The organism is Leyella stercorea DSM 18206, assembly GCF_000235885.1.
GTDB lineage: Bacteria > Bacteroidota > Bacteroidia > Bacteroidales > Bacteroidaceae > Prevotella > Prevotella stercorea.
The window spans coordinates 1-50,543 of record NZ_JH379387.1; the positions used below are offsets into that span (position 1 = coordinate 1).

43 protein-coding genes and 5 tRNA genes are annotated in these 50,543 nt (G+C 52.0%); 31 read left to right on the forward strand and 17 right to left on the reverse strand.

Translation table 11 applies throughout. The features are described from left to right. Window positions 1-35: 35 nt before the first annotated feature. Entirely contained in the window at window positions 36-1,289 is a 1,254-nt protein-coding gene (locus HMPREF0673_RS03175; RefSeq protein WP_007897866.1) for a carbon starvation CstA family protein, read from the forward strand. Window positions 1,290-1,376: 87 nt separating this feature from the next. Here HMPREF0673_RS03175 and radC read toward each other — a convergent pair whose 3' ends face one another. The 3 genes from radC to efp form a co-directional block, all read right to left on the reverse strand. Beyond that, complete coding sequence (radC, locus tag HMPREF0673_RS03180) at window positions 1,377-2,132, reverse strand: RadC family protein (protein WP_157591616.1); 756 nt, start codon at window positions 2,130-2,132, stop codon at window positions 1,377-1,379. Window positions 2,133-2,551: 419 nt separating this feature from the next. Next, window positions 2,552-3,565, reverse strand: coding sequence for a glycosyltransferase family 2 protein (locus tag HMPREF0673_RS03185; protein WP_007897868.1), 1,014 nt, complete (start codon window positions 3,563-3,565; stop codon window positions 2,552-2,554). Window positions 3,566-3,728: 163 nt separating this feature from the next. Then, complete coding sequence (gene efp / locus HMPREF0673_RS03190; RefSeq protein WP_007897870.1) at window positions 3,729-4,295, reverse strand: elongation factor P; 567 nt, start codon at window positions 4,293-4,295, stop codon at window positions 3,729-3,731. A 314-nt stretch (window positions 4,296-4,609) separates the two neighbouring features. Here efp and rpmH point away from each other — a divergent pair, with 314 nt between their 5' ends. The 18 genes from rpmH (at window position 4,610) to rpoC (ending at window position 20,041) form a co-directional block, all read left to right on the forward strand. Next, window positions 4,610-4,765, forward strand: a complete 156-nt coding sequence (gene rpmH / locus HMPREF0673_RS03195; protein WP_004351099.1) for a 50S ribosomal protein L34 — start codon at window positions 4,610-4,612, stop codon at window positions 4,763-4,765. A 228-nt stretch (window positions 4,766-4,993) separates the two neighbouring features. Further along, window positions 4,994-5,185 carry a 30S ribosomal protein S21 gene (rpsU, locus tag HMPREF0673_RS03200; protein ID WP_007897876.1) on the forward strand — a complete coding sequence of 64 codons (192 nt, stop codon included), beginning with the start codon at window positions 4,994-4,996 and terminating at the stop codon, window positions 5,183-5,185. 394 nt (window positions 5,186-5,579) lie between these two features. Further along, window positions 5,580-6,485: a tyrosine-type recombinase/integrase gene (locus tag HMPREF0673_RS03205; protein WP_007897879.1), complete on the forward strand. Its 906-nt coding sequence runs from the start codon at window positions 5,580-5,582 to the stop codon at window positions 6,483-6,485. A 60-nt stretch (window positions 6,486-6,545) separates the two neighbouring features. Further along, window positions 6,546-6,845 carry a ribosome hibernation-promoting factor, HPF/YfiA family gene (gene hpf / locus HMPREF0673_RS03210; RefSeq protein ID WP_040596315.1) on the forward strand — a complete coding sequence of 100 codons (300 nt, stop codon included), beginning with the start codon at window positions 6,546-6,548 and terminating at the stop codon, window positions 6,843-6,845. A 101-nt stretch (window positions 6,846-6,946) separates the two neighbouring features. Further along, a tRNA-Thr gene (locus tag HMPREF0673_RS03215) sits at window positions 6,947-7,020 on the forward strand. Window positions 7,021-7,087: 67 nt separating this feature from the next. Beyond that, window positions 7,088-7,169, forward strand: a tRNA-Tyr gene (locus HMPREF0673_RS03220). A 15-nt stretch (window positions 7,170-7,184) separates the two neighbouring features. Continuing rightward, window positions 7,185-7,257: transfer RNA gene (locus tag HMPREF0673_RS03225), tRNA-Gly, on the forward strand. A gap of 7 nt (window positions 7,258-7,264) precedes the next feature. After that, window positions 7,265-7,336, forward strand: a tRNA-Thr gene (locus HMPREF0673_RS03230). 69 nt (window positions 7,337-7,405) lie between these two features. Further along, a complete protein-coding gene (gene tuf, locus HMPREF0673_RS03235) occupies window positions 7,406-8,596 on the forward strand; it encodes an elongation factor Tu (protein ID WP_007897882.1) in 1,191 nt (396 codons plus the stop codon). 79 nt (window positions 8,597-8,675) lie between these two features. After that, window positions 8,676-8,748, forward strand: a tRNA-Trp gene (locus HMPREF0673_RS03240). A gap of 16 nt (window positions 8,749-8,764) precedes the next feature. Then, a complete protein-coding gene (gene secE, locus HMPREF0673_RS03245) occupies window positions 8,765-8,956 on the forward strand; it encodes a preprotein translocase subunit SecE (protein WP_007897884.1) in 192 nt (63 codons plus the stop codon). Window positions 8,957-8,970: 14 nt separating this feature from the next. Then, window positions 8,971-9,516 (forward strand): transcription termination/antitermination protein NusG, encoded by a 546-nt coding sequence (gene nusG, locus HMPREF0673_RS03250; RefSeq protein ID WP_007897886.1) that lies wholly within the window; start codon window positions 8,971-8,973, stop codon window positions 9,514-9,516. A 64-nt stretch (window positions 9,517-9,580) separates the two neighbouring features. Then, window positions 9,581-10,024, forward strand: coding sequence for a 50S ribosomal protein L11 (rplK, locus tag HMPREF0673_RS03255; RefSeq protein ID WP_007897892.1), 444 nt, complete (start codon window positions 9,581-9,583; stop codon window positions 10,022-10,024). A gap of 19 nt (window positions 10,025-10,043) precedes the next feature. Beyond that, window positions 10,044-10,733, forward strand: coding sequence for a 50S ribosomal protein L1 (rplA, locus tag HMPREF0673_RS03260; protein ID WP_007897894.1), 690 nt, complete (start codon window positions 10,044-10,046; stop codon window positions 10,731-10,733). Window positions 10,734-10,751: 18 nt separating this feature from the next. Next, complete coding sequence (gene rplJ / locus HMPREF0673_RS03265; RefSeq protein WP_007897896.1) at window positions 10,752-11,267, forward strand: 50S ribosomal protein L10; 516 nt, start codon at window positions 10,752-10,754, stop codon at window positions 11,265-11,267. Window positions 11,268-11,321: 54 nt separating this feature from the next. Continuing rightward, window positions 11,322-11,699 (forward strand): 50S ribosomal protein L7/L12, encoded by a 378-nt coding sequence (rplL, locus tag HMPREF0673_RS03270; RefSeq protein ID WP_007897899.1) that lies wholly within the window; start codon window positions 11,322-11,324, stop codon window positions 11,697-11,699. A 172-nt stretch (window positions 11,700-11,871) separates the two neighbouring features. After that, a complete protein-coding gene (gene rpoB, locus HMPREF0673_RS03275) occupies window positions 11,872-15,684 on the forward strand; it encodes a DNA-directed RNA polymerase subunit beta (RefSeq protein ID WP_007897901.1) in 3,813 nt (1,270 codons plus the stop codon). Window positions 15,685-15,712: 28 nt separating this feature from the next. After that, window positions 15,713-20,041 (forward strand): DNA-directed RNA polymerase subunit beta', encoded by a 4,329-nt coding sequence (gene rpoC / locus HMPREF0673_RS03280; protein WP_007897904.1) that lies wholly within the window; start codon window positions 15,713-15,715, stop codon window positions 20,039-20,041. Window positions 20,042-20,249: 208 nt separating this feature from the next. Here rpoC and HMPREF0673_RS03285 read toward each other — a convergent pair whose 3' ends face one another. The 4 genes from HMPREF0673_RS03285 to HMPREF0673_RS03300 form a co-directional block, all read right to left on the reverse strand. Further along, window positions 20,250-21,188, reverse strand: a complete 939-nt coding sequence (locus tag HMPREF0673_RS03285) for a HipA domain-containing protein (protein ID WP_040596316.1) — start codon at window positions 21,186-21,188, stop codon at window positions 20,250-20,252. Window positions 21,189-21,219: 31 nt separating this feature from the next. Then, on the reverse strand, window positions 21,220-21,567 hold the full coding sequence (locus tag HMPREF0673_RS03290) for a HipA N-terminal domain-containing protein (protein ID WP_007897912.1): 348 nt from the start codon (window positions 21,565-21,567) through the stop codon (window positions 21,220-21,222). Window positions 21,568-21,578: 11 nt separating this feature from the next. Continuing rightward, entirely contained in the window at window positions 21,579-21,782 is a 204-nt protein-coding gene (locus HMPREF0673_RS03295) for a helix-turn-helix transcriptional regulator (RefSeq protein ID WP_007897914.1), read from the reverse strand. A gap of 98 nt (window positions 21,783-21,880) precedes the next feature. Beyond that, window positions 21,881-22,822 (reverse strand): ORF6N domain-containing protein, encoded by a 942-nt coding sequence (locus HMPREF0673_RS03300; protein ID WP_007897916.1) that lies wholly within the window; start codon window positions 22,820-22,822, stop codon window positions 21,881-21,883. Window positions 22,823-23,860: 1,038 nt separating this feature from the next. Between HMPREF0673_RS03300 and HMPREF0673_RS03305 the strand changes: the two genes are divergently transcribed. The 10 genes from HMPREF0673_RS03305 to HMPREF0673_RS14485 all read left to right on the forward strand — a co-directional run bounded on the left by HMPREF0673_RS03305 (window position 23,861) and on the right by HMPREF0673_RS14485 (window position 36,625). Further along, window positions 23,861-25,261: an ATP-binding protein gene (locus HMPREF0673_RS03305; RefSeq protein ID WP_007897926.1), complete on the forward strand. Its 1,401-nt coding sequence runs from the start codon at window positions 23,861-23,863 to the stop codon at window positions 25,259-25,261. A 269-nt stretch (window positions 25,262-25,530) separates the two neighbouring features. After that, entirely contained in the window at window positions 25,531-26,082 is a 552-nt protein-coding gene (locus HMPREF0673_RS03310) for a DJ-1 family glyoxalase III (protein ID WP_040596318.1), read from the forward strand. Next, window positions 26,079-28,175, forward strand: coding sequence for an ATP-dependent DNA helicase RecG (gene recG / locus HMPREF0673_RS03315; RefSeq protein ID WP_007897932.1), 2,097 nt, complete (start codon window positions 26,079-26,081; stop codon window positions 28,173-28,175). Before HMPREF0673_RS03310 ends, recG begins: the two co-directional genes overlap by 4 nt. 280 nt (window positions 28,176-28,455) lie before the next feature. Then, window positions 28,456-29,403 carry a peptidoglycan DD-metalloendopeptidase family protein gene (locus HMPREF0673_RS03320; protein ID WP_007897942.1) on the forward strand — a complete coding sequence of 316 codons (948 nt, stop codon included), beginning with the start codon at window positions 28,456-28,458 and terminating at the stop codon, window positions 29,401-29,403. A 132-nt stretch (window positions 29,404-29,535) separates the two neighbouring features. Continuing rightward, window positions 29,536-30,906 (forward strand): sodium-dependent transporter, encoded by a 1,371-nt coding sequence (locus HMPREF0673_RS03325; RefSeq protein ID WP_007897944.1) that lies wholly within the window; start codon window positions 29,536-29,538, stop codon window positions 30,904-30,906. Window positions 30,907-31,104: 198 nt separating this feature from the next. Beyond that, window positions 31,105-33,579: a TonB-dependent receptor gene (locus HMPREF0673_RS03330; RefSeq protein WP_007897946.1), complete on the forward strand. Its 2,475-nt coding sequence runs from the start codon at window positions 31,105-31,107 to the stop codon at window positions 33,577-33,579. 7 nt (window positions 33,580-33,586) lie between these two features. Beyond that, window positions 33,587-34,492: a hypothetical protein gene (locus HMPREF0673_RS03335; RefSeq protein ID WP_007897950.1), complete on the forward strand. Its 906-nt coding sequence runs from the start codon at window positions 33,587-33,589 to the stop codon at window positions 34,490-34,492. After that, window positions 34,493-34,768, forward strand: a complete 276-nt coding sequence (locus HMPREF0673_RS13730; RefSeq protein WP_007897952.1) for a hypothetical protein — start codon at window positions 34,493-34,495, stop codon at window positions 34,766-34,768. It abuts the gene before it with no gap. 5 nt (window positions 34,769-34,773) lie between these two features. Beyond that, window positions 34,774-36,426 carry a sensor histidine kinase gene (locus tag HMPREF0673_RS03340; protein WP_083825685.1) on the forward strand — a complete coding sequence of 551 codons (1,653 nt, stop codon included), beginning with the start codon at window positions 34,774-34,776 and terminating at the stop codon, window positions 36,424-36,426. A 7-nt stretch (window positions 36,427-36,433) separates the two neighbouring features. Continuing rightward, entirely contained in the window at window positions 36,434-36,625 is a 192-nt protein-coding gene (locus HMPREF0673_RS14485; protein ID WP_007897955.1) for a hypothetical protein, read from the forward strand. On the opposite strand, the gene HMPREF0673_RS03345 is transcribed toward HMPREF0673_RS14485, so the two are convergent. The 10 genes from HMPREF0673_RS03345 to HMPREF0673_RS03390 all read right to left on the reverse strand — a co-directional run bounded on the left by HMPREF0673_RS03345 (window position 36,596) and on the right by HMPREF0673_RS03390 (window position 48,971). Then, entirely contained in the window at window positions 36,596-37,558 is a 963-nt protein-coding gene (locus HMPREF0673_RS03345; protein ID WP_040596320.1) for a phosphatase PAP2 family protein, read from the reverse strand. The genes HMPREF0673_RS14485 and HMPREF0673_RS03345 overlap by 30 nt on opposite strands. Window positions 37,559-37,632: 74 nt before the next feature. Then, window positions 37,633-38,634: an NAD-dependent epimerase/dehydratase family protein gene (locus HMPREF0673_RS03350; protein WP_007897957.1), complete on the reverse strand. Its 1,002-nt coding sequence runs from the start codon at window positions 38,632-38,634 to the stop codon at window positions 37,633-37,635. A gap of 70 nt (window positions 38,635-38,704) precedes the next feature. After that, on the reverse strand, window positions 38,705-40,978 hold the full coding sequence (gene priA, locus HMPREF0673_RS03355; RefSeq protein WP_007897958.1) for a replication restart helicase PriA: 2,274 nt from the start codon (window positions 40,976-40,978) through the stop codon (window positions 38,705-38,707). After that, the gene (locus tag HMPREF0673_RS03360) at window positions 40,978-41,628 is read right to left on the reverse strand and encodes a porin family protein (RefSeq protein ID WP_007897959.1); all 651 of its coding nucleotides are present in this window, start codon (window positions 41,626-41,628) and stop codon (window positions 40,978-40,980) included. Before HMPREF0673_RS03360 ends, priA begins: the two co-directional genes overlap by 1 nt. A 55-nt stretch (window positions 41,629-41,683) precedes the next feature. Beyond that, on the reverse strand, window positions 41,684-42,745 hold the full coding sequence (gene porN / locus HMPREF0673_RS03365) for a type IX secretion system ring subunit PorN/GldN (RefSeq protein ID WP_007897960.1): 1,062 nt from the start codon (window positions 42,743-42,745) through the stop codon (window positions 41,684-41,686). Between the two features lie 85 nt (window positions 42,746-42,830). After that, entirely contained in the window at window positions 42,831-44,375 is a 1,545-nt protein-coding gene (gene porM, locus HMPREF0673_RS03370; RefSeq protein WP_007897962.1) for a type IX secretion system motor protein PorM/GldM, read from the reverse strand. Between the two features lie 19 nt (window positions 44,376-44,394). Continuing rightward, a complete protein-coding gene (porL, locus tag HMPREF0673_RS03375; protein ID WP_007897963.1) occupies window positions 44,395-45,276 on the reverse strand; it encodes a type IX secretion system motor protein PorL/GldL in 882 nt (293 codons plus the stop codon). An 85-nt stretch (window positions 45,277-45,361) separates the two neighbouring features. Continuing rightward, complete coding sequence (porK, locus tag HMPREF0673_RS03380) at window positions 45,362-46,816, reverse strand: T9SS ring complex lipoprotein PorK/GldK (protein WP_007897966.1); 1,455 nt, start codon at window positions 46,814-46,816, stop codon at window positions 45,362-45,364. A 133-nt stretch (window positions 46,817-46,949) separates the two neighbouring features. Then, entirely contained in the window at window positions 46,950-47,891 is a 942-nt protein-coding gene (locus HMPREF0673_RS03385) for a PorP/SprF family type IX secretion system membrane protein (protein WP_007897968.1), read from the reverse strand. Window positions 47,892-47,954: 63 nt separating this feature from the next. Beyond that, window positions 47,955-48,971 (reverse strand): glycosyltransferase family protein, encoded by a 1,017-nt coding sequence (locus tag HMPREF0673_RS03390; RefSeq protein ID WP_007897970.1) that lies wholly within the window; start codon window positions 48,969-48,971, stop codon window positions 47,955-47,957. Window positions 48,972-49,102: 131 nt separating this feature from the next. Here HMPREF0673_RS03390 and HMPREF0673_RS03395 point away from each other — a divergent pair, with 131 nt between their 5' ends. Next, entirely contained in the window at window positions 49,103-49,801 is a 699-nt protein-coding gene (locus tag HMPREF0673_RS03395) for a DUF3822 family protein (RefSeq protein WP_007897975.1), read from the forward strand. A gap of 178 nt (window positions 49,802-49,979) precedes the next feature. Then, the coding region (gene rsmD, locus HMPREF0673_RS03400; protein WP_007897976.1) for a 16S rRNA (guanine(966)-N(2))-methyltransferase RsmD at window positions 49,980-50,543 on the forward strand (564 nt) is incomplete at its 3' end.

Here is a 50,543-nt window from a genome sequence, read left to right on the forward strand (position 1 = left end):
ATGCTTAATCCCCCTGGTTTATCGGGTGAGCCATCATGGGCGCAAAGTTCGGACCCGCGGCATATCTCTGGATAATCTTCGGCTGCATCTTCGCCGGTGCCGTACACGACTACTTCGTGGGTATGCTCTCTATGCGCAACGGTGGTTGCGACCTGCCCGAACTCGTTCGGCGCTATCTCGGCGGAGCCGCATCTAAGGTGTTGTTGGTGTTCGCTGTCTTCCTGCTCATTATGCTCGGCACGGTGTTCGTGTATAGCCCAGCCGAGATATTGCATGGCATAAGCGGTTCGACAACCATGTGGATAACCATCATCTTCATCTATTACGTAGTGGCGACGATGCTACCTATCGACAAGATTATTGGTAAGATATACCCGCTCTTCTCATTCTCGCTGCTGTTCATGGCTGTGGCACTGATGGCTGTGCTGTTCGTGAAGTGGCCTGCACTGCCCGAACTGTGGGATGGCGTGGGCAATATGGGTAAGGCTGCCGACCCGGCTTCGTTCACCGATAATATTTTCCCGTGTCTGTTCATCACCATCGCCTGCGGTGCTATCAGTGGCTTCCACGCCACGCAGAGTCCGCTTATGGCTCGCTGTCTCACGTCGGAACGCAAGGGTAGACCAATCTTCTACGGCGCAATGATTACGGAAGGACTCGTGGCACTCGTGTGGGCTACGGTGTCGATGTGGTTCTTCTACGACGCTCCGCAGCCAGGATACGCTCAGATTGGTGGAACCATGGCTAACGGACTGCATACGTCGGCACCCGTCGTTGTGAACCTTGTCTGCAAAGACTGGCTCGGCATCGTGGGCGGCGTGCTCGCCATGCTCGGCGTGGTTGCTGCCCCGATAACAAGTGGCGACACTGCGTTCCGCTCAGCCCGTCTTATCATCGCTCAGGCGCTGAAACTCAGTCAGCGTGCAAAGAAGAACCGTCTGTATATCTGCGTGCCGCTCTTCGCTGCATCGTTCGCCATGCTCGTTTGGCAGATGGAGAACCCCGACGGCTTCAATACCATATGGCAGTACTTCGGATGGGCTAACCAGACGCTTTCTGTCTTCGCCCTCTGGACCATCACTGTTTATCTCGTTCGCGAGAGAAAGCCTTACGTCATAACGCTCGTGCCAGCCCTCTTTATGACTTGCGTCTGCACCACCTTCTTCATGGTGTCGAAGACTGCGCTCGGCTTGCCATACACCGTGGGCTACGGCGTCGGCGCAACCGCACTCGTCGTTGCCGCCGTGTGGTTTGTGGTGTGGATGAAGAAGTCGAACTGCAAAGGCTGATACTTTCTTTAGCTAAAAAAACAAATGCTTCTATGTAACGTGCGTTTAGTGCTGTTACATAGAGGCATTTGTTTTATACATGAGCTGTCAAATCTTTCCCTCTTCAGCGTAACTGTAGTAATTGCCGTCGGTGACGATGAGGTGGTCGATGAGGTAGAGGCGCATGGCATCGCACGCAGTCTTCAGTTTGTGCGTGATGCGGTCGTCGTCGCCAGAGGGGCGTGCGTTGCCGCTTGGGTGGTTGTGAATGAGCGTTAGCGTGGTGGCGTTGGCGAGCAGTGCTTCGCGCAGGATGACGCGCACGTCGACGGCAGTCTCGGTGAGTCCACCGTGCGAGAGCCGCACCGCCTTGATGAGTCGGAAACGCTGATTCATCAATAGTACCCATGCTTCCTCGGTGTCGAGGTCCTGCATCTTCGGGTGCATATACTCGTACACCGCCTGTGCCGACCCCATGTCAGGGCGTTCAGCAGCCTTCGTTGCCTGGCGTCGCTTGCCAAGTTCGCAGGCAGCAATGATGGTTATCGCCTTTGCTTCGCCGATACCCTTATACTGCATCAGTTCGTGCAGCGAGCGTTTGCCAAGCGTGTTGAGGTTGTTGTCGCAGGCACTCAGTATGCGTTGCATCAGTGCTACGGCACTCTCGCTCGTGCTGCCCGAACCGATGAGAATTGCTAATAGTTCGGCATCGGAAAGTGCTTCAGTTCCGCGGTCGCGCAGCTTCTCGCGAGGGCGGTCGGCTTCGGAAAGGTCGGATATCTTCAGTTGAGAATTGTTTTTTAGTTGAGAATTGAGAGTTGAGAGTTGAGAGTTATGATTACTCTTGTTGCTTATGTCGTTCATAGGTTGTTGTATTAATAGAAAGACGAAGGTTTGTTTTAGAATTTCCCACAGAACTCGCAGAACACACAGAATCTCTTGCTGAGATGTATTCCCACAGATTGCACGGATGTGCACAGATGTTGGAAATTTCTGTGAATTCTGTGTGTTCTGTGGGAACACGACGCAGCCTAACAATCTGTGTGCATCCGTACAATCAGTGGGAGACCCCCACAGAATTTCTTGCTGAGATGTATTCCCACAGAACGCGCAGAACACACAGAATTTTTTGCTGAGATGTTCTTCCACAGATTGCACAGATGTTGGAAAGTTCTGTGAATTCTGCGTGTTCTGTGGGAACACAACGCAGCCTAACAATCTGTGTGCATCTGTGCAATCTGTGGGAGACGCACCGCACCAAGACAATCTGTGGGAGGAAATTCTTATTTGTAAAAGTTTTTCTCGAACGCTGCGAATTCCGACTTACCTCGTACGCAGCGTTTCCACCATGCCTCGATGAAGCCGAAGCCGTAGCCCATGAGCTGCACGTAGGCAGCAGCGATGCTCTGCACACCAATCTTCAAGCTGCGGTTGAGGCGAGCCGAGTCGATGCAGATGAGGAGCGAGTAGAGCGCGAGCGGCACGAGTGGCAGCCACGCCAAGGTGGGGCAGAGTGCGAGCAGCACGATGCAGAGCGCGAGCATGGAGAGTACACCCACGGTGAACACCATAGGCAGCATGTGTACCAGTTTCAGCGACTCGGGATATTTCTTGTAAAGATTGATGCGTGCGATGCCCGAGTTGTACACCTGTCGGAAGAACTTGCGCAGGTCGGTGCGGCGCTTGTGCCACACCCATGCCTCGGGGAAGAGTCGGCAGCGCAGTCCGGCTTTGAAGATGCGTATGGAGAAGTCGATGTCCTCGCCGAAGCGCATCTTCGAGAATCCGCCCAGCTCCATGTATCGGTCGCGTCGCACGCCCATGTTGAACGAGCGTGGGTAGAACTTGTCGAGCTTCTTCTTTCCGCCGCGTATGCCACCGGTGGTGAAGAACGAGGTCATGGAGTAGGATATGGCTTTCTGAGTGTCGGTGAACGACGGGTGAGAGCTGTCCGGACCGCCAAAGGCATCGGCAGGCTCTCGCTGCAGCTCGGCTGACACGGCAGCCAGATAGCCCTCGGGCAGTACAACGTCGGAGTCGAGGATAAGCACGTAGTCGCCCTGCGCACGCTCCACACCGTAGTTGCGTGTCTGTCCAGGTCCGGAGTTGGGTTTAGTGAAATACTGGATGTTGAGTTGCTGCGCGTACTTCTCGCACACCTCCTGACAAGGCACGGCAGAGCCGTCCTCTACCACTACCACCTCAAAGTCGGTCTCCGACTGGTGTGTGAGGCTTTCGAGCAATTCGTCCACTTCGTCCGGACGATTGTAAACGGGAATAATTATGCTGTATTTCATTTCTTTATAGTTGACGAGTTGGCAAGTTGACGAGTTGACGAGTTGGCAAGAAACGAAAAAGAGTAAAAAAGTAAAGAGCACGATGAGGGCGCGTTAGCCGTTATCCCCAATGCTTTTTACTTTTTTACTCTTTACTATTTCTTATTCTGTTGCTCGATAAGGATTACTCCTTAACGCGCTGCAGGTAGCTACCGTCGCGTGTGTCAACCTGAACGAGGTCGCCTTCGTTAACGAAAAGAGGCACGCGAATCTCTACGCCAGTCTCGAGAGTTGCCGGCTTGAGAGTGTTTGTAGCAGTATCGCCCTTGATGCCCGGCTCAGAGTGAGTAACGCGGAGGTTAGTCTTAACCGGCATTTCGCCGAAGAGCACAGTCTCTGTAGAAGCGTCAGAAACGACCTCAACGATGTCGCTCTCCTTCATGAAGTCAACACCAGTGATGAGGTTGCCAGCGATAGGAATCTGGTCGTAAGTCTCCTGGTTCATGAAGATATAGTCGTCGCCCTCCTTGTAGAGGTACTGATACGGACGGCGCTCTACGCGTACGTCCTCAAGTTTCTCGCTGATGTCGAAGCGACGCTCCAACACGCGACCGTCAACAACGTTCTTCAACTTAACGCGCATGAAGGTGTTGCCCTTACCCGGCTTTACATGAAGGAAGTCGATTACGAAGAAGAGCTTGCCGTCCATACGGATGCAAGTTCCCATCTTGATGTCTTGTGAGTTAATCATTGCTATTTTTATTTATATTATTGTATTGTTTCCCAAAAATCGTTGCAAAGTTACTGAAAATCATGCACAAAAATGCAAGCTTATCTGTTTTTTTTACTCTAACACATCTTTATTTGCTAAATCGGGCATGAAAACGAAGAAAACATACGTGTGGTATGACTTTTATGAGACATAGACGAGCTAATAAGGTGGAAAAGTGTAGAAAAAACTAAAAAATGCAGCTAAAAAACGCTCAACTCTTTGTTGTTTAAAAAAATATGAGTAATTTTGCAACCCAAAAGTGTGAATAATAACAAATAAATAAAAATAAGACAATGAAAAGAACATTTCAGCCGCACAATCGTCGCCGCGTAAACAAGCATGGTTTCCGTGAGCGTATGGCTACAAAGAATGGTCGTCGCGTATTGGCTTCTCGCCGCGCACATGGCCGCAAGAAGTTGACTGTATCTGACGAGCACCACGGAAAGTAGTCGGCTGCGCCCGTTAGGGAATGGCAGACTGCGCGTGTCGCACGCAGACTTGTGACGACAAAAGGCAGCAAGAACTCCGAAAGGAATGCTTGCTGCCTTTTAACGTTTTAAACAAAAATATTGCGAAAAATTTGGCTAATCAGCAAATAATCAGTAACTTTGCACCCGCTTTAGTGGTATAGTGCCACAGGTAATAATGTATAACTATTTAAATTAAAAGAAACAAAAATGATTATTGTACAGGTAAAAGACGGTGAGAACATCGAAAGAGCACTCAAGAAGTTTAAGAGAAAGTTTGAGAAGACAGGCGTAGTGAAGGAACTCCGCGCTCGTCAGCAGTACAACAAGCCTTCTGTACTTAAGAGACTCAAGATGGAGCACGCTATCTACGTACAGCAGCTCCGTGCTAACGAGGAGTAATCTCCCCATTTCGACTAACATTTAATATGACGCGCACGCTTTGGGGTGAGCGCAGTCGGATGAACCAGGAGGTGTACACACTCAGACATATAATCATTCAAAAATACACATGCTAACTCACTTTTGTTAAAAGTAGGACAAGCAGATGACGGCAATAGCAGTTCGTTAATGAGCAGCTATTGCCGTTTTGTGTTTGTCGTGAGTCTCACAGTAAAATTCTTTCTCTATTCAATATGTGTGCACATCTGGTGAGGTAATATACACCCCGTGAGGTGCAAAGTGCGACGAATAGGTATCAAAACACCTCATAAAACGTGAAAAAACGAAAAAATACGAACGAAAACTTGCGAATAATAAAAATTCATCGTATATTCGTAGCGAAAAACAAAACGATATGCAAAAAGGTATTGACGGCTTTCTCGACTATCTGCGCTACGAGCGCAATCGCTCGGAGAATACAGTGGAGAGTTATCGTCGCGATCTTGAAGCATTCGAATGTTATTTCAGCACACTCGATAGCGAATTGACATTCGCAACGGTGGATACGGATATAGTGCGCGACTGGATGGAGTATATGCTCGAACAAGGCAATCGCGCCACATCAGTGGCACGCCGACTCAGTGCACTGAAGACCTACTACCGCTATCTCCTTGCAAGAGGATATGTAGAGCACGATCCGGCACACATAGTCTATCGCCCAAAGACCGACAGACCATTGCCACAGTTCGTCAGAGAAGAGCAGATGGATCAATTGCTCGACCATACGGAGTGGGGTGATACGTACGAAGCGCAACTCGAACGCACGATAGTGCTCATGTTTTACGAAACAGGTATGCGTCTTTCAGAACTCACCTCGCTCAACGATAGTTCGGTAGACTATGCACGTAGCGAGATACGCGTACATGGCAAGGGTAATAAGCAGCGAGCCATACCATTCGGCGGTGAGCTTGCCGAAGCACTCCGCTCATACACAGCATTGCGCGATGCGGAGGTGGCGCACAAAAACACCACAGCACTCTTTCGTACACAGCGAGGTGGACGCATGACTAACCCTCAGGTGCGCGAGATAGTGAGACGGCAACTCTCCACTGTGACCAATCTGAAGAAACGCTCGCCGCACGTGCTGCGTCATACCTTCGCTACCGCTATGCTCAATAATGGAGCTAATATCGAGAACGTGCAAAAGCTGCTCGGGCACGAACGTTTGTCAACCACCGAAATATACACCCACACCTCGTTCGAGCAACTAAAGCAAGCGTATAGTGAGGCGCATCCACGAAGCGGTACACCGCAAGAGTGATACACCTTAATTATATATATAGTAACACAAATGACCTTAAACAAAGAAAAGGAGGACACTATGAACGTAAAAATTCAGTCAATTCACTTTGACGCTACCGAAAAACTACAGGAATTCATCGAGAAGAAAGTTGCAAAGCTTGAGAAGACATTCGAGGATATTAGCAACGCAGAAGTGCAGCTTAAAGTAGTAAAGCCAGCCACTGCGCAGAACAAGGAGACAAGTCTTGAAGTAACCGTTCCAGGACAGAAACTCTTCGTTGAGAAAACATGCGACACCTTCGAAGAAGGCATCGATCTCTGTGTAGATGCAATGAAGGTACAACTTACTAAATTTAAGGAAAAAACACGCAAGATGTAAAAAAAAAAGCCGAAAAGTTTTGGCGAATAAAAAATAAGTCGTATCTTTGCAGCCGTTTTAGAACATGTCCTAAATGCAATCTTAAACGGCTGCAAGGATTTGCCTCTTTAGCTCAGTTGGCCAGAGCACGTGATTTGTAATCTCGGGGTCGTTGGTTCGAATCCGACAAGAGGCTCAAACAAACAGAAAACCTGAACGCAGTTTTTCTTCAGTATCTAAACGATACATTTACTAAAAGGATTGGGTGGTTACCAGAGTGGCCAAATGGGGCAGACTGTAAATCTGCTGGCGATGCCTTCGGTGGTTCGAATCCATCACCACCCACTTTCACTTCTTTTTGCGGAAATAGCTCAGTTGATAGAGCACTAGCCTTCCAAGCTGGGGGTCGCGGGTTTGAGCCCCGTTTTCCGCTCTAAGTTGCTGTAATAGCTCAGTGGTAGAGCACTTCCTTGGTAAGGAAGAGGTCCTGAGTTCAACTCTCAGTTACAGCTCTGCTTCTATTCTTAAATCAAGAATCGGGGAAAAACGAACATTCAATTTATATATAAAATAAGAAAGCTATGGCTAAAGAAACATTTGTGCGCACCAAACCGCACGTAAACATTGGTACAATTGGTCACGTTGACCATGGTAAGACTACTCTTACTGCTGCCATTTCTAAGACTCTTCACGATAGAGGCTTCGGTGGCGAGGATGTTAAGTCTTTCGACCAGATCGATAACGCTCCTGAGGAGAAAGAGCGTGGTATCACTATCAACTCAGCTCACATCGAGTACGAAACAGAAAAGCGTCACTATGCACACGTAGACTGTCCGGGTCACGCCGACTACGTTAAGAACATGGTAACTGGTGCTGCTCAGATGGACGGTGCTATCCTTGTAGTTGCTGCTACTGATGGTCCTATGCCTCAGACACGTGAGCACGTACTTCTCGCTCGTCAGGTAAACGTACCGCGTATGGTTGTTTTCTTGAACAAGTGCGATATGGTAGAGGATGAGGAGATGCTCGAGCTCGTAGAGATGGAGGTTCGCGAGATCCTCGACCAGTACGGCTATGAGGAGGAAACTCCTATCATCCGCGGTTCTGCTCTTGGTGCACTCAATGGTGTAGAGAAATGGGCTGACAAGGTAATGGAGCTTATGGACGCTGTTGATACATGGATTCAGGAGCCTCCACGTGACCTCGACAAACCATTCTTGATGCCTATCGAGGACGTATTCTCAATCACAGGTCGTGGTACTGTTGCTACTGGTCGTATCGAGACTGGTCGCGTTAAGGTAGGCGACGAGACAGAGCTCCTTGGCCTCGGTGAGGATAAGAAGTGTGTCGTTACTGGTGTTGAGATGTTCCGTAAGATCCTCGACGAGGGTGAAGCTGGCGATAACGTAGGTCTTCTCCTCCGTGGTATCGATAAGAACGAGATCAAGCGCGGTATGGTACTCTGCCACCCGGGTCAGATCAAGCCTCACAAGCACTTCAAGGCTTCTATCTACGTTTTGAAGAAGGAAGAGGGTGGTCGTCACACACCGTTCGGCAACAAGTATCGTCCTCAGTTCTACCTCCGTACTATGGACTGCACAGGCGAGATCAAGCTTCCTGAGGGAGTTGAGATGGTAATGCCTGGTGACAACGTAGAGATCGAGGTTGAGCTCATCTACGCAGTAGCTCTGAATGAGGGCCTTCGTTTCGCTATCCGCGAGGGTGGTCGTACAGTAGGTTCTGGTCAGATCACAAAGATCCTCGAAGACTAATTCGTCGATCCACAGTCTCCTAAGAGGCTGGATTAAATAAAAATAGTTCCCGTATCGCTTCGGCATCGGGAACTATCCTACGGGAATAGCTCAGTCGGTAGAGCACTGGTCTCCAAAACCAGGTGTCGGGAGTTCGAGCCTCTCTTCCCGTGCTAAAAAGAAGATAATATGTTTAAGAAGTTTGTAAATTATTGCAAGACTTGTTACGACGAACTTGCGCATAAAACAACTTGGCCAAGTTATGCCGAACTAAACCATAGTGCAGTGATTGTATTATCTGCTTCCCTTGTCGTTGCAGCTGTGGTGTTCGCTATGGACTCTCTGTTCAAGTGGGCTATGAGCATGGTTTACCCAGGTTAATCGTTTTCAAGAAAATGGCTAAGACAGAAAAAAAATGGTACGTGCTTCGTGCTGCCAGTGGTAAGGAATTCAAAGTGAAAGAGTACCTTGACGCTGAGATTAAGCACAATCCATTACTTCAGACGCATGTTTCGCAAGTGGTTCTGCCGCTCGAGAAACACGCATCTTTGCGTAATGGAAAAAGAGTAATCAAGGAGAAAATATCACTCCCTGGTTATGTGTTCGTAGAAGCTGCCCTCGTGGGCGATGTAGCTCACACGCTACGTTTCATGCCGAACGTTTTAGGCTTTCTTGGAGGCTTGGATAACCCCTCACCAGTTCCGCAGTCGGAAATCAATCGTATGCTCGGTTCATGCGAGGAAACGGAGATTGAAGACAACATTGACATCCCGTACGTAGTTGACGAGACTGTCAAGGTAACGGACGGACCGTTCTCAGGTTTCAGTGGCATCATCGAAGAGGTGAATGTCGAGAAGCGCAAACTAAAGGTGATGGTCAAGATCTTCGGACGCAAAACTCCGTTGGAATTAGGTTTTATGCAAGTCGAAAAAGAAGGCTAACGCAAGGTTACGAATGCGTTCAGAATTCTTTTATATTAAATCAATTTAAATATTAACAGACAAAATGGCTAAAGAAGTTGCTGGATTAATCAAATTACAGATTAAAGGTGGCGCTGCGAATCCTTCTCCTCCAGTAGGACCTGCACTTGGTTCTAAGGGTATTAACATCATGGGATTCTGCAAAGAGTTCAACGCCAGAACCCAGGATAAGGCAGGTAAGGTAATTCCTGTTGTTATCACTTACTACACCGATAAATCGTTCAGCTTCGAACTTAAGACTCCTCCTGCAGCTATACAGCTGAAAGAGGCTGCTAAAGTTAAGAGTGGCTCAGCTCAGCCTAACCGCCAGAAAGTTGGTAAAGTAACTTGGGAGCAGGTAAAAGCAATCGCTGAGGACAAACTGAAAGATTTGAACTGCTTTACAGTTGCATCGGCTATGAGACTCGTTGCTGGTACAGCAAGAAGTATGGGTATCACTGTAGAGGGAGACTTCCCTGAAAATGTTTAATAACTTCAATTTTTAAGAAATGAAACTGACAAAAAATCAAAAATCAGTAGCTGACAAGGTTGAAGCAGGGAAGATGTACACATTGAAAGAGGCTTCAGAGCTGGTAAAGGAAATTACCACTACCAAGTTCGATGCTTCTCTCGATATTGACGTACGCTTGGGCGTTGACCCACGTAAGGCTAACCAGATGGTTCGTGGCGTGGTTTCTCTTCCCAACGGTACCGGTAAGGTAACACGCGTACTCGCTCTCTGTACTCCTGACCAGGAGGCTGCTGCTAAGGAAGCAGGTGCTGACTACGTAGGTCTTGACGAGTATATCGAAAAGATCAAGGGTGGTTGGACAGACATCGACGTTATTATCACTATGCCGTCATGCATGGGTAAGATTGGTCCTATCGGCCGTATCCTCGGTCCGCGTGGATTGATGCCTAACCCTAAGAGCGGCACCGTAACAATGGACGTTGCCAAGGCAGTTAAGGAAGTAAAGCAGGGTAAGATTGATTTCAAGGTTGACAAGGCTGGTATTATCCACACTTCAATCGGTAAGGTAAGCTTCACTCCGGAGGCAATCTATCAGAATGCTAAGGAGTTCATCGCTACCATCATCAAGCTCAAGCCTGCTGCTGCTAAAGGTACATATATCAAGAGTATCTTTATTTCAAGCACTATGAGTAAGGGTATCAAGGTTGATCCTAAATCAGTTGAGTAACTCTAAAAGTTTTGTAAAATGAAGAAAGAAGTAAAAGATACTATTATTGCCGAGCTCGGTGCGAAGCTGAAGGAGTTCCCTCACTTCTACCTCGTTGACCTCGCAGGTCTCAACGCCGAGGCTACAAGCAACCTCCGTCGCAAGTGCTTCAAGAACGATATCAAGATGATTGTCGTTAAGAACACACTTCTCCGCGAGGCTTTCCAGGCAAGCGATATTGATTTCGAGCCTCTGTACGGCGCACTCAAGGGCACTACAGCAGTTATGTTCGCTCACACAGCTAACGTTCCTGCAAAGCTCCTTAAGGAATACGCTAAGGAAGGTGTACCTGCACTTAAGGGTGCATATGCTGAGGAGACAATCTTCGGCGCAGATCAGCTCGAGGCTCTCGTAGCTATCAAGAGCAAGAACGAGGTTATTGCAGAAATTGTTGCACTGCTCCAGTCACCTGCAAAGAACGTTATCTCTGCTCTTCAGTCAGGCGCAAACACTATTCATGGTGTGCTTAAGACTTTGGGCGAGCGTCCTGAGTAATATAACTACAAGTCAAAGAACATTAACATTAAAAACAATTAAAATTTAAATACAATGGCAGATATTAAAGCTCTTGCTGAAGAATTGGTAAATCTTACAGTAAAGGAAGTAAACGAGTTGGCAACAGTCCTCAAGGACGAGTATGGTATTGAGCCTGCTGCTGCAGCTGTAGCTGTAGCTGCTGGTCCTGCAGCAGGTGGTGCTGATGCAGCTGAGGAGAAGACATCTTTCGATGTTGTCCTCGCTGAGGTAGGTGCTGCAAAGCTCCAGGTTGTAAAGGCAGTTAAGGAAGCTTGCGGTCTTGGCTTGAAGGAAGCTAAGGACCTCGTAGACGCTGCTCCTACTAAGATCAAGGAAGGTCTCTCTAAGGAAGAGGCTGAGAACTTGAAGAAGGCTATCGAGGAGTCAGGTGCTAAGGTAGAGCTCAAGTAATAACAGCTTACAATTCAAATGTCGGGTTTAACGCTGCTAAGCAGTATTTAGGAAAGGTTAACCCGATATTTTAAAATTAGCAAATATGGTTAGGATCTTCCAAGTAGGTGGGTCCTAACCTTTTTGTGTCTTTCCGCTTATTTAGATTTTTTATCACCCATAATAACTTCTGATGGCTTCAAAAATTGTTGATAACAGAGTAAATTTTGCCAGCGTCCATAATCCGTTGCCATATCCGGATTTCCTCGATGTGCAGTTAAAGTCTTTCAAGGACTTCTTACAGTTAGACACTCCGCCTGAGGAACGCAAGAATGACGGTTTGTATAAGGTGTTCTCAGAGAACTTCCCTATCACCGACACACGTAACAATTTCGTTCTTGAGTTCTTGGATTACTATATCGACCCGCCACGCTACTCTATTGATGAGTGTCTTGAGCGCGGTCTTACATATAGCGTACCTTTAAAGGCTAAGATGAAACTCTACTGTACGGATCCCGATCACGAAGACTTCGGTACATTCATACAGGACGTATTCCTTGGCACTATCCCATACATGACCGATAACGGCACATTCGTTATCAACGGTGCAGAGCGCGTTGTTGTTTCGCAGTTGCATCGTTCGCCAGGTGTGTTCTTTGGTCAGGGTGTGCACGCCAATGCTACAGTGCTCTACTCGGCACGTATCATCCCATTCAAGGGCTCATGGATTGAGTTCGCTACCGACATCAACAACGTGATGTATGCTTACATCGACCGTAAGAAGAAGTTGCCCGTAACAACTCTTCTGCGTGCTATGGGCTTCGAGCAGGATAAGGATATCCTTCAGATATTCGACCTTGCTGAGGAAGTGAAGGTGAACAAGAAGAACATGAAGGCTGCCATCGGTCGCAAGCTCGCTGCACGTGTATTGAAGACCTGGAACGAGGACTTCGTAGACGAAGATACAGGCGAGGTTGTATCTATCGAGCGTAACGAGATGATTATGGAGCGCGAGACAGTGCTCACCGAGGAGAACATCGATGACATCCTCGAGTCGGGCAGTGCTTCTATCCTTCTCCACAAGGATGCAGAGGCAGCTACACGCTACTCAATCATCTTCAACACACTCGCTAAGGACCCGTCTAACTCTGAGAAGGAGGCTGTGCTCTACATCTATCGTCAGCTCCGCAATGCTGACCCTGCTGATGACGCATCAGCACGCGAGGTGTTCCAGAATATATTCTTCTCTGACAAGCGTTACGACCTCGGTGAGGTAGGACGCTACCGTATCAATAAGAAGCTTGGTCTCGACATCGACTCTGAGACACGTGTTCTTACAAAGGAGGATATCATTGCCATCATCCGCTATCTCATCCAGTTGGTTAACTCTAACGCAACTGTTGACGATATTGACCACCTCTCTAACCGTCGCGTACGCACCGTAGGCGAGCAGCTCAGCAACCAGTTCTCTATCGGTCTGGCACGTATGAGCCGCACTATCCGCGAGCGTATGAACGTGCGTGATAATGAGGTGTTCCAGCCGACCGACCTTATCAACGCCAAGACTATCTCAAGCGTTGTTAGCTCGTTCTTCGGAACCAACCCATTGTCGCAGTTCATGGACCAGACCAACCCGCTTGCCGAGGTTACTCACAAGCGTCGTCTCTCAGCTCTTGGTCCTGGCGGTCTTTCACGTGAGCGTGCAGGTTTCGAGGTGCGCGACGTTCACTACACACACTACGGACGTCTTTGCCCGATTGAGAGCCCTGAGGGTCCGAACATCGGTCTTATCTCGTCTCTCTGCGTTTATGCAACTATCAACGAGCTCGGCTTCATCGCCACTCCTTACCGCCGTGTAAAGGATTCGCTCGTCGACCTCAATAACGACCACGTTGTTTACCTCACCGCTGAGGAGGAGGAAGACCACGTAATCGGTCAGGGTAATGCCCCTCTGCGTGAGGACGGCTCGTTCATCCGCGACAACGTTAAGTGTCGTCAGAACGCCGAGTTCCCTGTAGTACCGCCATCAGACGTAGACCTCATGGACGTTGCTCCGCAGCAGATTGCATCTGTGTCAGCAGGTCTCATCCCGTTCTTGGAGCACGACGACGGTCACCGCGCACTCATGGGATGTAACATGATGCGCCAGGCAGTGCCATTGCTTCACAACGATGCACCTATCGTAGGTACGGGTCTTGAGAAGCAGGTGTGCGAGGACTCTCGTACAATGATTACTGCAGAGGGCGAAGGCGTTATCGAATACGTTGACGCTACAACAATCCGCATCCTCTATGACCGCACCGACGATGAAGAATTCGTAAGCTTCGAGCCGGCTCTCAAGGAGTACCGCATACCGAAGTTCCGCCGCACCAACCAGAACATGACCATCGACTTGCGTCCTATCTGCAACAAGGGTCAGCGCGTTAAGAAGGGCGACATCCTCACCGAGGGTTACGCTACAGAGAATGGCGAGCTCGCACTCGGTCGTAACCTCCTCGTGGCTTACATGCCGTGGAAGGGTTACAACTATGAGGACGCTATCGTGCTTTCAGAGCGCATGATTCGCGACGACGTGCTTACATCTGTACACGTTGACGAGTACTCACTCGACGTTCGCGAGACAAAGCGTGGCATGGAGGAATTCACAAGCGATATTCCTAACGTTTCAGAGGAAGCTACAAAGGACCTCGACGACAACGGTATCGTTCGCATCGGTGCACGTATCGAGCCGGGCGACATCCTTATCGGTAAGATTTCGCCGAAGGGCGAGAGCGATCCGTCGCCGGAGGAGAAACTGCTCCGCGCCATCTTCGGCGATAAGGCAGGCGACGTGAAGGACTCTTCACTCAAGGCAAACCCATCGCTCAGCGGTGTTGTTATCGACAAGAAACTCTTCTCTCGTGCCGTTAAGACACGCGAGTCGAAGAAGCAGGACAAGGTGATACTCGCTAAGATTGACGAGGAGTACGAGGCAAAGAACGACGACTTGAAGGACATCCTTGTTGACAAGCTCCTCACACTCACCGAGGACAAGGTTTCGCAGGGTGTTAAGGACTACTCAGGTGCTGAGATTATCACAAAGGGCACCAAGTTCACAGCTACAATGCTGAAGAACCTCGAGTACGACGGCATTCAGTCGAACGACTGGACCGGCGACGAGCACACCGATAAGCTCATTTCTAAGCTCATCATGAACTACATACGCAAGTACAAGCTGCTCGACGCAGAACTCAAGCGTAAGAAGTTCGCTATCACTATCGGCGACGAGCTGCCGTCAGGCATCCTCCAGATGGCTAAGGTGTACGTTGCCAAGAAGCGTAAGATCGGCGTAGGTGATAAGCTTGCAGGTCGTCACGGTAACAAGGGTATCGTATCTAAGATTACACGTATGGAGGATATGCCATTCCTCGAGGACGGTCGTCCAGTCGACTTGGTACTGAACCCGCTTGGTGTGCCTTCACGTATGAACCTCGGTCAGATCTTCGAGGCTATCCTCGGTGCTGCTGGTCGTAAGCTCGGTGTTAAGTTCGCTACACCTATCTTCGACGGCGCTCACCTTGAGGACCTCTCTGAATGGACTGACAAGGCAGGTCTGCCGCATCTCTGCTCTACCCACCTCTACGATGGTGAGACAGGCGAGCGCTTCGACCAGCCAGCTACAGTAGGTGTGACATACTTCTTGAAACTCGGTCACATGGTTGAGGACAAGATGCACGCCCGTTCTATCGGTCCGTACTCGCTCATCACACAGCAGCCACTCGGTGGTAAGGCACAGTTCGGTGGTCAGCGTTTCGGTGAGATGGAGGTTTGGGCTATCGAGGCATTCGGTGCCAGCCACGTGCTTCAGGAAATTCTGACAATCAAGTCCGACGATACAGTGGGCCGTTCTAAGGCTTACGAGGCTATCGTTAAGGGTGACCCAATGCCTACACCAGGCATCCCAGAGTCGCTCAACGTGCTCTTGCATGAGCTCCGCGGTCTTGGTCTGAGCATCAAACTTGATTAATCCGAACATCCCAAAACTATAGAAATATATGGCTTTCAAGAAAGATATAAAAGTTAAGAATAATTTCACGAAGATTACCATCGGACTCGCCTCTCCGGAGGAAATCCTGGAAAATTCGTATGGTGAGGTTACCAAGCCAGAGACCATCAACTATCGCACCTATAAGCCCGAGCGCGACGGCTTGTTCTGCGAGCGCATCTTCGGTCCGACACGCGACTATGAGTGTGCCTGCGGCAAGTACAAGCGCATCCGTTACAAGGGTATCGTTTGCGACCGATGCGGTGTTGAGGTGACGGAGAAGAAGGTACGCCGTGAGCGTAGCGGACACATCGAGCTCGTTGTGCCTGTGGCTCACATCTGGTACTTCCGCTCGCTGCCTAACAAGATTGGTTACTTGCTCGGTATGCCGACAAAGAAGCTCGACGCTGTTATCTACTACGAGAAGTACGTAGTTATCCAGCCAGGTGCGTTCGAAGGACGCACCGACGAGCAGGGCGAGGAGTATAACGGTTCGCACAAGATGGACCTCCTCTCAGAGGAAGAGTATCTCGACATCATCGAGAACAAGCTCGGCTCTGAGAACGACCTTCTTGAGGACACCGACCCGAATAAGTTCATCGCAAAGATGGGTGCAGAGGCTGTTTACGACCTGCTCGCAGGTCTCGACCTCGACTCTCTTTCATACGAGTTGCGCGACCGTGCCAACAACAACTCTTCGCAGCAGCGTAAGACAGAGGCTTTGAAGCGTCTGCAGGTTGTAGAGGCATTCCGTGGAAGTAAGGGCGTAAACCGTCCGGAGTGGATGATCATGAAGATTATTCCCGTTACTCCGCCGGAGCTCCGTCCGCTCGTTCCGTTGGACGGTGGTCGTTTCGCAACATCCGACCTCAACGACCTCTATCGTCGTGTTATTATCCGTAACAACCGTCTGAAGCGTCTCGTAGAGATTAAGGCTCCTGAGGTAATCCTCCGCAACGAGAAGCGTATGCTTCAGGAGGCAGTGGATAGCCTCTTCGACAACTCACGCAAGTCGAGCGCCGTTAAGAGCGATGCCAACCGTCCGCTGAAGTCACTCTCCGACTCGCTGAAGGGTAAGCAGGGACGTTTCCGTCAGAACCTCCTCGGTAAGCGTGTCGACTACTCAGCACGTTCGGTTATCGTTGTAGGTCCGGAGCTGAAGATGGGCGAGTGCGGTCTGCCGAAACTTATGGCAGCCGAGCTCTACAAGCCGTTCATCATCCGCAAACTCATCGAGCGCGGCATCGTGAAGACCGTGAAGAGCGCTAAGAAGATTGTTGACCGTCGCGAGCCGGTTATCTGGGACATCCTCGAGAACGTTATGAAGGGTCACCCCGTAATGCTCAACCGTGCACCGACACTTCACCGTCTCGGTATTCAGGCGTTCCAGCCGAAACTCATCGAGGGTAAGGCAATCCAGCTCCACCCGTTGGCATGTACAGCGTTCAACGCCGACTTCGACGGCGACCAGATGGCTGTTCACCTTCCGTTGAGCAACGAGGCTATCCTCGAGGCTCAGGTGCTGATGCTTCAGAGCCACAACATCCTCAACCCTGCCAACGGCGCTCCTATCACAGTGCCGTCACAGGATATGGTGCTCGGTCTCTACTATATCACAAAGCTCCGCCCAGGTGCTAAGGGCGCAGGTCTTTCGTTCTACGGCGACGAGGAAGCTATCATAGCTTACAACGAGGGCAAGTGCGACCTCCACGCTCCGGTTAAGGTAATTGTGAAGGACCTCGTAGACGGTCAGCTCCAGAAGCGTATGGTGGAGACATCTGTCGGACGTGTCATCGTCAACCAGATCATCCCAGAGGAAGTAGGCTTCTTCAATGATATCATCTCTAAGAAGACACTGCGCGGACTCATCTCCGACGTTATTAAGGCTGTAGGTATGGCTCGCGCCTGCGAGTTCCTCGACGGCATCAAGAACCTCGGTTACCGCATGGCTTACGTTGCAGGTCTTTCGTTCAACCTCGACGATATCATCATCCCGCCAGAAAAGAAGGAAATCGTGGATCGCGGTCACGAAGAGATTCGCGCCATCCAGGACAACTATAACATGGGCTTCATCACTGAGAACGAGCGTTACAACCAGGTGATCGATACCTGGACTCACGTGAACAACGACCTCGCAAGCATCCTTATGAAGGAGATGACCGAGGCAGACCAGGGCTTCAACGCCGTATTCATGATGCTCGATTCTGGTGCCCGTGGTTCTAAGGACCAGATTAAGCAGCTCTCAGGTATGCGTGGTCTTATGGCTAAGCCTATGAAGGCAGGTGCTGAGGGACATCAGATTATCGAGAACCCGATTATCTCTAACTTCAAGGAGGGTATGTCAGTGCTCGAGTACTTCATCGCTTCGCACGGTGCCCGTAAGGGTCTTGCCGATACCGCTATGAAGACAGCCGACGCCGGTTACCTTACACGTCGTCTTGTAGACGTTTCGCACGACGTAATCATCTCTGAGGAGGATTGCGGCACACTGCGCGGTCTTGTCTGCACAGCGTTGAAGAACGGCGACGAGATAGTTTCCTCACTCGGCGAGCGCATCCTCGGTCGTGTGTCAGTACACGACGTTGTCGACCCACGCACAGGAGAGGTTATCGTCAACGCAGGCGAGGAGATTACAGAGGCTAAGGCACAGCTCATCGAGAACTCTCCAATCGAGAGCGTAGAGATTCGTTCAGTGCTCACTTGCGAGAGCAAGAAGGGTGTCTGCATGAAGTGCTACGGTCGCAACCTCGCTACACAGCGCATGGTACAGCTCGGCGAGGCTGTCGGTGTCATCGCAGCTCAGGCTATCGGTGAGCCGGGTACACAGCTTACTCTCCGTACCTTCCACGCCGGTGGTGTGGCTGGTAACGCAGCTGCCAACGCTTCTATCACAGCAAAGAACGACTGCAAGCTTAAGTTCGAGGACCTCCGTGTCGTTCCGTTCGTAGAGAACAACGGCGAGAAGGATGTCAACTGCCAGATGGTAGTGAGCCGTCTTACAGAGTTGCAGTTCGTCGACCCGAATACCGACATCGCACTCGCTTCTGTCAACGTGCCTTACGGTTCTTCGCTCTACTTCAAGGAGGGCGACGTTGTCAAGAAGGGCGACCTCATCGCTAAGTGGGACCCGTTCAACGCCGTTATCGTTACCGAGTACGCAGGTACTCTCCGCTTCAACGACGTTATCGAGGGCATCACATACCGCGCTGAGACCGACGAGGCAACAGGCCTTACCGAGAAGATTATCACCGACTCTAAGGACAAGTCGAAGGTTCCGACCTGCGACGTGCTCGACGCAAACGGTGAGGTAATCGGTACATACAACTTCCCGGTAGGCGGTCACGTAGTATGCGACGACGGTCAGACCGTCAAGACCGGTACCACACTCGTTAAGATTCCACGTGCAGCAGGTTCTGCAGGCGATATCACCGGTGGTCTCCCACGTGTAACCGAGCTCTTCGAGGCTCGCAACCCGTCTAACCCGGCTGTCGTATCAGAAATCGACGGTGAGGTGACAATGGGTAAGGTGAAGCGTGGCAACCGCGAGATCATCGTTACATCGAAGACTGGCGACCAGCGCAAGTACCTCGTATCGCTCTCTAAGCAGATTCTTGTACAGGAGCACGATGCCGTACGCGCAGGCACACCGCTTTCTGACGGTATCATAACTCCGGGCGACATCCTCGCCATCAAGGGTCCTACCGCCGTTCAGGAGTACATCGTTAACGAGGTGCAGGACGTTTACCGTCTGCAGGGTGTGAAGATCAACGACAAGCACTTCGAGATTATCGTTCGCCAGATGATGCGCAAGGTACAGATCGACGAGCCGGGCGATACAACATTCCTCGAGCAGGAGATGGTAGACAAGCTCGACTTCGCTGAGGAGAACGACCGCATCTGGGGCAAGAAGTACGTCACCGACGCTGGTGACTCTGACGTGCTCAAGGTTGGTCAGATTGTTTCGGCACGCAAGCTGCGCGATGAGAACTCAAGCCTCAAACGCCGCGACCTCCGTCTCGTTCAGGTTCGCGACACCGTGCCTGCTACATCTACACAGATTCTGCAGGGTATCACACGTGCCGCTCTCCAGACCAAGAGCTTCATCTCGGCTGCTTCGTTCCAGGAGACAACCAAGGTGCTCAACGAGGCTGCTATCCGCGGTAAGGTCGACTTCCTTGAGGGTATGAAGGAGAACGTTATCTCCGGTCACCTCATCCCGGCAGGTACCGGTCTGCGTCAGTGGGACAAGCTCATCGTGGGTTCACGCGAGGAGTACGACCGTATGCAGGCTAACCGCCGCAACGTGACCGACTACTCTAACGAGGAATCAGCTGAATAAAGTATAAATCCCGATATCACTGTCCGGTTCTTTAGCCGGACAGCGGTATGACAGAATAAAAACAGAAAACGCTGCAAGCGAGTCTTCACCGACTGCTTGCAGCGTTTTTGTATATATGTGTATATGTAATTATACCCTTTCGGGTGTAATCTCAAACAGTTTACTTGATATTACACCCGAAAGGGTATAAACTCGATGCTTCGAACCATCATCTTAGCATCAGCATCCTTTTCAGAATAAGTCGTTTGTACTGCCGTTTGAAGTCGTCGGGTAGGAACGATGCCTCTATAAGTTCAATCCATTTCATCAGTGCCTTGCGGAATTTCTTCGCAATGTTGTCGAGCACTTTCTCGTTCACGCCCGAAGCTATTATCGACTTCTCGAAGTCGCTGCGCCTTATGCGCGCCTTCTTGCCGTTGAGCGTCAGCGCCAGTTCTTCCTTGTCCTCTGGCATCACGATAGCCGTCGAAAGCAGGTCGTATGCCGGTGTCAGACTGTAACCCATCGACGATTTGTATAGCGAGAAATTCTTCAGATGCATGTCCGAGTTGCCCGTAATCCACGAGAACACCACCACCTCCCAAAAATTCACGAGGTCGAGCTGCGGCACCGCCGAATACTTCTTAATATGCTTCGCAATCTGCTCGTACGAGCCCTTGTACTTGTATTCGGTCAGTCGTTCCGTCAATTGGCACATGTCTTCCATTGCAATCTTCGATCCGTCGCGTTCGCGGTCTATGCGCCGCGTTATGTAGCACAGCTCACCGTCGGCAAAGCGAATGAGCGAGTGGGGCACGACGGCTATCTTCGCCGCCTCCGCCATGTGCATCGTCAGGTCCTCTATTTCGGGCAGCGCACGGTAGGCGTCGGTCTGCGGCTTCAGAATGTAGCGTCCCCACAGCCCCACGATAGTGAATCGGTCGGGCTCGTTTTTCCCGCCCGGGTTCACGTCGAGCGACAGCTTCGCCTGCACGCCGGTCAGCGTTGTCTGTGCCCGCACCACCTGCTTTGCGAGCTCAGCAATCTCGCTGCGTCTGTAGGGCAGCGTCGGCACCTCCTTCACGCCGAACATCTTGCGTGCGCAGGCAGGGTGAAAGTCCTTTTGGCCATCCTTCAGCGGCTTGTAGCAGTAAAGGCATTTTTCCATCATAATCAAGAGTTTTTTAGTTAGCAATACCTCAGTTCGGGTTGTGCGCCGTGCCGTCGGCTTCCTCCTCCGGCACCACGCTCACCGCTCCGATGCAGTCCTTGCAGCAGGCGAGCAGCAGCGACATACGGTCGCGCTGGTTTATCTTCCAGCTGCGTTCCGCAATGTTCAGCAGCCAACCCTCCGGCACCAGTCCGTCGAAGAACGGAAAGAGCACCTTGTCCTCATACGGTTCTTCGCGCAGCGGCATCGTGAGGCTGATAGGCTCAGCACCATCCGCTGCGAGATACTCGCTGTCGTACACAAAGTGGAAGCCGTTCTCGTCCTCCGTCAGCCGACCGGCGTAGCGGTCGTACATATAAATCTTTGCACTCTTCATAGTTGGTAATGTTATGATGTGTGTGGCACTGCGCCAACTTCGTGTCCGAACAGCGCGAGCACCTGGTTTATTTTGTCTATGCGCAGCGTCTGCTTACCCTGCTCCAGTTCGCGCACGAAGCGTAGTCCCACGCCCGACTTTTCCGCTAAGTCCACCTGCGTGAGGTTGAACATACGTCGGTGTTCCTTTACGAATGCAGCTATTGATGTTTCCATATATATACAATTATACCCTTTCGGGTGCAAATATATATAATTTATTTAATATTGCACCCGAAAGGGTATAGTTTTTTTCTTGAACATTTGCGTATGCATTACTCTCTGTTGATTCGTTCCACCAATTCATATGGTGTAAGTATATCCATCTTTGAGAAGCCGAACCACTTTTTACCCAAGTCCTTGATGGAAGCTCCTATGTGATACACATCATCGTCTATGCAAAGGAAGCGGTCATGTGATAAGCGGAATGTTTCAATATCAATCGGTGCATATTGAGCATTATGACGGTCAATGTCGAGTTGGAATTGGCGGCTTATCTGCTGAGTGTAGATGATTGCAGACACGCTGTTTTTTCTTTTATCAAGCAATGTCAATACAGTCTCGTCAACATAGTTGTCGATAAGGATAATACGTTTCTTCGCACTCTTAATCAAGTCGGACACGAAAGTGTAGGCATCATAAATTTGCCCATTGTAGAACACACCTTGCTTTGGCTTTGCGTTGCCCTCATCCAATCTGCGAAATACTTCTTCTATACGCTTGTCGGATTCTTGCAAGTGTTGTTGCATTTCCAATTGATGGTATTCCATAGTCGAGAGACGCTGAAACACTTCGGCATTGTTCTGTAGAAAGTGACGCATTGAAGTGAAAGCTCGCATTATTCGAATATTCACTTCAATCGCAGCGTCAGAACGTAAAACACTACTAAGCATAGCGACTCCGTTTTCAGTAAATACGTAAGGCATGTATTTCAAATGTTGTCCGCGTCCTTCGTTTAAGGTCGCAATTTGCGACCTTAAACATTCGTCCTTGGTCAATTGAAACATGAAATCTTCTGGAAATCGTTTAATATTACGTTTTACTTGCTCATTAAGACGCTTTGTTTCAACGCCATAAAGTGTGGCAAGGTCACGGTCAAGCATAACTTGTTGTCCTCTAATGACTTTTATTAGAGGCTCTATATTGTCAACACCAACCAACTGGTCACAATTTGTGACCAGTTCTCCTTTATCTTGATGTTCTATGTTATTTGCCATAATTCAATCTCTATTTTTTGAAATCACAAATTGTGACCTTAAATATATTGTTTATTGTTGCATGCAAAGATAGTGCTTTTAGCCGTTAAGCCAATATTGCACAAACCTTTTTTAAAAGAACGTAAAATCAATAGTCTTATAGCGGTGGTTGTACTTTTAGTAATCGCTTCTATCGTGTCCTTCAACGGGTAGCAGGAGCGAATACCAATTCCTACTTATTATAATGTATATCATGCGTAATAAAAGCGCATTATGCTTTGCAAATATAGATAAAAATTCCGAGTTACAAGTTTGTTAGGGTAAAAAACAAAAAAGATGCGAAAAATAATAGTCTTCACTTGGCTAAACTCTAAAATAGGAATATAAGGTTAGGCGATTAGAGTATTGCAACGTTGTATTTTGTTAGATATGTTATAGTCCTGTAAAGTTTCAGTACGTGAAAAAATCCACCATATCTTCCAGTATCGTCGTAACTTGCAGATTACGAGCACGATAAAGGCTGGTAGATAGGCTTCCGAGAGCGATATCTGCCAGCCTATCTGCCAGCCTATCTACCAGCCTATCTACCAGCCTATCTACCAGCCTATTTGTCGCCCGATCTGCCACGCCGTTCTCATTACCCTGCTACCACAACATCATTGCCACGCTACGGCAACATCATTGCCCTGCTACGGCAATGTCATTGTCCTGCTACGGCAACATCATTTTGTTGTTGTTTAACGCGTTGAGTTGACTATTTTCGGTCTTAGTTGTAAAGCTAATTGAGCCAATTAAGGTGAAAAAATGGGCTTCAATAGTGCGGATTATGTGAAATTTTGGGGTGTTTATGTGGTGGATTATGTGAAATTTTTGGTGTTTATAGTGCGGATTATGTGAAATTTTGGGTATTTATAGTGCGGATTATGTGAAAAATATGGGTGTTTATGCGGTGGATTATGTGAAAATAAATACTCAACTACTTGCTTTATAACTATAAAAGACGTATTTTTGCAAAAACATATTTTTAAAAATCATTTTTGAAAAAATCATTTTCTAAAGATGGAGTTTGTAGATAGAATCAAGGAGCAGAAGCGGCTTCAACGTGCCTTTGGCTCAAACAAACGTAAGTTTGTCGTGGTGTATGGTCGGCGTCGTCTTGGCAAGTCGACATTGCTGAAGCGTGTGATAACAGAGGATGATATCTACTTTGAGGCAGCGCGCCAGGAGACGCAAGTGCAGATATCGCTTCTCGCCACTACTATAGCCGACAGGTATGAAGGTTTCGACATGCCGGTATACCCCTCGTGGCATTCGATATTGACGGCGTTCAACAAGGTATGCCGTGAGAATACTGTGCTTGTACTCGACGAGTTCCCTTATATGGTGGAGAAAGATTCGGCGTTGCCCTCTGTTCTTCAGACGCTTGTCGACAGCGGAGAGTTGCGCTATCATCTTGTTGTCTGTGGTTCGTCGCAGCGTATGATGCAGCGTTTCGTGCTTGACAAGTCAGACCCTCTCTATGGACGTGCACACGAGCGTATGAACCTGCGTCCGATACGTCCGCAATATTGGCAGGAGGTCATGCGTTTAGATGCCGTCAGCACCATTGAGGAGTACAGCGTGTGGGGTGGTGTGCCACGCTATTGGGCTCTGCGTGAGGAGTACGGCTCGTTCTGCGAGGCGGTAGAAGAGCTTGTGCTCGACGAGCACGGTATGCTGAACGGAGAACCGAGTGCGTTGTTCGTTGACGAGGCAAGCGACATAGCCCCATTCCAGTCGATAATGACAGCGATTGGGCATGGCAACACGCGCTATTCGGCTGTTGCTTCAGTCATAGGCAAGAAGACGACGGAGATTTCGAAGCCGTTATCGGCACTTGTGGAGATGTCGTATATCTGTAAGGATGTTCCGTTCGGCGAGAGCGAGGAGAAGACGAAGAAGACTCTCTACGTCATAAACGACAACTTTATGGCGTTCTACTACACCTTCATAGAGCCTCACCGCTCGATGCTTGCACTGGGCAGAACGGCGTTTGTTATGCAAAAGATAAGGGCTGGTTTTCCTGCGCATGTCGGCAAGGTGTGGGAACAGTTGTGCCAAGCAGCTGTGTCGGGCAACGAATTGTTCGGACATACATGGAACATGGCGCGCCGTTGGTGGGGCAAGGTGCCCGTGTATGAGGATGGACGCAAGACTCCCGTGGGTTTTGACGACTTGGAGTTTGACGTTGTAGCCGAGGCGGTGGATGCAAAGGATACCATACTTGTGGGCGAGTGCAAATGGAAGGCTGCCGACTATGCAGATCGTCTTCTCGTGCAGCTGAAAGCTAAAGCCGAAAAGGCTCCGTTTGCGCAAGGCAAGAAGATTGTTTATGTGCTATTTCTGAAGGAGCCACCTCTTTCTGCTGCCGATTGTCATGTGTTTTTACCTGATGACGTGCTGAAATATCAGCCCGAATAATGGCTGCGGGTATATATGTTTTTTAGTCGCGCTGCGCTACTTTTAGTCGAAACCTTACGAAGTTTCGCCAAAAAACGGTATATTTGCAATCGAAAGAAACAAGCGGGGGCGCACGCAGAAGCGGTGCTGCCGAATAAAACTACAGACACATGGCACGATTCTATTCGCTTAAGAAGAAGGACGAGGACGACGCGAAGACAGCCGATCCGTTCGGCGTGCTGCGTCCGAAAGTGAAGAATGCAGAACAACAACAAGTAAACATATACGAAATGGCAAAAGCATACGTATTTCTTGCCGACGGATTCGAGGATATCGAGGCGTTGGCTCCGGTTGACATACTCCGCCGCGGCGGAATAGACGTAAAGACAGTTAGCATCAACGCTACGGACATGGTGGCGTCGGCGCACGGCGTGCAGGTGAAGGCGGACATGATGTTCGCCGATGCCGACTTCAGCGATGCCGACCTGCTCATGCTGCCTGGCGGAATGCCTGGTGCGAAGAACCTCGACGAGCATGAGGGCGTGCGCTCGGCACTCGTGCGCCATGCCGAGCAGCAGAAGCTCATCGGTGCCATCTGCGCTGCGCCGATGGTGCTGGGCCATCTGGGTCTGCTCCGCGGCAAACGCGCTACGTGCTACCCGGGCTTCGAGACAGAGCTTGAGGGTGCCACATACACCGCCGAGCCTTGCACCGCCGACGGCAATATCATCACGGGCAAGGGTCCAGGCGCATCGTTCGCCTACGCCTACCGACTGCTCGAGGAGTTCAAGGGTGCGAGCGTCGTAGCCGAGTTGAAGAAAGGAATGATGTACGAGTTTTGAACATCCTCTCACAGGACATAATGTATCTGCCGGGAGTCGGCCCCAACAAGAAGGACGTGCTCAACAAGGAGTTGGGCGTGCGTACCTGGGGCGACCTGCTGGAGTACTATCCATATAAATATGTGGATAGAAGCCGCATCTATGCCATACACGAACTGCAGAGCGATATGCCGTTCGTGCAGATACGCGGCAGGATACTCTCGTTTGAGGAGTTCGAGATGTCGGCACGCAAGAAGCGCGTTGTGGCACACTTCTCCGACGGTAGGGGAGTGGTCGACCTCGTGTGGTTCTCCGGCGCACAGTACATATACAAGACGTATAAGGTGGGCGAGGACTACATCGTGTTCGGCAGACCCACTGTCTACGGAGGACGCTTCCAGTTCTCGCATCCCGAGATAGAGCGCGCATCGGAGTTGCAGCTCTCCGAGATGGGTATGCAGCCCTACTACATCACCACCGAGCAGATGAAGAAGCGCAACATATCGTCGCGCGCCGTGGAGAAGATGGTGAAGGCGATGCTGCAGAAGATAGCCGAACCGATACCCGAGACGCTGCCCGACTTCATCGTGAACGCACGCCACCTCGTCTCGCGCGACACTGCCCTGCGCTGCGTCCACTATCCGAAGAACGCCATGGAGATGCAGAAGGCGCGCGAGCGACTGAAGTTTGAGGAACTCTTCTACGTGCAGCTCAACATACTGCGCTACGCCTCCGACCATCGCCGCAAGTACCGCGGCTACGTATTCTCGCAGGTGGGCGACGACTTCCACCGCTTCTACTCCGAGAACCTCAGGTTCGAGCTGACCGGTGCGCAGAAGCGCGTCGTGCACGAGATACGCGACGACATGCGCTCGGGCCGTCAGATGAACCGCTTGCTGCAGGGCGACGTGGGCAGCGGAAAGACCCTCGTGGCACTTATGACCATGCTCATCGCGCTCGGCAACGGCTATCAGGCGTGCATCATGGCACCAACCGAGATACTTGCCGAGCAGCACTTCGCTACGATACAGGAGTTTCTACGCGGTCTCGACATACGCGTCGAACTGCTCACGGGACAGGTGAAGGGCAAGCGCAGACAGGAAGTGCTCGACGCACTCATCGCCGGCGAGGTGAAGATACTCGTCGGCACACACGCCGTGCTCGAAGACCCTGTGCGCTTTCAGCGGCTCGGTGTGGCGGTTATCGACGAGCAGCACCGCTTCGGCGTGGCTCAGCGTGCACGCCTGTGGGCTAAGGGCGAGAACCCGCCACACATACTCGTGATGACCGCAACGCCAATCCCGCGCACGCTCGCCATGACCATCTACGGCGACCTCGACGTGAGCATCATCGACGAGCTCCCACCCGGCAGAAAACCCGTGCAGACCATACACAAGTACGACAGCCAGATGACATCGCTCTACGCCGGCATACGTCAGCAGATACGCCTCGGCAGGCAGGTGTACATCGTCTATCCGCTCATCACCGAGAGCGAGAAGAGCGACCTCAAGAACCTCGAGGAAGGCTACGCCGCACTGTGCGACATCTTCCCCGAATTCAAGATAAGCAAGGTGCACGGCAAGATGAAGTCGAAGGAGAAAGATGCCGAGATGCAGAAGTTCGTTTCGGGCGAGACGCAGATTCTCGTCGCAACGACCGTCATCGAGGTGGGCGTGAACGTGCCCAACGCCTCCGTGATGGTGATACTCGACTCGCAGCGCTTCGGACTCTCGCAGCTTCACCAGTTGCGCGGACGCGTAGGACGCGGTGCCGACCAAAGCTACTGCATCCTCGTCACCACATACAAGCTCTCCGCCGAGACCAGCAAGCGCATCGACATCATGTGCGAGACCAACGACGGCTTCCGCATCGCTGAAGCAGACCTCAAACTGCGCGGACCAGGCGACCTCGAAGGCACACAGCAGAGCGGCATCGCCTTCGACCTGAAGATAGCCGACATAGCGCGCGACGGACAAATAATGACCATCGCCCGCGAAGAGGCGCAGAAGATTATCGATGCCGACCCCACATGCACCTCGCCAGAGTATGCAATGCTGTGGCGACGACTGCGCGAACTGCGCGATACGAACGTCAATTGGGCAGCGATTTCGTAACGACAAGCTGACAGACAGGCTGATACAACGGCGTGCCAGTCAGCTTGTTTGCTGCTTTATGGGCAGCAAATAAAATGTTAAACTTCGTTCAAAAACTGTTAACACAGAGCGCGTTTTGCAATTTTATTCAATATTTTTTCGTACTTTTGCAACGCAATGTTCAAAATGCTATGCCAACATTGCAAATTAACTACTACTGATATCGAATATACTACAATTCGATGACCATCTTTTTGAAGGAATGATATACTCATTCTATTTAAAAAAAACTGCCTGAAGAATGAATTTGAAGAAAATCGTCAAGACATTTGCAATATCGATGTTGCTCGCCGTTACTTCTACAACCGCCAACGCACAAGACCTTCTTGCACGCCAGGCACCGGTAGACCGTAAGATGGCAGCCGTCGACACAATTATGCTTCGCAACATCACTATGCGCGAAGAACTCGAATCGCCCGCAGCAGACCTCTATGCAAACTGGGACAACAAGTATGCACACCGCGCTACCGAGTTGCCTGAAACATTCAATATCGACCTTCGTCACTTCACGATGCCTACCACAAGCCGCGTCATCACCAGCAACTTCGGCTCACGTTGGGGACGCCAGCACAAAGGTCTCGACATCAAGGTGTACATCGGCGACACCATACGCGCAGCCTTCTCTGGCAAGGTGCGCATCGTGCGCTACGAGCGTGGCGGCTACGGCAAGTATATCGTGATACGCCATAACAACGGTCTGGAGACAATCTACGGTCACCTCTCTAAGCAGCTCGTGGAGGAAAACCAGGAAGTACGTTCGGGCGAAGTGATCGGACTCGGTGGTAACACCGGACGAAGCACTGGTTCGCACCTCCACTTCGAGACACGCCTCTGTGGCGTAGCACTCAACCCGGCACTTATGTTCGACTTCCGTGCGCAGGACGTAACGGGCGACTACTACGCATTCAACAAACAGACATACGACAACGAGTCGGTGAACGCTACACGTCTGCGCGGTAAGCAGGACTCTTCTACATTCGCAAGAAGCGGTTCTGCAGACGACTTTGCTACAAACAAGCGCACCACATCAGGTCTGAGCGATCAGATTTCTTACCACAAGGTGAAGAAGGGCGAGACTCTATCGAGCATCGCAAGAAAGCGTGGCGTGACAGTGGATAAGATTTGCAAACTCAACCACATCTCTAAGACGATGCGTCTGCGTCCAGGACAGATCTTGCGCTACTCTTAAGCCGGCAGAAACCAATTCATTGACGTATATTTTACGACTATAACAACATAGCAAAGCGACACCAAACAATTTGTGACACAGACATTACAAGTTGTTTGGTGTCGCTTTTTATTTCATTAAAACACATAAAGGATGACACAAGAGAGAGTTAATTTTGGAAGTAAGTTGGGCATGGTGCTTGCAACAGCAGGCTCGGCAGTAGGATTAGGCAACGTATGGCGCTTCCCGTACATGGTTGGAGAGAATGGCGGTGCAGCCTTCATTCTGATATACATAATGTGCATAATGCTTCTCGGCATACCCTGCATGATGAGCGAGTTCATCATCGGCAGACATGGAGCCGCCAACACCGCACGTGCCTATTCGCGTATGGACACACATAAGGCGTGGCACATCGTCGGACTAATGGGCGTAATCACCGGTTTCCTCATTACCGGCTACTATGCCGTAGTGTCGGGCTGGTGCTTGCAGTACATCTTTGCCTCGGGCGTAGGCGAGCTTCGTGGCGACCCGCAATACATAGCCTCTTACTTTGCCGACTTCTCCGCATCGCCCCTGAGGCCCGTGTTTTGGACAGTAGTAGTGTTCCTGCTTACCCATGTCATCATCGTGCGCGGTGTGCGTGGCGGTATAGAGAAGGCTTCGAAAGCACTTATGCCCACGCTCTTCCTGCTATTGTTGGTGGTAGTGGTCTGCTCGTGTCTGCTTCCGGGCGGAGCCGCAGGCATAGAGTTTCTCTTCAAGCCCGACTTCTCGAAGGTTACTGGCAGCGTCTTTCTTGCTGCCATGGGTCAGGCGTTCTATTCGTTAGGACTTAGCATGGGCTGCATTTGCACGTTTGCCAGCTACTTCTCTCGCGAAACCAATCTCCTGAAGTCGGCTGTTAACATAGCTGTCATCGACACCATCATAGCCATTCTTGCCGGTTTGATGATTTTCCCCGCAGCGTTCAGCGTTGGCGTGAGCCCCGACAGCGGTCCGTCGCTCATCTTCATCACCCTGCCCAACGTGTTTCAGCAGGCTTTTGCCGGTGTGCCGCTGCTTGGCACGGTGGTCGCCGTCATGTTCTACATGCTGCTCTCGCTTGCTGCCATCACATCACTCATCTCGCTGCACGAGGTGAGCACTGCGTTCCTCTGTGAGGAGACACGCCTCGACCGCAAGAATGCGGCACGCCTCGTGACGGTTGTGTGCTCGGTGATTGGTGCATTCTGCTCGCTCTCGCTTGGCGACAGAGCGTGGCTCAATATGTTCGGAAAGACGCTTTTCGACTGGTTCGACTTCGTGACCGGACAGCTTCTGCTGCCTTTCGGTGGCATTCTCACTTGCATATTCATGGGCTGGGTGGTGCCGCGCAAGCTGATAAAGGACGAGTTCACGAACTGGGGCACACTGAGTGGCACCCTCTTCGGTGTCTACCTTCTGCTCGTGCGCTACTTCTGTCCGGTATGTATTATGGCGATATTCCTCAACCAGTTAGGATTGCTCAACATAGCCTTTTAGGTGCTGCTCGTTTGAGAGGGCCTGCATTCTATGAACATAGAGTGCACGCCCTCTCAAATTCTTTATTAAAAATAACCGATATTGTTTTGCTGTGTATTTATTAAGTGTTAATTTTGCAAAACATTTAAACCCGTACGAATTTTGAAGAATCAAACAATTATTTTGCCATTGCTTATTGTTGCTTTTGTATCAAATAACATGTATGTATATGGCAAACGTCAACCCAAAGCAAAGGTATCGAGCGACAGTACTGCCGTTGCTGATAATGAGATGAGTGTGATGTTGAAGAACATCACCGTGACCGCTTCGCGTGGCGTTGCGAGTAAGACTCCTATCGCAATGAGCGATGTAGACCGTAGGGAAGTGGAGAACAAACTCGGCAACAACGAGCTGCCCGAAATGCTCAACCAGACTCCGGGTGTGTATGCCACGAAGAACAGTGGCGCATACGGCGACTCGAAGTTGAACATGCGTGGTTTCCAAAGCTCTAACGTGGCAGTGATGGTGAACGGCGTGCCCGTCAACGATATGGAGCACGGCGGACTCTACTGGAGCAACTGGGGCGGACTGGGCGAGATGGTGCGCTACATGCAGACGCAGCGCGGACTGGGTGCCAGCAAGGTGTCGGTGCCGTCGATTGGCGGCACGGTGAACATCGTGACCAAGACTACGGACAGCAAGCGTGGAGGCTATGCCACGTACAGTGTAGGCAACGACGGCTTCAACCATGTGTCGGCTTCTTTCTCCACCGGTCTCACCAAGTCGGGTTGGAACTTTTCTATGCTGTTTGGCAAGAAATGGGGCGATGGCTACATCCAGGGCACCAACTTTTCTGACTACGACTACTTCTTTGCCGTGAGCAAGCGTCTCGGTCAGCATCATCAGATTGCGCTCACGGGATTCGGCTCACCACAGTCGCACTATCAACGCAACCAGTACGACGGACTCAGCGTCGAGGGTTGGCAGGACGTGAAGCGTTTCATGGGCGGCAAGAGTGTCTATCGCTATAACCCCACATACGGTTTTGGAAAGAACGGCGAGCGTAAGTCGTCGGCTTTCAACTTCTACCACAAGCCACAATTCTCGCTTAATCATATCTGGCTTATCGACGATAAGTCGTCGCTGAACACGGCTCTCTACATGTCCATCGGACACGGCTACGGCAACTCGGGTCAGGGTATCAACTCCGCATACGCCAACAGCTGGTACGGAGCTGCCAACGGCAAGCTGCGCTACGACTTCCGCCACGCTGACGGCACCTTCGCCTATGACCAGGTGCAGGAGCTGAACGAGCAGAGCGATGCCGGTTCGAAGATGGTGATGGCGCAGAGCTTCAACGACCATATCTGGTACGGACTGCTCTCTACGTACACCCGTCAGTTCGCAAAGGGTCTCGACTTCTACGCCGGCTTCGACATGCGTTCGTACAAGGGCACGCATACGGCGAAGATTTCCGACCTCTACAACGGTGCCTACTACACCGACCTGCGCTACCGTAGCAGCGTGAACCCTGCCAACAATGCCGCTGCGCTCGACCCTAACTGGCAGTACGAGAAACTGAGCATTGGCGATGTGGTGTTCCGCGACTACGATAGTCACATCGTGCAGCACGGTGTGTTCTCGCAGTTGGAGTACTCCAAAGACCGCATCACGGCATTCGTATCGGGTACGTTGGCAACGTCGCGCTACTGGCGCTACGACCGCTTCTACTACGATGAGGCTCACGCCAAGTCGGACACGAAGAACTTCGCTTCGGGCAGCATCAAGGGCGGACTGAACTACAACATCGACCGCTACAACAATGTCTTCGCCAATGTCGGATACATCAGTCGCGCACCGTTCTTCAGTGGCGGTGTGTTCCTCATGTCGCAGTCGAGCAACGAGATAAACAAGGACGCAGTCAACGAGAAGGCATTCTCCTTCGAGCTGGGTTACGGTTTGCGCTATAAATGGCTCTACGTGGCTCTCAACGCCTACTTCACGAAGTGGATGGACAAGACGACCTCCAAGTCGGGCTACATGAACAACAACACGGAGCTGTACACCATGAGTATGACCGGTGTCAATGCCAAGCACATGGGTGTGGAGCTCGACGTGGTGGCACGCCCCACGCCTTACGTGACGCTCAAGGGTATGCTCTCGCTCGGCAACTGGCGTTGGGACAACAACGCCACGGCTTACTTCTACAACTCGGCTACGCAGCCGCTTGCCAATATCACCACGGGTGCGGTGGCAAGTGGGGTGGGTGCCCCCGACCACCTGAAGTTCACGCTCAACCAGGACGGCATACACGTAGGCGGCTCGGCACAGACCACGGCTGCCATCGGTGGCGACGTGAAGCTGCTGAAGATGCTGCACATCGGTGCCGACTACACCTACTACGCACGCCTCTATGCCGACTATTCGCTGCCTACGTATGGCGGTGGCGGCGAACTCACGCTCAAAGAGCCTTGGCGTGTGCCTGCTGCCGGACAACTCGACCTCAACGCGCGCTACGACTTCAATATCGGCTCGTGCCGTGCTTCAATCTTCGGCGTGGTGAAGAATGTGCTCAACTACGAGTACATTCAGGATGCCTTCTACGATGGTACAAACAACGGCTGGAAGGATGCCTACCGCGTGTTCTACGCCTTCGGACGTACATTCTCGGTGAAATTGAAAATAGCGTTTTAAGAGTAATATGAAGAAAATGAAACTGATACATTATATAATACTTGCAGCGGTAGTCGTGCTTACGTCTTGCGGCGACTTTAACGAGAATCTTGACGGCTTCGACAAAAATACATACAAGCCTACTGATGTGAAGAAGTTGGAGGTGGAGTTGACGGATGCCGATTACGAGAAGATTGCATCGCTGATGAAGGACGACGACCTCAAGACGAAAAAGTTCTTCATTAGTGGCAGCTATGCCGCACAGTGCATATCCGTGTGGCTCAAGCAGAAGTATCCCACGGCTGACAACGGCTCGTCGGTGACGGTCACTTACCGCATGCTTACTCAGTTTGCGATGAGAACGACTGGCATGGACAATCAGTCCGAGAAGAGCGAGCCGAAGAACGTAACCAATCCGTTCGAGAAGATTGCCGGCGAGTGGAAGTATAACCCGAGCGTGGTGCTGACCCTGCCTAACGAGAAGGGCAACGTTACGAGCAAGTCGTTCTATAACCGCATCATAATATGGGTGAATATAAAGTACGACGAGCCGAACGGCTTCGGCCAGTTCAACCCCGGCGGCTACCTCAACGGCTTTGCCGACACCGAGTATTTCAGCGGTTGCAGCTACTACAACAACCGTGTGGAGTGGGTAGCGGCTGATGCCAAGAGCAACACCCCGAGCGTCTACGGAGGCATGACCGACGAGGAGGTGGTAGCCACCATGCAGCGCAACCTTGTCACCACGTTCGCCGTGTCGCTCAGCGAGGGCTTCGGGAACGCAGAACCGGTGGAGGGTATGAACGTTACGTACACCGTTAATTTCGTGGCACACATGGAGGGCAATAAACTGGTGCCCTACACAATACAGTATCTTGTGACGGGTAAGGGCGAGTTCACATACGTTGAAGGCTCGCTGAAACCAATCAACTAAATGAAAACATTAACTATGCGAACAGGCTTTTTGCTGCTTTTGTCAGTATTGCTGAACTTGCCGCTATGGGCACACAAGGGCAAGATGCAGGTGTCACACAAGAATGTGGCACCCATAGTTGTCGTGTCGTCGTACAATCCCGATGTGAAGAGCATCAGCGACAACATCAGCGCGTTCTATGAGCAATATACCAAGAGCGGACTGCCCAACCCCGTTGCGGTGGAGGACATCAACGCCCAGAACCTGCCGACGGCAAGCGGTGGAGAATTCGTTTGAAAAGGGTGCTCAATAAGTATTATAGCCGTGGCAATCGACCAGCCTGCATCGTGCTGCTTGGCATGGAGGTGTCGTCGGCTTACTTCTCCTTCGACGACGATGAGGAACTGAGGCAGACACCAGTGGTTGTGGGTCTGCGAAGCTCGGCAATCGTGAAGATGCCGCAAGACTCCGTCGATTTCAAGAAGTGGGACCCCGTGGCGTATGACGTTACTACCGACTTCAAGCATTTCAACATCGTGGGCGGTGAGGTGTACCACTATGATGTGAAGAAGAACTTCGACCTCATAAAGCACTTCTACCCAAAGTGCGACACGCTCACCTTTATGTCCGACAACACACTGGGTGGTGTCACCATGCGCGCTCTCTTCAAGCAGTACGCAAAGACCGACCACCGCTTTGTGGTGAGGTATATCGACGGCAGAACGATGACGTTTGTTGATGCCGACGAGGCTATTTCCGATATTCCGCTTACACAGGCAATGCTGATAGGCACATGGCGCGTAGACAAATCTAACCGCTACGTAGTGCGCAATACTACATACACCTTCTGCAAGAACAATCCGGAACTGCCCACATTCACCATGTCCGACGTGGCTATCGGCCACTGGCCCGTAGGCGGCTATTCGCCGTGCTACCACATCATGGGCGGCACGCTTGCCGACGATGTGGTGGCGTTCCTGAAGACAGGCAAGAAGAGGCCCGTAGCACTGGCTGACTGTAAGTACATCTTCGACTTCAATCGCTTACAAGATCTGCACCTCTCGCTCGACGATATCAACGTGAAATACGATATGGTGAATATGCCCGTAAGCATCTTCAAGGAGTACTTCAATACAATCATCATCGTCTTCCTGCTCTTTATCGTGCTGCTGTCGGCACTTATCGTGTCGCTCTATCTGCTTAAGAGGGGTAAAAAGCTGCATCTGGAGTTGCTGCGTCAGGGCAAGGAATTGCTCGAGGCGAAGCATAACGCCGAGCAGGCTAACCTTATGAAGTCGCGTTTCATAGCCAATATGAGCCACGAGATACGCACACCGCTAAACGCCGTGATGGGCTTCTCGCAGATACTCACCAACGACCAGATAGAACTGACGGCGGAGGAGAAGCAACAGTATGGCGAACTGATAATGGTAAACGGTGAACTGCTGCTGAAGCTAATCAACGATGTGCTCGACATATCGAAGATTGATGCCGGCAAGATGCGCTTCAGTATGGGTGAGTACGACGTTGTATCGCTCATAAACACAGCCGCACAGAGTGCTCTTGTCAACAAGAAACCAGGGGTGGACATCATAGTGGAAACAAGGGTGGAACACCTGATGATTGCCACCGACAGGGAGCGTTTGCTACAGGTGCTTACCAATCTGCTGAACAATGCAAAGAAATGTACGGATAGCGGAAAAATCACAATCCGTCTGGATCAGTATCCAGAGCAGCGCATTATAAAGATAAGCGTTAGCGATACGGGTTGCGGAATACCGGTGGAGAAGGCTGAAGAGGTGTTTGAACGCTTCAAGAAGCTGGATGCGTTCAGGCAGGGAACCGGACTCGGACTGCCTATATGCAAGTCGATAGTGGAAGAGTTAGGCGGCAAGATATGGGTTGATACCGACTACACCGATGGTGCGCGTTTCGTTTTCACGCATCCAATGTAGGTATAAAATGATCCGCATCGACCGACGCAGATGTCTGCGCCGACCGATGCGGGTGTCTGCGCCGACCGATGCGGATGTCTGCGCCGACCGATGCGGATGGTATCACCACCTCACCACCTCACCACAACAACATCTTTTCACCATCTCACCACCTCACCATCTCACCACTTCAACATCTTATCCCCTTCGTTGTGAATAGCAGTATGAAGTAGAGCAGAGTGCCGCTGACGAGTCCGGCAAGGGCATCGATGGCGTAGTGCGCCTGGATGTACACCGTGGCGAGACACAGGAACACGTAGAACGGTGTCATGAAGTAGAGCAGACGGCGGTTGCGTGCGTGATAAGCAAGCCACATGCACACCGTCGATACGCCTACGTGCGACGATGGGAAGGCGGCGGTAGGGCGTTCGCCTGCAGCCTTAGCCTGCTCCACGAGGTCGTAGAAGAAACCGTCTACGTAGCCCGGAGTGGGCAGACACTCCTGATGAGTGTTGAAGTAGGTGCCGACGGCAGGGAAGAAGCCGTTCGTGATATTCTCTATACCCACCGCCTTGAAGTAGAACGTCGGTCCGGCAACGGGCACGAAGATGAACACGATGTAGTAGATGAAGAACGAGGCGAGCAGAATGAACGAAGCTCGCTGAAACTCGTTGTAGCGTGCGAAGAAGTAGAAGAACGCCACCAAACCAATCATTGGATAATAGGCAGCGTAGCCCATGCTCATCAGCTCGCTGATGGGTGCCCACGAGAAGGTGGAGGCGAACGAGAGCGACGGTTGGAAGCCGAACATCGACTGCTCTGCGCGGCAGAACACGTGGTCGAGGTTGGGGAACATACGGTTCAGCTCATACGTGTCGGGGTACCACCACGCTAATAGCGACATCTGCGCCACTACGCGCGCCAGCAGCGTCAGTCGGCAGGGCACAAGGCGATAAGCCAACCACAGCGCCACGGTCATTGCCACCACACGCACACGTCCCCATATCATTGCGTCGGGATTCTGCAGGTTGGTGTAGGTGAAGAGAGCCACAAGCAGTGTGAACACCGTGTATGCCATCACGAGCCACTCCAGTGCCAAAAGTCCGCGTCTGGGCGATTTGTCTATAGAGAAAAGTTGTGTAAAGAATTTCATTGTCTTAAGTGTAATTTTAGGGGGTGCACTTGTCTCAAGTGCACCAACCAAGCAATCACCTGCGCGCACAGGCATTACAGCCATCCGTTCTGTTTATACCATGCTACGGCGAGCTTCACGCCGTCGGCGAGTTTGTAGTGCGGATGATAGCCAAGCTCGTCGCAAGCCGGCTCGATGTCGCAGCGCCAGTTGCGCTGTTTCAGAATGTTATACTTGTCGTTGTTCAGAGCCGACGGTTTCTTGGTGATGTGGCTCATCTTCTCGCCGAGGAACGCCACGATGCGCAGCACCCACACCGGTGCCACGATGCGCAACATCCACTTCACGCCCATCTCCTTCTTCAGCAGGTCGCTGAACTCGGTAGAACTGTACACCTCACCGTCGGAGAGGAAGTACTTTCTGCCGCTCATGCCGCGATCGAGAGCGAGGAACACAGCCTGCACCACGTCGAGCACGTACACGAAAGTGATGTCCTGACGCTTGAAACCCACGGCGAAGTCGACGTGCTTCTTTATGCTCTCAGCCATGAGGAAGTAGTCGGTCTCGCGCGGACCGTACACTCCCGTAGGGCGCAGAATGATGTAGGGGAAGTCGTTGCCAATGCTGTCGAGGTACTTCTCGGCGTCGAGCTTGCTCTTGCCGTACGCCGTATTTGGGCGCGGCGTATCGTGCTCGCTGATGTCCTGATAGGGTTGCTCCTCATGTATCGCGCCGAACACGCTGAGCGAGCTGAGGAACACGAAGCGCTTCAGCGGCATCTGCAGCTCGATGAGCGCATCGACGAAGTTCTTTGTGCCCTCGGTGTTCATGCGGCGGAAGTCGGCTTTGTCGAGACATTTCGTCACGCCGGCAGCGTGCACGACGTAGTCGAACTCGTGCTCACCGAGTTGCGCCTTCAGTTGCTCCTTTGAACTGAAGTCGAGCTCAATGAAATGTATGCGTTTATCCTGAAGGTATTTGCGCGATGTGGTTTTCCTCACTGCTGCCCACACCTCCATATCTCTGTTGAGGGCTTCCTCAACGATAAAACTGCCTATGAAGCCACTGGCTCCTGTTATAAGTATCTTGTTGGTCATTATTAATATTGGTACATAGTACAGGTTGCAAAGTTACTATAAAAAAACGAGTTAGCGAAATAAATGGCAATCAGCTTGGGTCGACATCGAAAAATACGGTCATGGCTGCGTAGCGTTTGTCCTGCAGCAGTTGGGTACGTGCTTCCGCCATGCACTGGCGTGCGAGCGGCAGGTTGATGCCCTGCTCGAGCTTGATGACAATCTTGCGTATCGACTCCGTCTTCACACGTGCTACGGCTGGCTTGTCTGGTCCGAGTACGCGGTCGGCGAACGCCTGACGCAGACGCGATGCCATTTCGATGGCTGCGCTGTCTACGAGCTGCTCGTTGCGGTGGCGTAGGTAGACATAGACGAGGTGGTAGAACGGTGGATAGCGGAACATGCTGCGCTCCTCAAGCAAGTCGCGGGCGAACGTCTGGAAGTCGCCCGCAACGACCTGCTGTATCACTGGCAGGTCGGCACTCTTGGTCTGCAGTATGACGAGTCCGCGCTCGTCGCGCCTGCCCGCTCTGCCACTCACCTGCGAGAGCATCTGGAACGCCTGCTCGTAGGCACGGAAGTCGGGATAGTTGAGCATGGTGTCGGCATTCAAAATACCCACGACCGTGACGCCCGAGAAGTCGAGCCCCTTGGTTATCATCTGCGTGCCGATGAGTATGTCGGTTCTGCCGCAGGAGAAGTCGTCGATGATGCGTCCGTAGGCGCCAGCCGAGCGTGTGGTGTCAAGATCCATACGGGCGATGCGTGCTTCGGGGAACAGCTCGCGCACGCGGTCCTCAATCTTCTCCGTGCCGTAGCCGCGACCGAGCAGTTCGGTGCTCTCGCAGTTGGGGCACTGCTTCGGCACGGGGTAGGTGTAGCCGCAGTAGTGGCAGGTGAGCAGGTTCATCGAGCGGTGATAGGTGAGCGACACGTCGCAGTTCTTGCACTTAGGCACCCATCCGCACACCTTGCACTCAACCATAGGCGCAAAGCCGCGGCGGTTCTGGAACAGCAACACCTGCTTCTTGTTGCGCAGCGCCGTGCGCATCGCCTCAAGCAAGTCGGGCGAGAACGCCCCACGCATCATCTTGCGGTGGTACAGGTCTTTGGTATCTACAACGCGTATCTCGGGCATCGCCACGTCCTTGTAGCGTGTGGTGAGCTGCACGTAGCCGTACTTGCCCATACAGGCGTTGTGGTAGCTCTCCATGGAGGGCGTAGCCGTGCCTAACAGCACCTTCGCCCCTTCGTACATCCGGGCGAGCATGATGGCTGTAGAGCGTGCGTGATAGCGTGGAGCAGGGTCTTGCTGCTTGAACGATGTCTCGTGCTCCTCATCGACGATGACGAGTCCGAGGCGCGTGAAGGGCAGGAAGACAGCGGAGCGTGCGCCGAGGATCACGTCGTAGGGTTCGCTGGAGAGCTGCTTCTTCCATATCTCTACGCGCTCGGCATCGCTATATTTAGAGTGGTATATGCCCAAGCGTGAGCCGAACACGTTCTGTAGGCGGCGCGTCATCTGCACCGTCAGTGCTATCTCGGGCAGTAGGTAGAGCACCTGCTTGCCTTCGTCGATGGCTTTCTTTATAAGGTGGATGTATATCTCGGTCTTGCCGCTCGACGTTACGCCGTGCAGCAACACTACGTTCTTCTCGTTGAATTGTTTCTGTATGCTGTCCTCTGCCGCTTGTTGTGCAGGGCTGAGAGGTTGTATGCGCTCGGGATGATACTCGCCTGTGGTGTTCAGACGACCCACTTCGCGATGGTAAATTTCGAGGAAGTTGCGCTGGATGAGCTGGCGCAGCACAGCATCTGATGCGTTGGCAGCGTTCTGCAGTTCGTCGCAGGCTATCTCGGCGATATGCGCCGGCGGTGTCTCGCCGTCAATCTCGCTCCAATGCGACAGCTCAAGGTAGGTGCTGAATGTCTGATGTTGTTTCAGTGCACGCTTCAGGATGGTGAGTGCCATGTGGAGCGATTGCTCCGAACGTAGGTTGGCGGGCAGCGTGACGCAGCGCACCGTCTTCGGGCGATAATTCTCTTCGGCTTTCAATCCGGCAGGAAGCGCGGCTTTGAATACGTCGCCAATGGGCGACATGTAGTAGGTAGAAATCCACTGCCATAGGCGTAGCTGCTGCTCGATGAGCACAGGCTCTGCGTCTATGACTTGGATGATGGGGCGTGTCTCGAACTCCGGCTTCTCGCTGTGCAACCGCACCGCCATCGCCGTGTATGTCTTCGACCTGCCTAAGGGCAAAAGTACACGCACACCCATCCGCACCTGAGCCACCATAGGCTCAGGTACGGAGTATGTGAATGTTCCTTCTAAAGGTAGAGGGAGTATTACGTCTACGTAGTGCATTAGAAGTAGTATGCAAGGGCTATCTGCCAAGCATTGGTACGACCGCTCTTCTCGAACGGAGCTCCCAATACGTTACTTGCTGTTTTGCTTAATGTTACATCGCCCGTCTTTCCGCAAGCGATGTTGTAGTTGGCTGTGAGCTGGAGGTGCTTCAGAACGGTGAAACCAGCACCAACGTTCACGCTGAACTGCGAACTCTTGAGCTTCCACTCGCAATCTGCACCAAGATCCTTGTTCTTATTGCCTACGTGGAAGCCGAACTGCGGACCTGCGAAGAAGAGCACGTTGGCAACACTACCCAAGCCGATGCTGTAGCGCACGTTGATAGGAATGTTGATAGCCTGTGTCTTCAGAGTCTGCTTTGTGGGCAGTACGTACTGGGTTTCGTCAACATCTACCGCGAGTTCTGCCTCACGCTGGTCGTAGAGAGCCGAAGCGTCGATGCCAAGACCTACGAGCGGAAGTGTGAACTTCACAGTCGGACCGATGAAGAAGCCTGCACGGTTGTTTGAGTCGAGCACCTTTGAACTGATGCTCATGCTTGTTACGTTCAGACCGCCCTTAACACCGAAGTTGATACCAGCATTCGCTGTGTTTGCCGTGAAAAGCATCGCAAGTGCGATGGCTGCTGATGTAAAGATCTTTTTCATACCTGTTTGTTTTGGGTTAATATTCAATTTACGTTTGCTTGATGGTAGTTGAGAGTTAGTGTCGCTGTCTGCGTACGCTGACGCGTGCTGTACTACCCGACGGCTTTGACGCACCGCTATTGGAGCGCGATCTCTTCACCTTTGCGGTTGTTGTCTTTGTTCGAGTTGAGGCTGCAGCACTTGCACGACGGTTCTTCTTTCTGATAGCCTTAGCCGCCTTCTTGTCCACAGTGGCGATGCTGTCGAGCGAGTCCTTCGGTTCGCCCGCACCCCACACGTGCTGCTCGAAGTCGGTAAGCTCCTTCTCGATGCGCTTCTGCTCCTTCTTCATAGCCGAGTCGGTGGGGCAGTACTGTGCGAGCGTCTTGCCGAGCATGTTCGTGGTCTTGTATATCTTGCCCTTGTACATGTTCTTCGTGAAGTAGTCGTCCATCGACATTGTGGCAGCGTTATTGAGGTTGCTCGTCATAATGGTCTGCTTCGTGAGGAACGGTGCAAGGTCGTCGTACTTCACCCAGAAGAGCGGATAGCTTGTAGCAGCGTCGCCGAAGTCGTCTTCGCGCTTGAGAATTGGGCAGAGGGCGAGCACCTTGGTGTGGAACGCCGAGTTGCGGTCGTCGTAGTAGGTCGCCTCCTTCACGTAGTAAGCCGTCACTTCGCGCGACGGTATGTCGCTATCGTCGATACGTATGCCACGGTCGGTGCGCTCGTAGAAGATGTGATAGTTGTCGAGCAGCGATTTAAGGTTCACCTTTGCTGCGTCGTCGAACACCTCATTGCCGTCCAAGCGGTACTCGTAGGCGGTGATGGAACGCTTCATCACGAGCTTGAAGATATACGTGAAGAGGTTCATCTGCGAACCTACCGGCTCCACCGGATAGTAGAGTCCGGCGTTGGCATCCTCCGTGAGGTCTATCTCGCGGTATATGTCGCGTCGCCATGTCACGTCCTCGTCCATCGCTTTCTGCGTAGGGAACGATATCTGGGCGCGCACGCTCAGTCCCTGGTCTTTCTGCTGTTGCTGCTGAGCCTGCTCGCGGCGACGTGCCGCAGGCTGTGCCGAAGCTATATCGGCACAGAAGAGGGCGGCGAGGAGTATTGCTAAGAATTTATTCATTGTTTTGTTTTTTGTTTTCTTGGGTTGCTAGGGGACTAGACTTTCTATGGGTTCTAGGTTTACTAGGTTTACTAGGGTTCTAGCTTTATTTCACTATAACCTCCATTGATCCGTTCAACTTGCGTGTGATGCCGTCGGGGCCTACCGCTGTGATGCGCGAGATGTAGAAGCGCTTGCCTCTTGAGAGTTTGCGGAAGGTGTCGCGCTGTCGTTCCGAGAAGTTGCTGCCAGCCGAAGCCATCGGCACAGCGTTACCCATGTTGTCGAAGAACACGGTCTCGAAGCTCACAACCTTGAACTGTATGTCGAGGATGCCGTCGTCGATGGCTGCCTTGATGCCTGGAGCGCTCATGATAGAAGCCTTGGCGAGTCCGCCGCCACGGAAGCGGTCGGTGCCGATCTGCATGTATGCTGCCGGGTCTGGGAGCTTGCGCACATGGAATGTGAACTTGCCCATCTGGCGCGACTTGCCGTTGGCGTTGGATGCGACGGAGATAGTGACATCACTGCCCACTGCCGACGGACGCGCTATGTACTTGCCCATGCCGATAGAACGGAACGAACCGCCAGACATTGATGCCGATACGGCGTTGAGCGGTACGCCCGGTATGCTGACGCTTATCGGGTTGTCGTAGCCGGCGTAGAGCACGTTCATAAGGTCTGCCGATACGGTCGCACTCGGTGCGACGACGGTATATTTCTGCGTGAAATCGCGGCGGATGATGTTGCCAGCACCATCGCGCATGGTGATGTATCCGCCGAACTGATGCTCGCCGACGGCACCTGCCGTGAAGCGGTAGAGTCCGCTATTGATGCGCTGTCCGCCTACGTATATCTCTGGCTGTTGTGTGGTGTCTACGGCTGCCATTACGATTTGTGCCGAGAACTGGTCGCCACTGATGATGGTCTTCGACTCGGGTATGACGAACGCCGAGAGCTTGTTCACACGGATGTCCTTCATGTCGATGTTCGCAACGAGCGTGTGCAACACTTCGCCTTCGGCGTAGCGCACGTCGCTCTGCAGCTTCGAGAGTAGTGTTACGGCACCTGCTACGGGCATGTCCTCGAACATGTACTCCTGCCAGTTCTTACCGAGCGTATTGGCACCCTTCGGCACCTTTGTGGTGAGGTTGCTTTCTATTATCTCGCGCTGATGTGGGTCGGTAACCATCTTGAGGATACGCTCGCGGAACGTGTTGATGGCATCGTAGAGCTTCTTGCCCTGTCCGGTGCCCGGTGCGAGCATTACATGACTTGCTGCTTCGAGGTTGTCCTTGCTCTTTATGTCATAGATATTACCGTCCTTGCCGTCAGCCTCGCGCACAATCTGCACTTTCAGTGCCTGTGCGAAGTTGTACAGCGAGTCGCTCATGCGCTTCACAGCCGTAGCCTTGTCGAACCACTCCTTCACCTTCTGTGGGTTCTTATTCATCTGTTCGGCGAAGTTGTTGTAGAGCACCTCGTTCTCCTTTGAGGAGTTGGCAGTGGTACGGTTAAGACTCTCCTCCACGATAGAGAAGCCGTTGAGCACTTCCGAGGAAATGTTCAGGGCAAGCATCGCCATCAGCACCACATACATGAGGTTGATCATCTTCTGGCGGGGGGAGATATGTTTTTTCTTTATTGCCATTCTTAGGTTTTTTACCTTTTTACTCTTTTACTTTTAAGTTCATGTTGACGGTCATCGCCTCAATCATGCGAGCATAGATGCCGTTGAGCTGCTCAATCTGCTCAGCCATGCGCTTGCTCTGCTCGTTGATCTGGTCGATAGTGCCAATCTGTTGGCTTGCGCCCTTAAGCTGCATCTCGTATATCTTGCAGATGCCGGTGAGTGTGCGGTTGAGGTTCTCCATCTCCTCGCTGTCGCGTGTGAGTCGTGCGCTCTGGTCGGACACCTTCTGCAGGGTCTCGGTGAGTCGCTTGAGCTCGTCGAGATAGTTTGCCTGTGCGTCTGCCAGCTGCATAGCCACCTCGTGGTTGGCTGCCAGCTCGGCTGCTGCAGCGGCTGTCTGTGCAGCTTCGGGCGATACAACAGTCTGTGTTCCGCCTACTATAGTCTGTGTGCCACCTACTATAGTCTGTGTTGCGCCTTCGGAAGTCGGAGCTGTGCCTGAAGCGGTTGCGCTTGCAGTGCCGCCACCTATTATGATAGTGCCACCGCCGCTTACGCCAGCACCACCGACTACAGAACCGCCACCTGCAACTTGCACGCCGGCGTTGTATGCAGCCTCTGCTTCAGCCTCCTCGCGGTCTATCTCCTCTTCGTCAATGTGCGTAGGGAGGTCTCTGCCTTCCTGCGTCTTGTCGAACGGACGGTCGAAGGCTGAGATGAAGAACACGAACACCTCGGTGCCCATACCTGCGAAAAGCATGATGTTGGCGCCCGGCAGGTGGGTGAGCTTGAAGAGCGTACCAAGGATTACGACTGAAGCACCCCAGCTATATGCGTAGTTGAGGAATGTCTGTCCGGGGACACTGTCCATCCACTTCTGCAAGTGGTAGACTATGTTGAATTTGCTATAGATTGTCATATTTCTTTATTTTTATTGTGAGAATACATAGGTTTGTGAGTGTTGTGTAGATATCTCACCACCTCAACTTCTCACCATCTTCAACTTACTTCTTTTTTCCTTTTGCTTTAGCACTTGATGTGTTTGCTAAGCTGCGTACACAGCGGAAGCCGATGTAGCAGCGTGGCTGGTTCTGGTATTCCCATGTGCGCCATGCTGAGCGTATGAACGACTCGGGATCTTTCCACGAACCACCGCGTACGCTCTTCTTCTTGAGTCGATAGGGGTCTTCCTTCGCTGCGTTGTACTGTAGGGAAGGGTTGAAGTCGTTCATCGCCTCTACGCCTGCCTCGGTGTACACGGTGCTTGTCCATTCGGCTACGTTGCCTGCCATGTCGAAGAGTCCGTTGCTGTTAGCTCCGTATATGCCCACCTTCGATGTTATGAGGTTGCCGTCCTTGGTGTAGTTGCCACGGTCGGGTTTGAAGTTGGCGAAGAAGCATCCGTCGCCGCTCTTCACGCTTTGGTCTTCCCACGGGAATTCGGTGCCTTCCTTTCCGCGTGCTGCATACTCCCATTCAGCCTCTGTCGGCAGGCGGTAGCGTTGTACGTAGCGTGCCTCCGGACCGAGACCTTTCAGCAGATAATCGGTGCGCCATGCGCAGAAGGCGTTAGCCTGCTCCCATGTTACGCCCACTACTGGATAGTCGTTGTAGGCAGGGTTGGAGAAGTAGTTGCGCAGATATGTCTCGTTCTCGGCGTTTCGGAAGTCGTTCACCCAACAGGTGGTATCGGGGTAGACGTTTACTATATATGTGTTGAGGAAGTCCCACGGACCACTCAACGGGCGGTTGATAGTTTCGCGGACGATGCGTCCCTCGTCGTCGATGTATGCGGTGTCCTTTGATATCATCACCACCTCGTCAGGGTTCACCTCGATGTCTGTGTTGAGGTTGCGCTCCTCGGGATTGAGTCGGTTGCGACGCAGAGCGGCTGCAGTGTAGTCGTACACCTCGTAGCGGTAGTTCATCTGACGGTAGTCGAGCATCTTCTCGCCGGTGATAGGGTTACGAGTATATACGCTCTCGATGGCGCGTAGCTCGTCCTCGTTGGGTTTGCGCGGCAGTTGCTTCTTCCAGTTGAGGTGTGGTGTGACGGGGTCGCCGTTCTTGTCCTCGGTGATCATGTATGTCTCGTCGCCACCGTACTGTGGATCGGCGAGGCGTGTGCGGATGATACTGTCGCGCACCCATACCACGAACTGCTTGTACTTGGAGTTGGTCACTTCGGTTTCGTCCATCCAGAAACCGTCGACGGAGATGTCCTTCACAGGTGTCTGCTTACCCCACAGGCTGTCTTGCTTCTCAAGACCCATGCGCAGGTAGCCGCGTCCTACGCGCACCATGCCGTAGGGTGCGGGCTCGGCGAACGAGCGTCCGCTCACGCCCACCACTTCGCCACCGCGTCCTGCCGACGAGGCTGCCTTGCTGCCGAAGCAGCCGGTGAGAATCATGGTGAGTGCCATGATGCTTAATAGTAATATGCTTTTTGTTGCTTTCATCTATTGTTGTTTTTTTTGTTTTCTTTTTGAGGTGAGGGGTAAGCCTTTGTTGGTGGCGTTTAAGCCGAACTAAGCCTTTTTAAGCCTCTTTAGACCTTTCTAAGCCCTCCCCGACGGGGAGGGTTGGGAGGGGCTACAGCACTCTCACGCTCTTGTGCATGTTCTTGCCCTTCTTCTGTAGGTTGAGATCCATCTGGTAACCTACGAATATCTCGTGGCTTCCGTTGCCGGGGTTGATAGCCGAGGTGTATATCTCGTATGAGTAGCCGAGTACGATGCCATGGAACTTGCCGCCGATGAGCACCGTTGTGGATATTGTCGGGGCGTAGCTGAGTCCGGCGTAGAACATCTTCTTCTCGTTGGTGTAGGTGAAGCGACCTGTGATGTCGCCACGGTAGCCCGAGAGGTCGGTGCGGAAGAGGAACGATGGTTGGATGCTCAGGAACGGGTTGCGCAGGCGTATCGTTGCGCCACCAGTGAGGTAGTAGGTGGCATCCACCTGTATCTCGTTGGTCTCGCCGAGCTGTACACAGGGCGAGTTGAGGTGCTGTGCCGAGATGCCTACGTACCAGTTGCGGTGCGAGTAGTAGAGTCCGGCTGCAAGGTCGAGCGAGTTGCCCTCTATCTTTGACGACGAGAAGGCTGGGTCGTTCGACTCCTCAAGGTCTACCTTTGTGCCGTCGAATGTCTCGCTGAGCAGTCCGGCGGAGATGCCGGTCGACAGCTGTCCGCCGAACAGCTTGAACTTGAAGGCGTATTGCAGGGCGAGGCGTTTGTGGCTGAACAGACCAATCTGGTCGTTCATCAACTGTATGCCTGCACCATGAAACTGCTTCAAGAGCAGAAACTGTGCGTCGGCACCAGCGTACATCGTGTTAGGATTACGTTTGAATCCAGCCATCTCCATGGCGTAGGCAGCCGCGATGTTGAGCTTCGGCGACTTGCCCACGGCTGCGGCATTGAACGAGGGTTCCATGTCGAAGTAGTGGCTGAACGATACGTCGTACTGGGCTTGGCTCTTCACCGAGACAAGCGATAGTATCGTCGTTATTATTATGTATCCGCGTTTAAACACGTAAGTATAACGTCTGTTTATTAATATTATTGTGAAATGGCGAAGTTTTTTGCTTCGCGAGGTTTACCAATGGCTGTCTTTGCCGAATATTTTGCGTATGCGGTTGACGATTGAGCGCCCGATGTGTGCGAAGTTGCCGTAGCGCAGATTGAGCACCAACTCCTCCATCGAGCGTCCGAACTTTATCCATCTATGTCCGTAAGCGTATGTGCGGTACACCTGCTCTTTGAAGTCGACATCCTCTATCACGTATGGCGGATGCTTCAGTTCGCCCTCCAGCTCGAAGCGTTGCATGGTGAACAGTCGGCGCAAGCGGCGTGGCATGGTCTGCAGCGAGCCGGTGTAATGCGTGGAGCCGTCAGTGGCTCCGAGGTTGTTGATGAGGTTGTGCGAGGGCATAATGGCGAGTCCGGAGTTCATCACCATCGATGCCCAGAATATCGTTTCGTAGTATTCCTTGCCCGACGCGCGATGGTCGTAGCAGGCGCGTAGCGTGTCCTCGCAGTAGCGGCGTTGGCGCATTATCTTTCTGAGTTGTCGCATCGCCGTGCGGTCGTCGAGGAACGGGTATCCTGGCTCCCACTTGTCGATGACGCGTCGCCACGATGCCCATCCCCAGATTGAGAATACGGAGGTGAAGAGGTAGTCGTAGGGATAGTCCTTAAGCTGCTCTTCGGGGTTGAAGCCTGCAATCATCCAAATGCGCTCGTCGTTCTCGTAGCGGTCGAGCATCTCCTTGCAGAACGTGAAGAACGACTGCGACGGCACGTCGTCGTCCTCGAGCACTATGCACTTGTCGACGAACGAGAACGCCCACTTCTGTGATATGTACTCCGAGGGGTCGCAGCCGTAGTTGCGCTCCTGGTAGAGGCGTTGCACGTCGCACTCCCAGTCGATGTTCTCTACTACGCGGCGGCAGGCTTCAATGCCAGCCATATCGCGCTCACCGCGCGGTCCGTCCTGATAGAGGAACAGCTTCGAGGGACGCGCCTTGCGCACTTCCGCAAACACCTTGCTGAGGTGGTCGGGGCGGTTGAAGAAGAGGATGAGTACTGCTACATCAGTCTTGTATGGTTGCATAAGCGTTGCGATTTAGTCTATTCAATTCTACAAAATTACAGAAATTTGACTATAGAACGGCAAAGCTATGATGTTTTTTTCGCATAACCCAAACTTTTTCAGTAACTTTGTGCAAACATATCAGTATAAATATGAAACTTATCATCACGATAGACAATACGGCGATTGTGTTGCAGACCGACTCTGCGGATGGTGCTGCCGAGCGTGAGGTGTACAACCTTAACTCTGGTATCTCCATAGCAGCCAACCTGCGACAGGCTCTCTCCGTGTGCGCTTTGTTGCGCAACCCGCGTCTGTACGACCGTGTCACGGTGGTTGTCGACACACCGACGATGCTCATCCCTGAGGACGAGTACACCTCGGGCAGTGCTACGCTGCTCTATCGCAACGCGTTCAGCATGTCGCCAGCCGACGAGGTGCAGACATCGCCACTCGATACATTGGGCGTGGTGCTCGCGTTCGCCGTGAACAAAGACCTGCATTTCGTGCTCAACGAGAACTTTCGCTACGTGTGTTTCGCGCCTCGTCTTGCCTCCACACTCACTGCGCTGAGCCAGCGTGCATATGGCGGTTTCCAGGAGAAGCTGTTCTGTGTGTTCAACGGCAAGGATATGGAGATAATAGCGTTCCGCAAGCATCGTCTGCGCTTCTGCAACTCGTTTCATATCGACGACACACAGGATGCTGTGTTCTACATCATGAGCGTGTGGCAGCAACTTGCCATGCGCCCCACCGACATACTCGTCATCACTGGTAATGCAGAAGAACCAGAAACACTGAAAATCAAGCTTGAACAGTTTGTGAAGAATGTTGAGGTGTTGAGGTGTTGAGATGTTGATGAGTTGAGGAGTTGAGATGTTGAGGAGTTGAGATATGCAATGCAAATGTCACCATCTCACCATCTCACCATCTCACCATCTCACCACTTCACCATCTCACCACTTCACCATCTCACCACCACACCACACATCTCACCACCTCACCATAACACCATATCAACACCATATCATGCGCATAATAACAGGAAAATATAAGGGGCGCCACTTCGATATTCCGCGCTCGTTCAAGGCTCGTCCTACTACGGACTTCGCTAAAGAGAATATCTTCAACGTGATCAACGGCTACGTGGACATGGAGGGTGCGCAGGCACTCGATCTCTTCGCTGGCACGGGCAGCATCTCGCTCGAACTGCTCTCGCGCGGCTGCGCTCCGGTGGTCAGTGTGGAGATGGATCGCGACCATGCCGCGTTCATCCGCGAGTGTATGACGAAGCTCGACACCAAGGATAACATCCTTATCCGTGGCGATGTGTTCCGCTTCATCAAGTCGTGCAAGCAGCAGTACGACCTCATCTTTGCCGATCCGCCTTACGCTCTGCCCACGCTGCCTACCATTCCGCAGCTCATCCTCAGCAAGGGAATGTTGCGCCCCGGCGGACTCCTCGTCTTCGAGCATGGCAAGCATAACGACTTCTCTGATGTGCCGGGCTTCATAGAGCACCGTGCCTACGGCAGCGTGAACTTCTCGCTGTTCAGAGCCGCTTCAGGGGGTGCACTTGTCTCAAGTGCACCA

Excerpts from the sequence above, each read along its gene's own strand:
- HMPREF0673_RS03175 (WP_007897866.1), top strand. The coding sequence starts at position 36 with ATGGGCGCAAAGTTCGGACCCGCGGCATATCTCTGGATAATCTTCGGC.
- radC (WP_157591616.1), bottom strand. The coding sequence starts at position 2,132 with ATGAACGACATAAGCAACAAGAGTAATCATAACTCTCAACTCTCAACT.
- HMPREF0673_RS03185 (WP_007897868.1), bottom strand. The coding sequence starts at position 3,565 with ATGAAATACAGCATAATTATTCCCGTTTACAATCGTCCGGACGAAGTG.
- efp (WP_007897870.1), bottom strand. The coding sequence starts at position 4,295 with ATGATTAACTCACAAGACATCAAGATGGGAACTTGCATCCGTATGGAC.
- rpmH (WP_004351099.1), top strand. The coding sequence starts at position 4,610 with ATGAAAAGAACATTTCAGCCGCACAATCGTCGCCGCGTAAACAAGCAT.
- rpsU (WP_007897876.1), top strand. The coding sequence starts at position 4,994 with ATGATTATTGTACAGGTAAAAGACGGTGAGAACATCGAAAGAGCACTC.
- HMPREF0673_RS03205 (WP_007897879.1), top strand. The coding sequence starts at position 5,580 with ATGCAAAAAGGTATTGACGGCTTTCTCGACTATCTGCGCTACGAGCGC.
- hpf (WP_040596315.1), top strand. The coding sequence starts at position 6,546 with ATGAACGTAAAAATTCAGTCAATTCACTTTGACGCTACCGAAAAACTA.
- tuf (WP_007897882.1), top strand. The coding sequence starts at position 7,406 with ATGGCTAAAGAAACATTTGTGCGCACCAAACCGCACGTAAACATTGGT.
- secE (WP_007897884.1), top strand. The coding sequence starts at position 8,765 with ATGTTTAAGAAGTTTGTAAATTATTGCAAGACTTGTTACGACGAACTT.
- nusG (WP_007897886.1), top strand. The coding sequence starts at position 8,971 with ATGGCTAAGACAGAAAAAAAATGGTACGTGCTTCGTGCTGCCAGTGGT.
- rplK (WP_007897892.1), top strand. The coding sequence starts at position 9,581 with ATGGCTAAAGAAGTTGCTGGATTAATCAAATTACAGATTAAAGGTGGC.
- rplA (WP_007897894.1), top strand. The coding sequence starts at position 10,044 with ATGAAACTGACAAAAAATCAAAAATCAGTAGCTGACAAGGTTGAAGCA.
- rplJ (WP_007897896.1), top strand. The coding sequence starts at position 10,752 with ATGAAGAAAGAAGTAAAAGATACTATTATTGCCGAGCTCGGTGCGAAG.
- rplL (WP_007897899.1), top strand. The coding sequence starts at position 11,322 with ATGGCAGATATTAAAGCTCTTGCTGAAGAATTGGTAAATCTTACAGTA.
- rpoB (WP_007897901.1), top strand. The coding sequence starts at position 11,872 with ATGGCTTCAAAAATTGTTGATAACAGAGTAAATTTTGCCAGCGTCCAT.
- rpoC (WP_007897904.1), top strand. The coding sequence starts at position 15,713 with ATGGCTTTCAAGAAAGATATAAAAGTTAAGAATAATTTCACGAAGATT.
- HMPREF0673_RS03285 (WP_040596316.1), bottom strand. The coding sequence starts at position 21,188 with ATGGAAAAATGCCTTTACTGCTACAAGCCGCTGAAGGATGGCCAAAAG.
- HMPREF0673_RS03290 (WP_007897912.1), bottom strand. The coding sequence starts at position 21,567 with ATGAAGAGTGCAAAGATTTATATGTACGACCGCTACGCCGGTCGGCTG.
- HMPREF0673_RS03295 (WP_007897914.1), bottom strand. The coding sequence starts at position 21,782 with ATGGAAACATCAATAGCTGCATTCGTAAAGGAACACCGACGTATGTTC.
- HMPREF0673_RS03300 (WP_007897916.1), bottom strand. The coding sequence starts at position 22,822 with ATGGCAAATAACATAGAACATCAAGATAAAGGAGAACTGGTCACAAAT.
- HMPREF0673_RS03305 (WP_007897926.1), top strand. The coding sequence starts at position 23,861 with ATGGAGTTTGTAGATAGAATCAAGGAGCAGAAGCGGCTTCAACGTGCC.
- HMPREF0673_RS03310 (WP_040596318.1), top strand. The coding sequence starts at position 25,531 with ATGGCAAAAGCATACGTATTTCTTGCCGACGGATTCGAGGATATCGAG.
- HMPREF0673_RS03320 (WP_007897942.1), top strand. The coding sequence starts at position 28,456 with ATGAATTTGAAGAAAATCGTCAAGACATTTGCAATATCGATGTTGCTC.
- HMPREF0673_RS03325 (WP_007897944.1), top strand. The coding sequence starts at position 29,536 with ATGACACAAGAGAGAGTTAATTTTGGAAGTAAGTTGGGCATGGTGCTT.
- HMPREF0673_RS03330 (WP_007897946.1), top strand. The coding sequence starts at position 31,105 with ATGTATGTATATGGCAAACGTCAACCCAAAGCAAAGGTATCGAGCGAC.
- HMPREF0673_RS03335 (WP_007897950.1), top strand. The coding sequence starts at position 33,587 with ATGAAGAAAATGAAACTGATACATTATATAATACTTGCAGCGGTAGTC.
- HMPREF0673_RS13730 (WP_007897952.1), top strand. The coding sequence starts at position 34,493 with ATGAAAACATTAACTATGCGAACAGGCTTTTTGCTGCTTTTGTCAGTA.
- HMPREF0673_RS14485 (WP_007897955.1), top strand. The coding sequence starts at position 36,434 with ATGATCCGCATCGACCGACGCAGATGTCTGCGCCGACCGATGCGGGTG.
- HMPREF0673_RS03345 (WP_040596320.1), bottom strand. The coding sequence starts at position 37,558 with ATGAAATTCTTTACACAACTTTTCTCTATAGACAAATCGCCCAGACGC.
- HMPREF0673_RS03350 (WP_007897957.1), bottom strand. The coding sequence starts at position 38,634 with ATGACCAACAAGATACTTATAACAGGAGCCAGTGGCTTCATAGGCAGT.
- priA (WP_007897958.1), bottom strand. The coding sequence starts at position 40,978 with ATGCACTACGTAGACGTAATACTCCCTCTACCTTTAGAAGGAACATTC.
- HMPREF0673_RS03360 (WP_007897959.1), bottom strand. The coding sequence starts at position 41,628 with ATGAAAAAGATCTTTACATCAGCAGCCATCGCACTTGCGATGCTTTTC.
- porN (WP_007897960.1), bottom strand. The coding sequence starts at position 42,745 with ATGAATAAATTCTTAGCAATACTCCTCGCCGCCCTCTTCTGTGCCGAT.
- porM (WP_007897962.1), bottom strand. The coding sequence starts at position 44,375 with ATGGCAATAAAGAAAAAACATATCTCCCCCCGCCAGAAGATGATCAAC.
- porL (WP_007897963.1), bottom strand. The coding sequence starts at position 45,276 with ATGACAATCTATAGCAAATTCAACATAGTCTACCACTTGCAGAAGTGG.
- porK (WP_007897966.1), bottom strand. The coding sequence starts at position 46,816 with ATGAAAGCAACAAAAAGCATATTACTATTAAGCATCATGGCACTCACC.
- HMPREF0673_RS03390 (WP_007897970.1), bottom strand. The coding sequence starts at position 48,971 with ATGCAACCATACAAGACTGATGTAGCAGTACTCATCCTCTTCTTCAAC.
- HMPREF0673_RS03395 (WP_007897975.1), top strand. The coding sequence starts at position 49,103 with ATGAAACTTATCATCACGATAGACAATACGGCGATTGTGTTGCAGACC.